General features: G+C 64.8%; 47 protein-coding genes, 1 tRNA gene and 3 pseudogenes (1 of these 51 only partly in view). 17 read left to right on the top strand and 34 right to left on the bottom strand.

What is annotated here, in order from left to right; all coding sequences use genetic code 11:
- Positions 1 to 228: 228 nt before the first annotated feature.
- The 3 genes from ACK5IR_RS00420 to ACK5IR_RS00430 form a co-directional block, all read right to left on the bottom strand.
- Positions 229 to 1791 (bottom strand): tripartite tricarboxylate transporter permease, encoded by a 1563-nt coding sequence (locus ACK5IR_RS00420; RefSeq protein WP_416924781.1) that lies wholly within the window; start codon positions 1789 to 1791, stop codon positions 229 to 231.
- A 1-nt stretch (position 1792) separates the two neighbouring features.
- Positions 1793 to 2287 (bottom strand): tripartite tricarboxylate transporter TctB family protein, encoded by a 495-nt coding sequence (locus tag ACK5IR_RS00425; RefSeq protein ID WP_416924783.1) that lies wholly within the window; start codon positions 2285 to 2287, stop codon positions 1793 to 1795.
- A gap of 68 nt (positions 2288 to 2355) precedes the next feature.
- Complete coding sequence (locus ACK5IR_RS00430; RefSeq protein ID WP_416924785.1) at positions 2356 to 3327, bottom strand: Bug family tripartite tricarboxylate transporter substrate binding protein; 972 nt, start codon at positions 3325 to 3327, stop codon at positions 2356 to 2358.
- A gap of 215 nt (positions 3328 to 3542) precedes the next feature.
- Between ACK5IR_RS00430 and ACK5IR_RS00435 the strand changes: the two genes are divergently transcribed.
- Positions 3543 to 3860 (top strand): NIPSNAP family protein, encoded by a 318-nt coding sequence (locus tag ACK5IR_RS00435; RefSeq protein WP_416924787.1) that lies wholly within the window; start codon positions 3543 to 3545, stop codon positions 3858 to 3860.
- A 17-nt stretch (positions 3861 to 3877) separates the two neighbouring features.
- On the opposite strand, the gene ACK5IR_RS00440 is transcribed toward ACK5IR_RS00435, so the two are convergent.
- Both ACK5IR_RS00440 and ACK5IR_RS00445 read right to left on the bottom strand, forming a co-directional pair.
- On the bottom strand, positions 3878 to 4795 hold the full coding sequence (locus ACK5IR_RS00440) for a dihydrodipicolinate synthase family protein (RefSeq protein ID WP_416924789.1): 918 nt from the start codon (positions 4793 to 4795) through the stop codon (positions 3878 to 3880).
- A gap of 25 nt (positions 4796 to 4820) precedes the next feature.
- Positions 4821 to 5504 (bottom strand): FadR/GntR family transcriptional regulator, encoded by a 684-nt coding sequence (locus tag ACK5IR_RS00445; protein ID WP_416924791.1) that lies wholly within the window; start codon positions 5502 to 5504, stop codon positions 4821 to 4823.
- A gap of 170 nt (positions 5505 to 5674) precedes the next feature.
- On the opposite strand from ACK5IR_RS00445, the gene ACK5IR_RS00450 reads away from it, so the two are divergent.
- Entirely contained in the window at positions 5675 to 6910 is a 1236-nt protein-coding gene (locus ACK5IR_RS00450) for a mandelate racemase/muconate lactonizing enzyme family protein (RefSeq protein WP_416924793.1), read from the top strand.
- Between the two features lie 16 nt (positions 6911 to 6926).
- Here ACK5IR_RS00450 and ACK5IR_RS00455 read toward each other — a convergent pair whose 3' ends face one another.
- On the bottom strand, positions 6927 to 7625 hold the full coding sequence (locus ACK5IR_RS00455; protein WP_416924795.1) for a GntR family transcriptional regulator: 699 nt from the start codon (positions 7623 to 7625) through the stop codon (positions 6927 to 6929).
- Positions 7626 to 7804: 179 nt separating this feature from the next.
- Between ACK5IR_RS00455 and ACK5IR_RS00460 the strand changes: the two genes are divergently transcribed.
- Both ACK5IR_RS00460 and ACK5IR_RS00465 read left to right on the top strand, forming a co-directional pair.
- Positions 7805 to 8761 carry an NAD(P)-dependent oxidoreductase gene (locus tag ACK5IR_RS00460; RefSeq protein ID WP_416924797.1) on the top strand — a complete coding sequence of 319 codons (957 nt, stop codon included), beginning with the start codon at positions 7805 to 7807 and terminating at the stop codon, positions 8759 to 8761.
- A gap of 50 nt (positions 8762 to 8811) precedes the next feature.
- Entirely contained in the window at positions 8812 to 10503 is a 1692-nt protein-coding gene (locus ACK5IR_RS00465; protein ID WP_416924799.1) for a thiamine pyrophosphate-binding protein, read from the top strand.
- A gap of 24 nt (positions 10504 to 10527) precedes the next feature.
- Here the strand turns inward: ACK5IR_RS00465 and ACK5IR_RS00470 are convergent, their stop codons facing one another.
- The 3 genes from ACK5IR_RS00470 to lysA all read right to left on the bottom strand — a co-directional run bounded on the left by ACK5IR_RS00470 (position 10528) and on the right by lysA (position 18026).
- Positions 10528 to 13983, bottom strand: coding sequence for a chromosome segregation SMC family protein (locus ACK5IR_RS00470; RefSeq protein ID WP_416924801.1), 3456 nt, complete (start codon positions 13981 to 13983; stop codon positions 10528 to 10530).
- A 190-nt stretch (positions 13984 to 14173) separates the two neighbouring features.
- Positions 14174 to 16711: a TIGR02302 family protein gene (locus ACK5IR_RS00475; RefSeq protein ID WP_416924803.1), complete on the bottom strand. Its 2538-nt coding sequence runs from the start codon at positions 16709 to 16711 to the stop codon at positions 14174 to 14176.
- A 46-nt stretch (positions 16712 to 16757) separates the two neighbouring features.
- Positions 16758 to 18026 carry a diaminopimelate decarboxylase gene (gene lysA / locus ACK5IR_RS00480; RefSeq protein ID WP_416924805.1) on the bottom strand — a complete coding sequence of 423 codons (1269 nt, stop codon included), beginning with the start codon at positions 18024 to 18026 and terminating at the stop codon, positions 16758 to 16760.
- A 198-nt stretch (positions 18027 to 18224) separates the two neighbouring features.
- Between lysA and ACK5IR_RS00485 the strand changes: the two genes are divergently transcribed.
- A complete protein-coding gene (locus ACK5IR_RS00485; protein WP_416924807.1) occupies positions 18225 to 18947 on the top strand; it encodes a lysophospholipid acyltransferase family protein in 723 nt (240 codons plus the stop codon).
- 2 nt (positions 18948 to 18949) lie between these two features.
- Here the strand turns inward: ACK5IR_RS00485 and ACK5IR_RS00490 are convergent, their stop codons facing one another.
- Genes ACK5IR_RS00490 through argH form a run of 3 tightly spaced genes read right to left on the bottom strand, consistent with a single transcriptional unit; the run spans position 18950 to position 20831 of the window.
- Positions 18950 to 19135, bottom strand: a complete 186-nt coding sequence (locus ACK5IR_RS00490; protein WP_416924809.1) for an argininosuccinate lyase — start codon at positions 19133 to 19135, stop codon at positions 18950 to 18952.
- Positions 19132 to 19434, bottom strand: coding sequence for a hypothetical protein (locus tag ACK5IR_RS00495; protein ID WP_416924811.1), 303 nt, complete (start codon positions 19432 to 19434; stop codon positions 19132 to 19134). The genes ACK5IR_RS00490 and ACK5IR_RS00495 overlap by 4 nt, the downstream gene beginning before the upstream one ends.
- Positions 19431 to 20831 carry an argininosuccinate lyase gene (argH, locus tag ACK5IR_RS00500; RefSeq protein ID WP_416924813.1) on the bottom strand — a complete coding sequence of 467 codons (1401 nt, stop codon included), beginning with the start codon at positions 20829 to 20831 and terminating at the stop codon, positions 19431 to 19433. The genes ACK5IR_RS00495 and argH overlap by 4 nt, the downstream gene beginning before the upstream one ends.
- Here argH and ACK5IR_RS00505 point away from each other — a divergent pair.
- The 5 genes from ACK5IR_RS00505 to ACK5IR_RS00525 all read left to right on the top strand — a co-directional run bounded on the left by ACK5IR_RS00505 (position 20830) and on the right by ACK5IR_RS00525 (position 27367).
- Positions 20830 to 21411, top strand: coding sequence for a TlpA disulfide reductase family protein (locus ACK5IR_RS00505; RefSeq protein ID WP_416924815.1), 582 nt, complete (start codon positions 20830 to 20832; stop codon positions 21409 to 21411). The genes argH and ACK5IR_RS00505 overlap by 2 nt on opposite strands.
- Positions 21412 to 21648: 237 nt before the next feature.
- The gene (locus ACK5IR_RS00510) at positions 21649 to 22068 is read left to right on the top strand and encodes a hypothetical protein (protein WP_416924817.1); all 420 of its coding nucleotides are present in this window, start codon (positions 21649 to 21651) and stop codon (positions 22066 to 22068) included.
- Between the two features lie 518 nt (positions 22069 to 22586).
- Complete coding sequence (locus ACK5IR_RS00515) at positions 22587 to 24134, top strand: glucan biosynthesis protein (protein ID WP_416924819.1); 1548 nt, start codon at positions 22587 to 22589, stop codon at positions 24132 to 24134.
- Positions 24135 to 24306: 172 nt separating this feature from the next.
- A complete protein-coding gene (gene mdoH, locus ACK5IR_RS00520; RefSeq protein ID WP_416924821.1) occupies positions 24307 to 26121 on the top strand; it encodes a glucans biosynthesis glucosyltransferase MdoH in 1815 nt (604 codons plus the stop codon).
- Positions 26102 to 27367 carry an OpgC family protein gene (locus tag ACK5IR_RS00525; protein ID WP_416924823.1) on the top strand — a complete coding sequence of 422 codons (1266 nt, stop codon included), beginning with the start codon at positions 26102 to 26104 and terminating at the stop codon, positions 27365 to 27367. Before mdoH ends, ACK5IR_RS00525 begins: the two co-directional genes overlap by 20 nt.
- Here the strand turns inward: ACK5IR_RS00525 and ACK5IR_RS00530 are convergent.
- The 9 genes from ACK5IR_RS00530 to ACK5IR_RS00570 all read right to left on the bottom strand — a co-directional run bounded on the left by ACK5IR_RS00530 (position 27341) and on the right by ACK5IR_RS00570 (position 38718).
- Positions 27341 to 28186 carry a metal ABC transporter permease gene (locus tag ACK5IR_RS00530; RefSeq protein ID WP_416924825.1) on the bottom strand — a complete coding sequence of 282 codons (846 nt, stop codon included), beginning with the start codon at positions 28184 to 28186 and terminating at the stop codon, positions 27341 to 27343. The genes ACK5IR_RS00525 and ACK5IR_RS00530 overlap by 27 nt on opposite strands.
- Positions 28183 to 29046, bottom strand: a complete 864-nt coding sequence (locus ACK5IR_RS00535; RefSeq protein WP_416924827.1) for a metal ABC transporter permease — start codon at positions 29044 to 29046, stop codon at positions 28183 to 28185. The genes ACK5IR_RS00530 and ACK5IR_RS00535 overlap by 4 nt, the downstream gene beginning before the upstream one ends.
- Positions 29043 to 29939 (bottom strand): manganese/iron ABC transporter ATP-binding protein, encoded by an 897-nt coding sequence (locus ACK5IR_RS00540; protein WP_416924829.1) that lies wholly within the window; start codon positions 29937 to 29939, stop codon positions 29043 to 29045. The genes ACK5IR_RS00535 and ACK5IR_RS00540 overlap by 4 nt, the downstream gene beginning before the upstream one ends.
- Before the next feature lie 35 nt (positions 29940 to 29974).
- On the bottom strand, positions 29975 to 30841 hold the full coding sequence (locus ACK5IR_RS00545; protein ID WP_416924905.1) for a metal ABC transporter substrate-binding protein: 867 nt from the start codon (positions 30839 to 30841) through the stop codon (positions 29975 to 29977).
- A gap of 133 nt (positions 30842 to 30974) precedes the next feature.
- Entirely contained in the window at positions 30975 to 33707 is a 2733-nt protein-coding gene (ppc, locus tag ACK5IR_RS00550; RefSeq protein ID WP_416924831.1) for a phosphoenolpyruvate carboxylase, read from the bottom strand.
- A gap of 194 nt (positions 33708 to 33901) precedes the next feature.
- On the bottom strand, positions 33902 to 35701 hold the full coding sequence (locus tag ACK5IR_RS00555) for an IlvD/Edd family dehydratase (protein WP_416924833.1): 1800 nt from the start codon (positions 35699 to 35701) through the stop codon (positions 33902 to 33904).
- Between the two features lie 46 nt (positions 35702 to 35747).
- Positions 35748 to 37070 (bottom strand): TRAP transporter large permease, encoded by a 1323-nt coding sequence (locus tag ACK5IR_RS00560; RefSeq protein ID WP_416924835.1) that lies wholly within the window; start codon positions 37068 to 37070, stop codon positions 35748 to 35750.
- Positions 37070 to 37642, bottom strand: a complete 573-nt coding sequence (locus tag ACK5IR_RS00565; protein ID WP_416924837.1) for a TRAP transporter small permease subunit — start codon at positions 37640 to 37642, stop codon at positions 37070 to 37072. The genes ACK5IR_RS00560 and ACK5IR_RS00565 overlap by 1 nt, the downstream gene beginning before the upstream one ends.
- Before the next feature lie 74 nt (positions 37643 to 37716).
- Positions 37717 to 38718, bottom strand: a complete 1002-nt coding sequence (locus ACK5IR_RS00570; RefSeq protein WP_416924907.1) for a TRAP transporter substrate-binding protein — start codon at positions 38716 to 38718, stop codon at positions 37717 to 37719.
- A gap of 176 nt (positions 38719 to 38894) precedes the next feature.
- On the opposite strand from ACK5IR_RS00570, the gene ACK5IR_RS00575 reads away from it, so the two are divergent.
- From ACK5IR_RS00575 to ACK5IR_RS00590, 4 genes are all read left to right on the top strand, one after another.
- Complete coding sequence (locus ACK5IR_RS00575) at positions 38895 to 39974, top strand: LacI family DNA-binding transcriptional regulator (protein WP_416924839.1); 1080 nt, start codon at positions 38895 to 38897, stop codon at positions 39972 to 39974.
- 204 nt (positions 39975 to 40178) lie between these two features.
- Entirely contained in the window at positions 40179 to 40478 is a 300-nt protein-coding gene (locus ACK5IR_RS00580; RefSeq protein ID WP_416924841.1) for a FeoA family protein, read from the top strand.
- The gene (gene feoB, locus ACK5IR_RS00585; protein ID WP_416924843.1) at positions 40462 to 42843 is read left to right on the top strand and encodes a Fe(2+) transporter permease subunit FeoB; all 2382 of its coding nucleotides are present in this window, start codon (positions 40462 to 40464) and stop codon (positions 42841 to 42843) included. The genes ACK5IR_RS00580 and feoB overlap by 17 nt, the downstream gene beginning before the upstream one ends.
- 9 nt (positions 42844 to 42852) lie before the next feature.
- On the top strand, positions 42853 to 43098 hold the full coding sequence (locus tag ACK5IR_RS00590) for a FeoC-like transcriptional regulator (RefSeq protein ID WP_416924845.1): 246 nt from the start codon (positions 42853 to 42855) through the stop codon (positions 43096 to 43098).
- Positions 43099 to 43101: 3 nt separating this feature from the next.
- Here ACK5IR_RS00590 and ACK5IR_RS00595 read toward each other — a convergent pair whose 3' ends face one another.
- The 7 genes and pseudogenes from ACK5IR_RS00595 to glmU all read right to left on the bottom strand — a co-directional run bounded on the left by ACK5IR_RS00595 (position 43102) and on the right by glmU (position 48916).
- Positions 43102 to 43662, bottom strand: coding sequence for a DUF4202 domain-containing protein (locus tag ACK5IR_RS00595; RefSeq protein ID WP_416924847.1), 561 nt, complete (start codon positions 43660 to 43662; stop codon positions 43102 to 43104).
- A gap of 112 nt (positions 43663 to 43774) precedes the next feature.
- Positions 43775 to 44014, bottom strand: a pseudogene (locus ACK5IR_RS00600) (hypothetical protein); the annotation flags it as partial.
- A gap of 581 nt (positions 44015 to 44595) precedes the next feature.
- Positions 44596 to 44669 (bottom strand) — tRNA-Cys (locus tag ACK5IR_RS00605).
- A 128-nt stretch (positions 44670 to 44797) separates the two neighbouring features.
- Positions 44798 to 44956, bottom strand: a pseudogene (locus ACK5IR_RS00610) (IS5/IS1182 family transposase); the annotation flags it as partial.
- A 209-nt stretch (positions 44957 to 45165) separates the two neighbouring features.
- Positions 45166 to 45540 (bottom strand): annotated as a pseudogene (locus ACK5IR_RS00615) (TnsA endonuclease N-terminal domain-containing protein); the annotation flags it as partial.
- A 203-nt stretch (positions 45541 to 45743) separates the two neighbouring features.
- Positions 45744 to 47561, bottom strand: a complete 1818-nt coding sequence (gene glmS, locus ACK5IR_RS00620) for a glutamine--fructose-6-phosphate transaminase (isomerizing) (RefSeq protein ID WP_416924849.1) — start codon at positions 47559 to 47561, stop codon at positions 45744 to 45746.
- The gene (gene glmU, locus ACK5IR_RS00625) at positions 47561 to 48916 is read right to left on the bottom strand and encodes a bifunctional UDP-N-acetylglucosamine diphosphorylase/glucosamine-1-phosphate N-acetyltransferase GlmU (protein ID WP_416924851.1); all 1356 of its coding nucleotides are present in this window, start codon (positions 48914 to 48916) and stop codon (positions 47561 to 47563) included. The genes glmS and glmU overlap by 1 nt, the downstream gene beginning before the upstream one ends.
- 123 nt (positions 48917 to 49039) lie before the next feature.
- Here glmU and ACK5IR_RS00630 point away from each other — a divergent pair, with 123 nt between their 5' ends.
- A complete protein-coding gene (locus tag ACK5IR_RS00630; protein WP_416924853.1) occupies positions 49040 to 49705 on the top strand; it encodes an HAD-IA family hydrolase in 666 nt (221 codons plus the stop codon).
- An 8-nt stretch (positions 49706 to 49713) separates the two neighbouring features.
- Here the strand turns inward: ACK5IR_RS00630 and ACK5IR_RS00635 are convergent, their stop codons facing one another.
- Positions 49714 to 50133, bottom strand: coding sequence for a hypothetical protein (locus tag ACK5IR_RS00635; protein ID WP_416924855.1), 420 nt, complete (start codon positions 50131 to 50133; stop codon positions 49714 to 49716).
- A 317-nt stretch (positions 50134 to 50450) separates the two neighbouring features.
- Between ACK5IR_RS00635 and ACK5IR_RS00640 the strand changes: the two genes are divergently transcribed.
- Entirely contained in the window at positions 50451 to 51836 is a 1386-nt protein-coding gene (locus ACK5IR_RS00640) for a bifunctional enoyl-CoA hydratase/phosphate acetyltransferase (RefSeq protein ID WP_416924857.1), read from the top strand.
- 106 nt (positions 51837 to 51942) lie between these two features.
- The gene (locus ACK5IR_RS00645) at positions 51943 to 52929 is read left to right on the top strand and encodes an aldo/keto reductase (protein WP_416924859.1); all 987 of its coding nucleotides are present in this window, start codon (positions 51943 to 51945) and stop codon (positions 52927 to 52929) included.
- 18 nt (positions 52930 to 52947) lie between these two features.
- Here ACK5IR_RS00645 and ACK5IR_RS00650 read toward each other — a convergent pair whose 3' ends face one another.
- The 5 genes from ACK5IR_RS00650 to ACK5IR_RS00670 form a co-directional block, all read right to left on the bottom strand.
- Complete coding sequence (locus ACK5IR_RS00650) at positions 52948 to 53307, bottom strand: ArsR/SmtB family transcription factor (RefSeq protein WP_416924909.1); 360 nt, start codon at positions 53305 to 53307, stop codon at positions 52948 to 52950.
- 293 nt (positions 53308 to 53600) lie between these two features.
- Entirely contained in the window at positions 53601 to 55088 is a 1488-nt protein-coding gene (locus ACK5IR_RS00655) for an FGGY family carbohydrate kinase (RefSeq protein WP_416924911.1), read from the bottom strand.
- On the bottom strand, positions 55088 to 56047 hold the full coding sequence (locus ACK5IR_RS00660) for a transketolase family protein (RefSeq protein WP_416924861.1): 960 nt from the start codon (positions 56045 to 56047) through the stop codon (positions 55088 to 55090). Before ACK5IR_RS00660 ends, ACK5IR_RS00655 begins: the two co-directional genes overlap by 1 nt.
- Positions 56048 to 56049: 2 nt before the next feature.
- Positions 56050 to 56892: a transketolase gene (locus ACK5IR_RS00665; protein WP_416924863.1), complete on the bottom strand. Its 843-nt coding sequence runs from the start codon at positions 56890 to 56892 to the stop codon at positions 56050 to 56052.
- A gap of 28 nt (positions 56893 to 56920) precedes the next feature.
- A protein-coding gene (locus ACK5IR_RS00670) for an L-fucose/L-arabinose isomerase family protein (RefSeq protein ID WP_416924865.1) crosses the window boundary here: on the bottom strand, positions 56921 to 57285 show its 3' end. The gene runs 1099 nt beyond the window's last position; 365 of the gene's 1464 nt are visible here — the last part of the coding sequence; its start codon lies beyond the right edge, outside the window — the gene reads right to left on this strand; it ends in the stop codon at positions 56921 to 56923.

The raw sequence follows: 57285 nt of genomic DNA on the forward strand, positions 1-57285 counted from the left end.
CGCTCGGAACCGCCAGCCAGCCGTTCACCACCGCCTCGCCACGCGCCCATTTCTCGCGTAATCTGTTAGGCCGCATCCCGTTTCCTCCTTATCGCACCAGCGAAGGGCGCTTGGGGTCGAAGCACCGCGGCATCCGGTCGTGGCCCGCAGCAATACAGGGAACGTACCACGGCGAATGCAGCCCGTTCCGCACACAAGGGGCCCCGGTCGGGACCCGTTCTTCCGGTGTCACAATTCCTCCTCGTATTTCTGCATCTCCTCGGCGACCTCCTCCCGTTCGGATTTCGAACCCTTCGGTTTGCGGATCAGGATCAGGTAGACGAAGAGCGCCGTCAGCAGCAGGAAGAAAAGACTGTCCGGACTTGTCAGGAAAACCATCGGATTCCCGTCGTTCAGCGACAGTGACCGGCGCAGATATTGCTCCAGACCCGGGCCGAGGATGAACCCGAGAAGCATGGATACGGTGGAGTAGTTCTGCTTGCGCATGAAATAGGCGAGCACACCGAAGACAAGCGCCAGCGACATCTGGAAGACCGAGTATGTCGCCACATAGGCACCGACCATTGCGACAACGGCGATGGAGGAGTAGAGCAGGCCGCGCGGGATCGAGACGATGCGCACGAACCATGGCCCGAAAAGCCACAGGGTGAGCGGGATGAGGATCAGCGCCGAGATGAAGAGCGAGGCGAACATCGGCGCGATCAGGTCGATCTGATTGTCGAGAAGGCGCGCGCCGGGCTGCAAACCGTTGATGACCAGAACGCCGAGAACGATCGCGGTGGTCGGATCGCCCGGAATGCCGAACATCAGCATCGGCACGAATGCGCCGCTGCACATCGAGTTGTTGGCCGATTCAGCCGCGGCGATCCCCTGACGCGACCCCCGGCCATATTCCTCGGGGTGGTCCGAACTGCGCTGTGCCTCGGCATAGGAGACGAATGCCGCCATCGAGCCGCCGGCCCCGGGAAGGATACCGATGAGATACCCGATAATCGAGCCCTTGATATAGGTGAAGAATCCTATCCGGCGTATTTCCTCCATGCTCGGAAGGAAATCCCGCCGTCGAATCCGCAGGCCCTTCGCCCTCTCGATGCTCTGCGCCAGTTCGGAATCGCGTGTGCTGGCCTGAATCAGGATTTCGGAAACGGCAAAGGCACCGATCACCAGCGGCATGAGGTCGATACCCTCGATCAACACCTCGGTGCCGAAACTGAAACGCGGGATGGGCTGGAGGACATCGATGCCGATCGTCGCCAGCATGATGCCGAGGAACGCGGCGACGAAACCCTTGGCAATCGATCCTTTGTCGACGATCACGATCACGACCAGGGCGAAGAGCACCAGCGAGAACTTGCCCGGCGTCCGGACCAGCAGCGAAAGCTGCGCGGCAAGCGGCATGAACGCCATCAGGAAAAGAACACCGATACTGCCGCCGATCATCGAACCCAGCGCCGCATGCCCCAGTGCGTTGGCGCCATGACCCTTCTTCATCAGGGCGTGTCCTTCGACCGCCGTCATCATCGACGACGGGGCGCCGGGGATGTTGATCGTCGTGGCCGTGATGGATCCCGAATACATGCCGGCCATGAAGATCGCCGCGCACATCACGAGCGCGGGAACGACATCGATCGTGTAGGTGATCGGCAGGAGCAGCGCGATCGCCAGGACCGAGGTCAGCCCGGGCATCGCCCCGAAAAACGTGCCCACCAGAAAGCCGCCCACCATGAACGCCAGAATGGTCGGATCGGCGAGCGCGGCAAAACCGTTGAGGAAGGTCAGGAAGGAATCCATGTCAGTTCATCCCTGGTAAGGGGGGCAGTCGCACACCGAAGACCACTCCGAACAATCCGTAAAACACCAGCACCACGCCGGCCACACCAAGCGCGAAGCGTAGCGGGCGGCCGGTTTCGTACTGGAAGATCAGGAAGAGCACCGCGACATAGCCGGCAGTCGAAATGACATAGCCAAGCGGGCGGAACAGGGCGATGTAGATCGCCGTGGCGAGCACGATCAGCGCCGGACGAAGGAAATCCGTACCGCCCTCCTGTCCGGCAACCGCCTCGGCGGAGCGGATCCTGCGGTCGCGAAACTCCCTGACCAGAACAATCAGAAGCGTAACATACATGCCGATCGCCGTCAGAACCGGCACGAACCTCGGCCCGACAAAGCTGTCGCCGCTGACCTGCGGATGAATGCGAAACGCCTCGGCAAGATAGATCGTGGTGAATATCAGCAGAAAGACCGGCAGACCGATAGCCGAATCCCCCATGCCCGCACGGGTTTTCATTTCGGAATCCTCCAGAAGGCAATCTCCGGCACCGGGCACGGCCAGGTGCCGGAGTCAGTCCTGCGCCGCTATTTCTGAAGCACACCTGCTTCGACAAGGGCATCCATTTCGGAATAAAGCGATGCCGCTGTGTCGTTTGCCCAGCCGGTAACGTCGTTCGCGCCGATCCAGCTTGGGGTCACGCCGACATTGCTGACCCATTCCTGAAACTCGTCGCTCTCCAGCGCGTCGTGATAGGCCGCTTCGATCTTGGCGACGACATCGTCGGGGGTTCCGGCCGGGGCGGCAATGACAATGAAGCTCCCGATCGCAACATCGACCCCGCTCTCGATCGTGGTCGGAACATCCGGATAGGTCGGATTGCGCGCCTCCGAAAATTCGATCAGTCCGCGCACGGTTCCGTCCTCGATGAGATTGGCGAAATCGCCGAGGCTGGTAATGGCCACGTCCACCTCGTCCGACAGGATCGCTTCCTTCTGGGGGGCGGCACCGCCCGGATAGGAGATGATCTTGAACTCCGCGCCGGTTGCATCCTGAAGCTTCAGCAGCGCCAGATGTACGCGCCCGCCCAGATTCTGCACCGCCACGCGCAACTTGCCGGGGTCGGCCTTGGCTGCGGCGACCAGATCGTCAATGGTCTGGTAGGGGGAAGCGGCATCGACGATGATCGCGTCGGGCTCGCTGGTCACCCGCGCGATGAGCCTGAGATTGTTCATCTTGTAGGTTGGCAGCAGCCCCTGCCACGGCACGGTCACCACCGAGTCGTAGGTCAGCGCGCCGATCGTATAGCCGTCGGGTTTGGCCTTCATGATCTGCCCGACACCGGTGGCCGAAACCCCGCCCTCGATATTCTCGACATACATGCCCGAGCCGATATCCCGCTCGGCAATCGAGGTCAGCTTGCGAACGATGCCGTCGGTCCCACCGCCGGCACCCCATGGAACGATAACGCGAATATCGCGCTCCGGGAATTCCGCCAGCGCCAGAGACGGAATGACAGAAGTGATCAGCGCTACACCTAGCAGAGTCCTGCGTTTCATATTTCCTCCTCACACCAATAACGCGTCCTTCACGGCGGCCTCCTTCCGCCGATCGGTTGCCGGACTTCCTCACCTGGGCTGCGCCGCTAGTGTCTGGTCAAACCGGCAACTCATATATTAGAGTATCAGATAGATTGTATTATGCAAGACATTGCTTTCGCCGCGAGGCATATTGCCATCCGGCCGGGAAAGACCGGAAAATGAGGAAATGAACCATGATCTACGATGTCCGCACCTACCGTTGCCGCCCCGGAACCATCAGGAAACAACTGACCCTCTATGGAGAGCATGGCTACGACATCCAGCGCCGGCATCTCGGCGACCCTGTCGTTTTCGGTTCCGTCGAAACCGGTGACGTGAACTCGTACATACACATCTGGGCCTATGAAGACGCTGCGGATCGGGCCGAAAAGCGAAAGAGCATGGCGTCGGATCCCGATTGGCAGGCCTATCTGGCGAAAAGTGCGGCGGCGGGCAACCTTGTCAGTCAGGAAAACACCATCGTGGTCTCCGCTCCGTTCATCGCCGGGTAAGCGACGGCGCGGCAGTATCACCGCATCTGCCGGTCCGCCCCGGCAGCCGGCATGTCCATATGGGCTATCAGCGTGTCGATTTCCTCGAGGTCGATCTGCGTCAGAACCGGACCGGGGCTTCGCAAGGCGGCCGAGGTCAGCGCGCCCCGGCGGCGCATCACCTCCTTGCGAACCGCAATTCCCCATGCGCCCTGCGCCTCGTAACGCAGAAGCGGCAGATGGCGGTTGAACAGCACGTGGGCTTCGGCAATGTGACCTGCCGCCATCAGATCGCAAACGCCCGACAGCATCTCGGGATAGGAGTACCCCGCCATCGGCCCATCGGCACCACGCGCCATTTCCTGCGGAAGATAGAGCCCGTTGTTGCCGGTCAGGATGCGTACTTGCCGGCGCATTTCCCGCCTGAGCCGCGTGATCTTGCCAACGCTCGGCAGATCCTCCTCCTTGATCGCACCGATCTGCGGGAACCGGTCGAGCAACTCGCAGATCAGCGGCACCGACATTCTGGCACCCGAATGAAAAGGAAAGTCCTGCAATACGACCGGCACATCGCCAATACGGTCGAAAACCGCTCCGAAATAGGCAACGAATTCCTCGTCTGTCTGAACATTCCCCGGCGGGCAGATCATCACCGCGCCGACCCCTTCCGCCAGCACATCTCTTGTCACCGCAGCCAGTGTCGCCAGCGACGCGTTCGAAACTCCGGCGATGATCCTGCGCCCGCCTGACACAGCGGCGAATCGGGCCGCGACCGCGATCGTCTCGTCGGCTGTCAGCTTGGCCGCCTCTCCGCTGACGCCGAGCACCGTCAGACCCCGGGCACCATGCCGAAAATAGAACGCCGACAAGGTGGCTATCGAGTCGAAATCGATCTGCCCAGCATCGGTGAACGGCGTTTGCGCCACCACGTGAAGCCCTTTGCACTCCGACAGCATGTCTGTTTTCCTTTCGGCGTGATCCCTACTTCGCATTTCCGAACAGCCGCCCAATGCCGGCACCGATGTGGGCACGCATCGCGGCCTCGGCCCCGGCGCCGTTGCCGGCGCGAATCGCCGCCAGAACGCCTTCGTGCTCGCGGATCACACGGTACGATGTCTCGTTGAGCGGCACGGCGCGAAACTGACGACTGAGTTCGTAGGCAACCCGAACCTGCGGTTTCAGATCCAGCAAGGCCCGCACAAAGAACGGGTTCCCGGTGAGTTCCGCCAGCCTCAGGTGAAAGGCGAAATCCGCTTCGAACAGGCTTCCGTCCGGCAGGCCGGCGGCAAGCGCGTCGTTCGCCCGTTCCACCGCGGCGATATCAACCTGCGCGGCCTTGCGGGCGATCTCTCCGGCGATACCGGATTCGAGCACCATCCTGAAGCGCATGCACTGCTCAAGATCGCCGAGATTGCGGATCATCCGATCACCTGCAGCAGGGGTCGTTTCGCTGCGCGGCCGGACGAAGCTGCCGGACCCCCGGCTCGACGTGATCCGCCCCTCGCGCCGCAGTTCGGCAAGCGCCCGGCGCAGAACCGGACGCGACACACCGATCGCCTGCGACAGCCTGACCTCGGACGGAAGGCGCCCGCCCCGGGACCATTCCGGGCCGGAAATCAGGTCGTCCAGCCTGCGATAGGCAACAGCGGCAAGATCCTCGCGCATCTTCATCACATCCGACAGAAGTAAATTGTTGTAATCACAACAAAGATAACTCTACTAATTACATAGAAAATTCAGGAATTATGTGCATATTTCAAGAACCCATGATGTCGCATTGACATATAATTACACATCGAAGAAATCCCTACACAACGGAGGAGGAGATTGGCAGAGTGAAGATCACGGGCGTCGAGACCATCCAGATCGAGGAATTTAGCAATCTTGTCTGGGTTCGCATCCACACCGACCAGGGGCTGATCGGCCTCGGAGAGACCTTTCGCAACCCTGCGGCAGTTGTGGCCTACCTCCACGAAACCTGCGCGCCCTTCCTGATCGGCAAGGATCCGGCCGAACGGACCGCGCTGTACGAGGCGATCCGGCACAATGTCGGAAATCACTTTCAGGGATTTCCGACACGGTCGGTCGAGATGCGGGGAAATTCCGCAGTGGATATCGCCCTGTGGGATCTCTTCGGCCAGATGTTCGGACAATCGATCACGACACTGATGGGCGGGCGCGTTCACGAGGGGGTTCGCATCTACAACACTTGTGCGAATGCCGCCTACAACAACAGGCAGCGCGCCGGGTACAATTCGCAGATCTACAGCCGTGACGATCCCGCGCCGAAGAATATCTCGCGAAACGAGGATCTGCTGATGCAGGTGTTCGAGCCGGCCCGCCTTGCAAGGGAACTCGTCGACGAGGGCATTACCGCGATGAAGATCTGGCCCTTCGATATCTATGCCCGCCGCAACCGCGGGCAGCGAATCGGCCCCGCCGAACTGAAGAAGGCGCTTTGGGTGCTGGAGCAGATCCGCGACGAGGTTGACGATGCCATGGAAATCATGATCGAATATCACGGTCTGTGGCAGTTGCCGGCCGCAATCGAGATTGCCCGGGCAGCGGAGGAGTACGGGATCTTCTGGCATGAAGATCCGGTTGCGCTGGAGCATTTCGACGATCTTGCGGCCTTTCACCGATCCTCGACCAGCCGGCTTGCCGGTTCGGAATCGCACGGCACCCAGACCTGGTATCGCGAGATGTTCGGGCGGGGTGCCATCGATGTCGCCAATTTCGACATGACCTGGATCGGCGGCCTGACCGAAGGACAGCGGATTTCCCACATGGCGCTGGCGCACGATCGCACCATTGCGCCGCACGATTGCACCGGGCCCGTTACCCTGCTGGCCAATCTTCAGTTGATGGCGGCTTCGCCGAATACCCTGATCGCCGAGACCGTCCGGTCCCATCTGGAGGGATTTTATCGCGAGGTTGTGACCGAGATGCCGGTGGTGAAGGATGGGCATATCTCGGCACCCGCCGGCCCCGGCATCGGTTCGGCACTGAACCCGGATGTCCTTCGGCGTTCCGATCTGTTGCGCAAGGCAACCGGCAAGGTGGCGGATTGAGCGTTCGGCGATCGTTTCAGTTGAAGTAATCGGGATGTTCGGCGCGCAGATCCTCGACATTTGCAACCGTCTTGCCCAGATGGGCCCGGATTGCCGCCGCGCCAGCCGCTTCGTCACCCGCCGCGATCGCGTCGAGGATCTCGACGTGACCGGCGAGAATATGCGCGATCTTGGCCGCATCCGGTTCGCGGAGCCGCCTCATGCGATCCAGATGCCCCGCCCGGGACCGCATCAGCGCATGCAGTCCGATATACCCGGCACCGGCAAAAAGCGTCCGGTGAAATATCTCGTCGAGTTCCTGCAAAAGCGGGATCTGACTGCGTTCGCCGGCGATATTCTCCTGCATCTGCAGGATGGGTTTCGCGCGCTCGACGGTCGCCAGATCGCCTTCGCGCGCCAGCTTCCTGACCACTTCGGTTTCCAGCGCGAAGCGAAGGAAATAGGCCTCGTGAATTTGTGGAACGTCGATTTTCGTCACCAGCGTCCGCGACTGCGGATAGACCCTGACCAGCCCCTCCTGTTCCAGCCGCTGGATCGCATCGCGAACCGGTGTCTGGCTGACATCGAATTCGAGCGCGAGATCGGGCCGCGAAAGCAGCGTTCCCGGCGGATAGTCGAGCGAGATGATGCGCAACCTCAGTTCGTCGAAAATACGCGACGACGCGCTTCCGCCCGACATGGCAGAACCCGTCCGCTCTGCCAGGGCCTGTGCCACTTTCAATATCGTATCCATATGTTCTCGATAAGTTCCCTTACCCGGCGGTGTGGCGCATGATGACAAATCCGCAGACAGAATGGAATGGCCGCACGGCTTGCCCTGCGCGGGATCCCGTCATCGGCGAGGCGCAGACCACGGCCGGGTTGAACCGAACATGTAACAACGGAGTGCCCGAAGTGAAAGCAGGACCGATAGCCGTGCTTGAACCGATGTCCGGCGAGATGCAGGCGCGCGTGCGCGAGATTTGCGGCGATCTGGAGTTGCGCTTCCCGCGCTCGGGCGATCCCACGGATTTCATTCCCATCATCGGCGACGTTCCCTATGTCGTCACCCGCGGCCTCCGGTTTCCGGCAGAGGTACTGGACCGGGCGCACGAGGTGAAGCTCATTCACCAGTGGGGTACCGGGGTCGACGGAATTCCCCTCGATGCCGCCCGCGAGCGCAACATCACCGTGCTGAGAAGCCCCGGTGTGAACGCGCCAACCGTAGCCGACCTGACACTTGCGCTGATGCTCGCGGCGCTGCGCCGCCTGCCGCAGACCGCCGCGCATTTCCGGGCCGGGAACTGGGAAGTTCCGGATCTGTGGAAGCAGTCGCGCGATCTGTGCGAGGCGCGTGTCGGACTGGTCGGGATGGGTGCCATCGGCCAGGCGGTCGCCAACCGGCTGGACGGGTTCGGCAGCGGCATAGTCTACACACGGCGCTCCGGCCCGCTCGCGGGGTCGGCGCATCGTTTCGTCGATCTTGACGAGCTTCTCGAAACCTCGGACGTGGTGAGCCTGCACCTGCCGCTCACAGTGGACAACCGGCACCTGATCGGGGCGCGTGAGCTGAGGCTGATGCAGGCGGATTCGCTGATCGTCAACACGTCGCGTGGCGCCCTGATCGACGAGGCGGCGCTGATCGCCGCGCTTCGCGGCGGACAGATCGGATCGGCGGCGCTGGACGTGTTCGAGAACGAACCGGTGGCGGACAACAATCCGCTCCTCTCGATGGACAACGTCATAACGTTGCCTCATGTGGCGGGACGTACCCGCGACAACCTCACCCGGATGGTGCGCCACTGGGCGGGAAATATCCGCGCCCATGCCGCTGGCGAACCGATAGCCGAAAGCTGTATCGTCCTGCCCTAGCACCATCCCCCTGACCATCTGCCGGATCAGCCGGCACAGGAGAAACCCGTATGCGGCATCGGATACCACCCCAGAGCAGAACCGGCGGCCGGATTCTCGTCGACCAGTTGTTGATCCACGGCGCGGACTGCGCCTTTTGCGTCCCGGGCGAGAGCTATCTTGAAGTGCTCGACGCGCTCTACGACGTTCAGGACCGGTTCACGCTCTACAACGCCCGGCACGAGGCCGGTGCGGCGAACATGGCCGAGGCCCATGGCAAGCTCACCGGACGGCCCGGGATATGTCTTGTCACCCGCGGTCCTGGCGCCTGCCATGCGGCGATCGGGGTGCATATCGCGCGGCAGGACAGCACCCCGATGATCCTGCTCGTCGGGCAGGCCCCCCGGGGAACCGCCGACCGCGAGGCGTTTCAGGAGGTGGATTATCGCGCCGTCTTCGGGACGCTTGCAAAATGGGTTGCCCAGATCGACGATACCGCGCGCATACCCGAATATCTCTCGCGTGCCTTTCGCGTCGCCACCTCGGGCCGGCCTGGGCCTGTTGTTCTCGCCCTCCCCGAGGATATGCTTGCAGAGCGCGCGGCCGTTGCCGACGCGCCCATGTACCGGCCGACATGCCCCGCGATCACGCCGGCGGACATCGCCGCGATACGCCACGCGCTGGAAACCGCCGAAAGGCCGCTGCTTGTGGTCGGCGGGCCGGACTGGGACGATACCGCCTGTGCCGCGATCACGCGGTTCGCCGAAGCGAACGGTATTCCCGCCGTCTGTTCGTTCCGGAGACAGGACATCATCAACAATCGGTCCCGTGTCTATGCCGGCGATCTCGGCACCTCCACGGCGCCGTCCCTATTCGGTCATTTTTCGCAGGCCGACCTGCTTCTTGTCGTCGGCGCCCGTCTGGGCGAGATGACAACACGCGGTTACGCCACCATGGCATCGCCGGCGGTCCGGCAGCGGTTGATACATCTTTATCCCGACGCCGACGAGATCGGCCGCGTTTTTGCACCCGATCTCGGTTTCGCATGCGGTTCGCGCTTAGCCGCAGGTGCGTTGTCGGAAACCGATCTGGGGCGCCAGGACACATGGTCCGGCTGGTGCTCAAAGCTCCGCGACAGCTATCTAGCCGATATCGCGCCGCCCGAAACCGGCAACGGGCCGCTCGACATGGGCATCGCGCTGGCATCGGTCAGGGACGGCCTGCCGGCGGATACCATCGTCACGCTCGACGCCGGCAACCACACCGGCTGGGCGCAACGGTATCTCGGCTTCGGGCGCCCCGGGCGCGAGGTTGGTTCGACCTGCGGCGCCATGGGGTATTCCGTGCCGGCCGCCGTTGCCGCGTCGATCCGCTTCCCCGACAGGCTGGTGTTGTCCTTCGTCGGCGACGGGGGATTCATGATGAGCGGAAACGAACTTGCGACCGCCGCCCAGTATGGCGCAACACCGATCGTCATCCTGTTCAACAATTCGACCTACGGCACCATTCGCATGCATCAGGAGCGCCGGCATCCCGGCCGCGTCTCGGGGACGACCCTGACAAACCAGAGCTTCTGCCGCATGGCCGAGGGTCTTGGGGCCCATGCCGAACGGGTGACGGAAACGGCGCAGTTCGGGTTGGCGCTCGAGCGGGCCCGCGCAAGCGGCAAACCGGCGGTTATCGAATGTGTAACGGATGCGGAGCAAATCTCCACCCGCACCACGATCACCGCGCTCCGAACCGCCGCGGCACCCCGCCCCTGATCCTGGGCAGCGCGGCAGCGGCGCTCAGGCGACCAGGGCCTCGGCCTTCTTCAGGTCGACCGATACAAGCTGGCTCACGCCCTGTTCCTGCATCGTCACCCCGAACAGCCGGTCCATCCGGCTCATGGTGATGGCATGGTGCGTGATGATGAGGAACCGGGTGTCGGCGCGTTCGACCATCTCGTCCAACAGGTCGCAGAAGCGGCTGACATTGGCATCGTCGAGCGGCGCGTCCACCTCGTCGAGCACACAGATCGGGGCCGGGTTGGCCAGAAAGACGGCAAAGATCAGCGCCAGCGCCGTCAGCGTCTGTTCGCCGCCCGACAGCAGCGACAGGGTCGACAGCTTCTTGCCCGGCGGCATGCACATGATCTCGAGCCCGGCTTCCAGCGGATCGTCGGATTCGACCAGCTCCAGATGCGCCTGACCACCGCCGAAGAGATGGGTGAACAGCATGCGGAAGTTGGCGTTCACCTGCTCATATGCGGTCAGCAGGCGCTCGCGCCCCTCGCGGTTGAGGCCCTGGATGCCGGCGCGGAGCGTACGAATCGCCTCTTCGAGATCGGCCTTTTCAGCCACCAGTGCCTCGTGCTCACCAGAGATTTCCCTGGCGTCTTCCTCGGCACGCAGGTTTACCGCGCCAAGCGCGTCGCGGCTGCGGCGCAGGCGGGCGATGTCCACCTCGACGCTTTCGACCGACGGCATGTCTTCGGGATCGGTATCGAGCGTCTCCAGCAGCGCATCGGGCGTGGTTTCCAGTTCCTCGCGAATCCAGCCCGCCGCGCTGTCGAGCGTTTCCTTCGCCGCCTCGGCCCGTGCTTCCGATGCCGCCCGTGCCTCGCGCGCCTGACCCGCCGCCTTTTCCGCCTCGCGTTCGGCCCGCTCGGCCTCGCGAAGGGCCGCCTCGCCGGTGGCAAGCGCATCGGCGGCGGTCCTGCGGCGCGTCTCGGCGATCTCCAGTTCTCCGGCCAGAACCTCGCGCCGGATCGCGATCTCCTCGGGCGCGGCCCGGGCGGCTTCCAGTTCCGCCTCGGCAGCGTTGCGCCGCGCTTCCAGATCGCGGGTCCGGGCCTCGGCATTGTCGAGCCGCTTCCGCCAGCCTTCGATATCCCGTGCGATCTCGCCGATACGGCGGCCACGGGCCTCGCCCAGCCGGCGTAATTCGTCCTGCGCGGCACGGGCCGTCATCATGTCGCGGCGCGATCCCTCGACCAGCGCCATGGCATCGGCGACGGCGGCGCGCGCCACCTCCAGGTCGGGCAGGTCCTCGCGCCCGCCGCGCGCCTCTTCCAGCCGCTCGCGCGCTGCCTCGGCCTCTTCCACGTGGCGTGCGACGGCCAGTTCCGCCGCTTCCAGCCGGGTCTCGGCCATGGCCCGGTCGTTCTCGGCCCGGCTCAGGGCGCGGCTGGCGGCGGCGACGGCGGCATCGGCATCCTTGCGGGCCTGCCGGGCGCGGCGGTCGGCCTCGGTCAGATCGGCCAGCCGCCGGTTCAGCCCCTCGTGCGCGGTCGCCATCTCGGCAGCACGGGCTTCGGCCTCGCCGAGATCGCGCCGCAGGGTGCCAAGCCGGTTGATCTGTTGCAGCCGCAGCGCCGCCGCCGACGGGGCGTCGGCCGCCGCGGCGCGGAACCCGTCCCAGCGCCAGAGGTCGCCTTCGCGGCTGACCAGCCGCTGTCCCGGTTTCAGCAGCGGCTGGAGGCGCGGCCCGTCGGCGGCACCGATCAGGCCGACTTGCGCCATGCGCCGGCCCAGCACACCCGGAACCCGCATATGCGCCGACAGCGCGACCGCTCCCCCGGGCAGGGGTTGCGGCGTTTCGTAATCGGGCAGCTGCACCCAGCCCGACCCGCCATCCACCGCGACGGCGGGGGCGCGCAGATCGTCGGCCAGCGCCGCACCGAGCGCCTTTTCATACCCCGCATCGACCGAAAGATCGTCGAGCACCTGCGCCCCCTCGCCCGCCTCACGCTCGACCAGCCGCGCCAGGGCGGCAACCTCGGCGCGCAGCGCCTGCGCCTCGCCCTCGGCCGAAGATCGCCCGGCGCGCGCCTCGGCCTCGCGGGCGGCGCAATCGGCACGGGCGGCATCGGCCTCGGCCAGCGCTTCCTCGGCCGCCTCGCCCGCGGCCGCGGCCTCTTCCTGCCCGGCCTCGGCCAGCCCGACGCTCTCGGCTGATTGCGCCAGTATACCCTGCGCCTGTCCGGCGACCTCGCGTGCCTTGCGCGCCTCGTCCTCGTGGCGGGAAAGGGCGCGGACGGCATCCGCCTCCTGCCGCTCGGCCGATTGATGGCGCGCGGCAAGCCGGGCGACATCCTCGGTCTGCCGGGTCAACTCGGCCTCGCGCCCCTGAAGGTTCGATGCGGCGATCCGGGCCGCCTCGACAGCGGCCGACAGCCTTTCGTCGTGCCCGTCATGCGCGCCGGCAAGATCGTCGCGCTCGGCGGTGAGGCGGGCGATGGTTTCACCCGCATCCCGGTTCAGCCCCGCCTCGCGTTCCAGATCGCGGCCCATCTGGCCGATCTGCCGCTCGAGCGTCGCGATGGCCTCGCGCGCGCGGGATTCCTCGTCGCCGATGGCGCCCAGTTCCACCTGCAACCGCTGCCGGACGGCGGCGGCGATGGCTTCCTCCTCGCGCAGCACCGGCATGGCGCTGTCGGCCGCTTCCCGCGCCCGGCCCGCCTGAAGGGCCGCCCGTTCGGCGGCGGCGGCGGCGGTTGTCCTGTCGCGCAACTCGGTGCGGACCGCCTCCAGCATGTCGGCAGCCTCGCGCCAGCGGCGGTAGAGCAGCAGCCCCTCGGCCCGGCGCAGTTCGACCCCTATGCTGCGGTAGCGCGCCGCCTGCTTCGCCTGCCGTGCAAGCTGCGCCAGTTGCCCGGCCAGTTGCTCCACCACGTCGTCGACCCGGGCGAGGTTCTGTTCGGCACCGTTCAGTTTCAGTTCGGCCTCGTGGCGGCGCTGATAGAGGCCCGAGATACCGGCGGCCTCCTCAAGGATACGGCGGCGGTTCTGCGGCCTGGCATTGATCAGTTCCGAGATCTGGCCCTGCCGCACCAGCGCCGGCGAATGGCTGCCGGTCGAGGCATCGGCGAACAGCATCTGCACGTCACGCGCGCGCACATCCCTGGCGTTCACCTTGTAGGCCGAACCGATATCGCGGGTGATGCGGCGCACGATTTCCAGCAGGTCGGAATCGTTGAAGCCGGCAGGGGCAAGCCTTTCCCCGTTGTCGATCTGCAATGTCACCTCGGCGAAGTTGCGCGCCGGCCGGGTTGCGGCGCCGGCGAAGATCACGTCCTCCATGCCGCCGCCACGCATCGCGGTGGGGCGGTTTTCGCCCATCACCCAGCGCAGCGCCTCGAGCAGGTTCGACTTGCCGCAGCCGTTCGGCCCGACAACCCCCGTCAGGCCGTCGGCGATCACCAGATCGGTGGGGTCGACGAAAGACTTGAAGCCGTTGAGGCGGAGACGTGTGAAACGCAAGGCAGGCTTTCCCGTTCGAGTCGCAAAAGGTGCCACAGTCTCGCATGATGAACACCAAAGTCAAGGAAGGCACCCATCATCTGGATATATCTTTCATATTGTCCACAAGATATGCGCGGAAAACGGCTCTCGACACCCCCTGTTTCAACGCCCCGTTCCGATCCGGAAGCGGAAATCCGATCGGCGCCGCTCAGAACCTGTCGAGCAGCCTGCGCAGGTAGTCGAGTTCCGCCGGCGGGCGCTCGCGGTCGCTGGCGCGGCGGCGAATCTCTTCCAGAAGATCGTGGGCGCGACGATATATATCCTCGCCAGGCAGCAGGCTGTCCTCGGTTCCAAGGCTTCCCGAATTGCCGACCTCGCGCCCCAGCGGATCGCGGCGCAAGCCATTGTCGGCATTGCCCGTCTGCTGCCCCTGTCCGCCCTGCTGGCGCTGCTGCGCCAGCGCTTCGCCAAGGTTGCGCATCCCCTCGCGCATGGCTTCCATGGCGCGGCTCTGATCGTCGAGCGCACCGGCCAGATCGCCGTCTTCCAGCGCGCCCTCGGCATCCGACATCGCCTCGCCGGCACGGCCCAGCGCCTCGCGCGCCGCGTCTCCGGCCTCGCTTCCCGCACCCGGCAGGTTCTCGCGCAGGTCGTCCAGCCGGCGTCCGAGCGCGCCCTGCCGCTCGGCCAGCGAACCGGCATCGGGGGCGCCGGACTGACCGGGCGGACGCTCTTCGCGGCTGCCGTCGCCAGGTTCCCGGCCGCTCTGTCCCCGCATGCCGTCACCCGGCTGGCCGGGCTGCCGGCCACCGTCGAATTGTTCCTGCAACTCGCGGAACGCCTCGTCCGAAAGCCCCTGCTGGTCGCGCAGGGTTTCGGCCAGATCCTGCATCGCCTGCTCGCCCGGGCCACCCTGACCGCCCTGGCCCCGGGCGACCTGCATGTTCTCCATCATCATTTGCAGTTGTTCGAGAAGGGCCATCGCCTCGGCGGTGCGGCCTTCCTCCATCAGTTGCTGCAACCGGTCGAGCAATTGCTGCAACTGGTCGGCGGTGATGGTCTGCGCGTTCTCCGGCATCGCCTGCTGCTGGCCCGGATCCTGCTGGGCAAGCTGGCGCATGTATTCCTGCATCGCCTGCCTGAGTTCGTCCATCAGCGCGGCAATTTCCTCGTCCGTGGCACCGTTGCGGATCGCTTCGGACAGCCGGTCCTGCGCCCGGCGCAGACGTTCGAGCGCATCCGAAAGATCGCCTTCCTCGATCTTCAGCGCGATATTCCACAGCGCCTCGGCAATCTCGTCCTGCAAAGCGGGCGTCAGACCGCCCGAAGCCGCAACCCCGGCTTCCAGCCGGCGGATCGCCACCCGCAGCGGCAGGTAACTGGCCGCGTCGCGAAAGACATCCTCGGGGCGATAGGTGACGGCACGCAGGATCTGCGCCACCCGGGCGCCGTTTTGCCGCGCCCAGAGCAGATCGCGGCGCTGTTCGACCAGTGCGGCCGCCAGCGGGTCAAAGAACCGCCGCCCCGACAGGGCGGTTTCCAGCGGCTCGGAGTGCCCATGCTGGCCGGCGGCATCCTCGGCGCTCAGGGTGATGCGGACCGGCAGCCCGACCCAGGTGTGTTTCGAGAAATCCTCGACTAGTGTTTCGCTGAACTCCGCCCGGCTGCCGCTGACCGGCATCGGCAGATCGAGCACGATCGCCTCGCGGGGATCGGGATCGGCGACAAGGCCGAAACTGCGGACCACCGCCTCCAGATCCAGTTCGATCCGGGCGGTACCCGCGATGACGCCGATATCGTCACGCGCGGAAAACCGCTGCTTCATCCGGCCGGCGGCTTCGACCTCGGGCAACCCGTCAAGGGAAATTTCGGGCGGCGTGTCAAGGCTTATCCTGACGCGCCACTCGCGCCCGCCATCGCCCCTGATGGCCAGCCGGCCGTCCTTCTCGATGGAAAATTCCTGCGCCGGGGCGGTCGCGGGGCCGACCGTATCGCCGGCGCGCCCCGACACGGTCTCGTCCACGCTGAGCGCGCCGACCTCGCCATACAGCCGCAGGGTGACCACGCTGCCGCGCGGCGCGCCGAGCGGTCCAGCCTCGATATCGTTCAGGTAGATCGTCGGTTTTCCGGTATAGGCGGGCGGTTCGACCCAACCCTCCCAGGCGGGCCCGGCCGCAAGCCCGGCCGTTCCGGCCGGCGCGACGATCTGGCCAACCGTCGCCACCCGCCAGAACGAACCGAACAGCAGCGCAACCGCCAGCGCGGTCAGCGCAACGTAGCGCAGGGCATAGGGATCGCGCGCGTTGAGCACCAGATCGGGTGGAACCGGCCGCGCCTGCGAGGCGCGCGCCGCCATCCGGCCCTGATGCGCGCTCCAGACGGCAACCGAAGCCTCGTCCGCCGCCCCGATCGCCTGCGTGTCCCCCAGCGCCTGAAGCGGCCGCCCCGGCAGCGTGGCGTCGAGCCGCGCCAGTGCCTCGGCCCTGCCCGGCCAGCGGAACCGCAGGGCGCCGCGTACGGCAAACCAGAGCATTCCGGCGAGCGCTGCGATCGTGCCGATCCACACCGGTTCGAGCGGAAGCATCTCGGGCAGACCGAGCAGGATCGCCGCGAGAAAGGCGAAGGCAATCGACCAGACGGGCCAGAAGCAGCGCGTCAGCCGCTCGGCCAGCATCCCCGCGCGGGTCAGGCGCAGGGGGCGTTTCAGCCGCGTTAGGGCGTCGTCGCGGGCGACGTCCCGGTCCATGTCACTCCTTTCGATGGCCCGGCGAGCGGGCCCAGGGCCGACCGGCTCAGGCCAGCCACACGGGGATGTTATCGCGTGCGATGATTTCGTCAAAGCCCGGGCGCGCCCGGATGACGGCGAATTGATCCCCGTTGACCAGAACCTCGGGAATCAGGGGCCGGGTATTGTATTCCGACGACATCACCGCGCCATAGGCCCCGGCGGAGCGGAAAGCGACCAGATCGCCCGCCTCCAGCGGCGGCATCTGCCGCCCCCTGGCAAAGGTATCGCCGCTTTCGCAGATCGGGCCCACGATGTCGAAAGGGTGTTGCGCGACCCCGGCGAGGGGTTCGCGCACCGGGACGATATCGTGGTGGGCATCGTACATCGACGGGCGGATCAGATCGTTCATCGCGCCGTCGATGATCAGGAAATCGCGCCCTTCGCCATGTTTCACATAGATCACCGACGATACCATGATGCCGGCATTGCCCGAAATCAGCCGCCCCGGCTCGATCTCGATCTCGCAACCCAAATCGCCCACCGTGCGCCGGATCAGATCGCCGTAATCGCTGGGCAGGGGCGGCGCCTGATTGCTGCGGGTATAGGGAATGCCGAGCCCGCCCCCCAGATCGAGCCGGCGAATGTCGTGACCGTCGGCGCGCAGCACCAGCGTCAGGTCGGCCACCTTGCGATAGGCCGCTTCGAACGGTTCGAGTTCGGTCAGTTGCGAACCGATGTGAACGTCGATGCCCACCACCCCGAGCCCCGGCAGCGCGGCGGCGCGGGCATAGACCTCGCGCGCGCGGGCGATGGGGATGCCGAACTTGTTCTCGGACCTGCCGGTGGCGATCTTGGCATGCGTACGCGCGTCGACATCGGGGTTTATCCTGATCGCAACCGGCGCAATCACCCCCAACGCGGTTGCGATACCGTTCAGCACCTCCATCTCGGGCTCGCTTTCGACATTGAATTGCCGGATGCCGCCCACCAGCGCGGCGCGCATTTCCGCCGCGGTCTTGCCGACACCGGAAAAGACGATGCGTTCGCCCGGAACGCCGGCGGCTTTCGCCCGCGCATATTCGCCACCCGAAACCACGTCCATGCCCGCACCCATTGCGGCGAGCGTCTTCAGGATGGCCTGGTTCGAGTTCGACTTGACGGCAAAGCAGACGAGATGATCGAGCGGCGCCAGCGCCTCGTCGAACAGGCGGAAATGCCGTTGCAGGGTGGCCGTCGAATAGCAGTAGAACGGTGTGCCGACCGAAGCGGCGATATCCGCGACCGGCACGTCCTCGGCATGAAGCGCGCCGTCGCGGTAAAGAAAGTGATCCATGATTGCGCATCCTTGCCCCGGGCCCGTCCGAGGCGGGGTAATAGCAGACGCCGGCGGCGGTGCAATCGCTCAACGATCTGCCGCGGGATGGCCCGCCGGGTTGCGGGAGGTGCCAGCTTGTGTATGACGGGCAGATGCCGGCGGCATCGGGCCGGCGCGGGGCACGAAGGGCGCAGGATGGCGACATTGCGGAAACGCATGCGGAAATTCATCCGCAAGACCCGGGGGCGGCTGGAAAAGACGCTGCTCGACAATCCGCGCCTTGTCGCTGCGGTCACCGACCGGCTGGAGCGGCGCATTCGCGCAAGCCACGACAGTATCGACTGGATCATTGTCGGCAAGGAGGCTCTTGCCGCCGAGCTGCAGAGCGGCCGGCCGGTTATCATGGTACTGTGGCATGGCCGGCTGGCGATGGCGCCCACCGGCTGGGACAACTCCTGGGGCGAGCTTTGCATCGTCACCTCGTCGTCCCGCCCCGGAAAGCTGGTCGGCGAGGTGATGAAACGCTTCGGCAACAGCACGCTTGCCATGAGTTCGAGGAAATCGAACACCACAACCTCGTTGCAGGTGGCGCGGATGACGCGCGACGGAACATCCATCGGCTTCGCCATCGACGGGTCGAGCGGGCCAAGGCGCGTTGCCAAGTCCGTCCCCATCGACTGGGCGCGCATGACCGGCATGCCGATATGGCTTTATACCAACTCGTTCGAGAGCTATCGCACCCTGCCCCTGTGGGACAGGATGGCCGTACCGAAGGCGGGCACGCGGGGGTGCATGCTCTATCGCCGCTGGGATGCCGAGGTTCCGCGCAGGCTCGACACCGAAACCCGCGAAAGCCTGCGCGCCCGGCTTCAGGCCGATCTGGATGCGCTGACGCTCGACGCCGACCGGATGATGGGGCACGCCGGTTTCATCAACTGAGATCAGTCGCCGGTTATCCGGCTCACGCGGCGGGTTCCCGCAGATCCGCCGGCGATGCCGACCTCGGCCCTGCCCGACAAGGTTATTCCCGCCGGCGGGCGTTCGCTGTCGTCCGGCGGCAGCGGCGAGCCGTCGACACCGCAGGCGGCAAGCAGCGCCAGCAGTGCCAGAAGACCAAGCGACCTCATAGCCGCAACCCGATGCCACCGGGGCCGACCCGCACCCTGACCGGCCCGTTGCCGATCCGCGCCGAGGCGCCGCCGGTGCCCACGGCGACATCCACCCCATCGGTGTCGATCACATCGACCGAGCCATAGGGCGTTCCGGAACTCGTCACGCCTGCATTGATCCGGTCGGCGCCGACCCCGACCGCCCCGGTTGTCGCGCCCGTCGCCGGATCGACCACGACATCGGCGGAGGGGCGCGGCGGCTGCGTACAGGCGCCGGCAATCAGGCTCGCGGCCAGCGCGGTCACGATCGGCTTCATTCCAGAATCTCCTTCCAGCGGGCGATCTGCGCCCGCACCCGATCCGGTGCGGTTCCCCCGTAAGAAGTGCGGCTGGCGACCGAGTTGTAAACCCCCAGCACATCGAAAACACGGGCATCGATACCGGAATGGACGGCGCGCATTTCCTCCAGCGTCAGTTCGGGCAGGTCCACACCGCGCGCTTCGGCGGCCGCAACCAGCATGCCGGTCACATGGTGTGCCTCGCGGAAGGGCAGGCCCGGTTCGCGCACCAGCCAGTCGGCAAGATCGGTCGCGGTCGAAAATCCGGCCGAGGCCGCCGTTTCAAGTACCGCGCGGTTGGCGACCATATCCGCCACCATCCCCGTCATCGCGGCCAGCGACAGCGCAAGCGTGTCGGCAGCATCAAAAACCTGCTCCTTGTCTTCCTGCATGTCCTTGGAATAGGCCAGCGGCAGACCCTTCATCACCGTGAAGAGCCCGATCATCGCCCCCAGGACCCGGCCGATCTTGCCGCGAATCAACTCGGCCGCATCGGGGTTTTTCTTCTGCGGCATGATCGACGAACCGGTCGAGAAGGCATCCGACAGGGTGACGAACCGGAACTGCGCCGAGGACCAGATAACCAGTTCCTCGGCCAGCCGGCTGAGATGCATCGCGCAGATGCTGGCAGCGGAGAGGAATTCCAGCGCGAAATCCCGGTCGCTCACCGCATCGAGCGAATTGGCCATCGGGCGGTCGAACCCCAGCGCCGCGGCCGTGGCAAAACGGTCGATCGGGAACGACGTTCCGGCCAGCGCAGCCGCCCCCAGCGGGCTTTCGTTCATCCGGGTGCGCGCATCGCGGAACCGCCCGGCATCGCGCGCCAGCATCTCGACATAGGCCATCATGTGGTGCCCCCAGGTCACCGGCTGGGCGGTCTGAAGATGGGTAAAACCGGGCATCACCCAGTCCGCCCCCGCTTCGGCCTGTGTCAGAAGCGCCTTTTGCAACGCTTCGATTCCCCGAACCGCCGCATCGCATTGCCCTCGCACCCAGAGCCGGAAATCGGTCGCCACCTGATCGTTGCGGCTGCGCGCGGTATGCAGGCGCCCGGCGGGTTCACCGACAAACGCACCAAGACGGGACTCGACATTCATGTGGATATCTTCGAGCGCCTTCGAGAAGGGGAAATTCCCCCCCTCGATCTCTGACAAGACCGTGAGAAGCCCTTCCCGGATCGCCGTTGCATCGCTATCGCTGATGATACCCTGCGCGGCCAGCATCGCGGCGTGGGCGCGGGAGCCCTCGATATCCTGAGCGGCCAGCCGTTTGTCGAAATCGATCGAGGCGTTGATCGCCTCCATGATCGCATCGACGCCGGACGAGAAGCGCCCGCCCCACATCTGGTTGGAGTCTTGGGTGGAGGCATCGGTCATGACAGGGATTCCGGAGATGGCTTTGAAACGGGTTCTGGCGGCAGTGGTCTATACGGGGCTTGCGCTGTTGGCAAACGGGGCGCTTGCACAACCGGCCGATGTGGCCGCCCTGAGGGAAGGAGGGATGAAGAAACTCGCACTCCACGAGGCGCCCGGGGCTCTGCCCGATATCGAACTGACGGATGCCGACGACACCCTGCGCCGGCTGTCGGAGTTTCGCGGCAAGTGGCTTGTGGTCAATTTCTGGGCCACCTGGTGCGCACCCTGCCGGAACGAGATGCCGACGCTGTCCAATCTCCAGACCATCTTCGCCGACCGGCCGGTCGAGGTCGTGACCATCGCGACCGGGCGCAATGCGCCGGCCGCGATCGACCGCTTCTTCGATGAGATCGGCGTCACCAACCTGCCGAAGTTCCGCGACCCCAGGCAGCAACTGGCGCGCCAGATGGGAATCATGGGCCTGCCGGTCACGGTGATCGTCGATCCCGAAGGACGCGAGGTCGGACGGCTGATCGGCGATGCGCCCTGGGACAGCGAAAGCTCGGTCGCGATTCTCGAAGCGCTGTCAGCAGCACGCTGAGGTGCGCGGCGCCGCGCCTGACCTGCCGTCGCCAACATCGCAAGGTCAGCACCCGCAACGTTTCGGAACGCGGCCCGTCGATGCGACCATGAGTCAATCGGCGGAATATCGCCGCCTTGGTTCGTCGGCTCTACCGGGTCCTCGACGCAACACCTGGGCACAACCATAAGGAGAAGTCTTTACGTCTGACGCGCGCCAGCCGACTAATCGGCAATATCCCGCTCATCAAAGTTGGTCATGTCTCACAGCTATTCGATACATCCCGATCTCGACCTCATCGTGATGAGGTATTCCGGGCATGTCACGCTGAACGACCTTCGGGATGGATTTGTCGCGTCGATCGGCGATCCGCGCTATCGGCCCGGAATGATGGAACTGAGCGATTTCTCGGCCGCCGACGACACGGATGTCGGTTTCGCCGGCGTCATGGCGATCGCCGACAAGGTTCGCGAATCCTATGCTTCCAGCGCCGGCATCGTCCGCATCGCCCATTGCGCACCGAGTGACATAGCCTATGGCATGGCGCGGATGTATCAGACCATCATGAGCGACGAGGAAAATGTCGCCATCGGCCTGTTCCGCTCGCTTCCCGAAGCGCTCGAATTTCTCAACCTCAACACTCCGGAAATGATCGCACGGCTGGAACGCGACCGGTAGGGTCCGGCTGTCTTGCCCGGCGCGAAGGCACAATCGAGGCGGTCGTCGCCTGCCGACGGATACTGCCGAACCGCCATGGGCCGATCAGCACCGATGCGCCGAAAGTCCGGCGCCGGAATCGCCCGGAAGCCGTGTCGCACCCGCAACCATGGGGCGATTCGGTCAGGCCGGGAACGCGAATCGCGGGCGCGAATCCGCCACCTTTTCCGCCGCCGTCGTGCCTGCGCAGAAAACAGGCGGGAAAATGCCGTTTCCGGGTCACGGTTCACGGCAATTATTTGCCCGGTCGCGGCACGAAAGCGGCTGAAAACAAGGCAGTTGAGCAGAGACCCGCCCCCGGTAGGCATAATTCTGCCTTGCAGCATCCGGTCGTCGCGATTAGGCCTACCTGTCGGAAACGAAAAGACATTAATGACGTTGGAAGAATCTGCGGAGTGTACAAAGTGCGATCTGCCTGCCGACCTCTCATCAGTAACGGGACAAGCCCCAGAATCCGGCGCCGCCGGTTGCTTGGGGCGATGGTCTGTTCGGTTGCGATTCCCGCCCTGCTCGGACCCCTGCCGGCCGTGGCACAGGACACGACTCAGCCCGCCCAGCAAGCGCCGGGCAGCGAATTTTCGTTCGACCTGCTGACCGATGCGATGCGTCAGGCGAGCGAAGCCCCCTTCAGGGCGCCCGACCCGCTGTCCGGCCCGCTGGCCGAGTTGAAATACGACGATTACCGCAGCATCCGTTTCCGCCCCGATCACGCGCGCTGGCCGGGCGAAGACCAGTCGTTCCACCTGCACGCCTTCCATCTGGGATGGCTCTTCAAGGAACCCGTCCATATCAGCGAGGTGGTCGAGGGCCGCGCCCTGCCCATGACCTTCACCACCGAGGATTTCGATTATTCCGATCGGGGCGTCACCATCCCCGAGGGGTTCGAGATGCCCGGGGTTGCGGGCTTCCGCATCCATACCCCGCTCAACCGCGCCGACATCGCCGATGAACTGATCGTGTTCCAGGGTGCCAGCTATTTCCGCGCCCTCGGCCGGGACAATGCCTACGGGCTCAGCGCCCGTGGCCTGGCGGTCAATACCGGCGATCCGAACGGCGAGGAATTCCCGCGATTCTCGGATTTCTGGATCGAACGCCCTGCCCCCGGGGCAACCGCCCTGACGATCTATGCCGCGCTCGAAAGCCCCTCGGTGACCGGCGCCTACCGGTTTGTCGTGACGCCGGGCGAAACCACCGAAATCGACGTGACCGCCCGGTTGTTCCTGCGGCAGGACATTGCTCAACTCGGCATTGCGCCGCTGACCTCGATGTTCCTGTTCGGGCCGAGCGATCCCGGCGGGTTCGACGATTTCCGGGCCTCTGTGCATGACAGCGAGGCTCTGATCCTGCACAACCGCAGCGGCGAAACCTTCTATCGTCCGCTCAACAATCCGCCGCGTCTGGCCAGTTCGTATCTGGCCGGCGAGAACCCGGGCTGGTTCGGGCTGGTTCAGCGGCACCGGGGATTCGAGGACTACCTCGACGCCGGCGCGCATTACGAGCGCCGCCCGTCGCTGATCGTCGAACCGGTCGGTGACTGGGGGCGCGGCACCCTGCGTCTGATGGAGATCCCTTCGGATCTGGAAGCCAACGATAATATCGTTGCCTACTGGATACCCGAAGCGCCATCGCACAAGGGCGAATCCTTCGAGTTTTCCTACCGGCTCTTCTGGGGCATGAACCCGCCCGGCGCGCAGGCCGAGGATCGGGCCCACGTTGTCCGCACCCTGGTCGGCGAAGGCGGGGTCGCCGGAACCGAAAGCCGCAAGGACCGGCAGAAATTCGTCGTCGATTTTGCCGGTGGGCTGCTGTCGAAGCTGCCCGCCGACGCCGAGGTCGAGCCCGTGGTGAATGCGGATCGGGGCGAGATCACCGAAAAGACCTTAAGCCGCATTGACGGCACAGGCACCTGGCGGCTTGTGATAGAAGTCAAGGGCGATCCCGGAGCAGTCGTCGAACTCAATGCAGGCATCACTGGCCATGGCCGCTTTCTGACCGAAAGATGGCTCTATCAATGGATGAAGGAATGATGTCGGACAACGGACCCACGGAACCCGGGGTCTTGATCGGCGCCGTCGAGAATGTGGTCTGGGCACCGCCCCAGGTACCGCTCGATATGCCGCGGCAAGTCCTCGAAACAGATCGGTGGCCCTCGGTGCTGCCTAATATGCTGCAATTACTGGCACCACGTACCCACGCGCGATGAGCACCCGCAAACCCGCGCATATGGCGCCTGACGGCCGGACGCGTCTCGCCCGCCTGGCCGCTTTCGTGTTTTCGCTCCTTGCGGCTTCGGCGGCGACGATGCTGCTCGTCGACGCGGCGGTCGAAGACGGATTCGATTCGCTCGATGCGCTGCGCGTCGGGTTGATTCTGCTGACCACCGCCTGGCTGGCCTGGGGCGCGGCACAGGCGTTTGTCGGGCTTCTGACGCGACCGCGACCCGACAGACCGGCCGAAATTCGGGCGCCGCAGCCGCGCACGGTCGTACTGACGCCGATCTGCAACGAAGACCCGGTTGCCACCTTTGCCCGCCTGGCGGCGATCGACCGGTCGACCCGGGCTGCGGGTGTCGCCGCAGATATCGCCGTGCTGTCCGATACCCGCGACGACACGGCGGCAGCCCGTGAACGCGCCGCCTTCGCCCGGCTGATCGCCGATACCGGGGGGGAAGGGCGGATTTTCTATCGGCGCCGGTTCGACAACCATGGCCGCAAGGCCGGCAATATCGAGGATTTCATCCGCAAGTCGGGCGGCGCCTATGAGCTTGCGGTGATCCTCGACGCCGACAGTCTGATGGAGGGCGAAACCATCCGCCGGCTTGTCGCAAGGATGCAGGCGGATCCGAGCCTCGGCCTGTTGCAGACCCTGCCGCGGATTCTCGGCGGCGGATCGGTGTTCGGCCGCGCCATGCAGTTTGCCGGCAACTTCCACGGCCCGGTCTTTACCCGTGGTCTGGCCCGCATGCAGGGGGCGACCGGACCGTTCTGGGGCCACAACGCGATCGTCCGCGTGCGCGCCTTCGCCGAAAGCTGCGGCTTGCCGGTGCTTTCCGGCAGACCGCCCTTCGGCGGCAGCATCCTCAGCCACGATTATGTCGAGGCGGCGCTGCTTGCCCGCGCCGCCTGGAAGGTCGAGGTCGACGAGACCCTCGACGGCTCCTACGAGGAAGGACCCGAAAACATCCTCGCCCATGCGCGACGCGACCGCCGCTGGTGTCAGGGCAACCTGCAACATTCGAGGCTGCTGCTCGCCCCCGGGCTGGCGCTGTGGAACCGGTTCGTCTTTCTTCAGGGCATCTTTGCCTATGTGGATTCGACCGTCTGGGCGATTTTCCTCGTCAGTTCCGTCGTGGCAACGATCAAGGCGCCACCGCCGGATTATTTCCCCGAACCGTATCAGCTTTTCCCGGTCTTTCCGGACGATCACACACAGGCGATCACGGCGCTGATCGTCGGTATCGGCGGGCTGCTTTTCCTGCCCAAGCTGGCGATACTGGCCGAGGCGATCTGCACCGGCCGCGCGCGCGGTTTCGGCGGCGCGGTCCGGGCGACCGAAGCCGTTCTGGGCGAGATTCTGCATTCGTCGCTGATCGCGCCGGTCATGCTGATGTACCAGAGCCGTTCGGTGCTTCAGGTCCTGTCGGGAAGCGACGGCGGCTGGCCGGCCAACCAGCGTGGCGAGGGGCGACTGACCCTTGCCGAGGGCTGGGACGCGGCGCACTGGATCACCCTGACCGGGCTGACCGCGCTGACGATCGTCGCCTTCGTCGCCCCCGATCTGACCATCTGGCTCCTGCCGGTCTGCCTGCCGCTGGTCTTCGCGCCGCTGATCATCGCGTGGACCTCGCGTTCGGCCAGCAGCGGCCGCACGACGCTGAGCATCGAGGGCGCCCCCTCGCCCGTTGTCGCCGATTTTGCGGCAACTCTCGACCGCTGGACGGATGGCGCCCGGCGGCCAGACCGGGACCGGACCCCGACCCATGCGGAGGGCACCGGTGCAGCGGCCGGTTCTTGACCCCGGCACCCCCGGCGCGGCTCCGCCGCGTGCCCGCAGACCGCGCGACCCCCGCATCGACGCGTTTCGCGGGCTGGCGCTGGTGGTGATTCTGATCGACCATATCCCCGGCAATCCCTACGAGCACTTCACCATCCGCAATTTCGGCTTTTCCGACGCGGCCGAGGCGTTCTTCCTGATGTCGGGCGTTGCCGCCGGCATTGCCTATTCGGGGCGTTTCCTTCCCGCCGAGCGCGCGGCAAACGGGCTCGTGCCGGCGGTTCTGCCGATGTGGAAGCGGGCATGGACGCTGTACATCGTCCACCTTTTCCTCAGTGCCTGGGCCATCGCTATCTTCGTCGCCGGGCGCCGGATCTTCGACATGCCGTCGCTTCTGACCCTCAACAACCTGCGTGCGGTCTTCAACAAGACCGAAGCAGCATTGTTCGGCATTCCGGCGCTGACCCACCAGATCGGCTACGTCAATATCCTGCCGGCCTATTCGGCGCTGCTGTTTTTCGCGCCGCTGGCTATCATGATCGGGCTGCGCCGGCCCTGGCTGATGATGGCGATCTCGATTGCGATCTGGTTTTTCTGCGGCATGTGGCGGATCAACTTTCCCAGTTATCCCAATACCGGCGGCTGGTTCTTCAACCCGCTGACCTGGCAGATCATCTTCGTCACCGGCCTGCTGACGGGAATGGCGGCACGGCGCGGCGAGCGCTTCGTGCCCAAATCCCGGGGAGTGTTTGCCGTGACGCTCGGCTTCCTGATCCTCAGCTTTGCCTGGCGGCACATTCCGCCGCTGGGCGATTTCCTGAACCACCAGCTCGCCCGGCTCGGCGCCATCGGGGTTCCGTTCAACATCGTCTCGCACGACAAGCCCTATGTCGCACTTCCCCGCCTGCTGCACATCCTGTCGCTGGCCTATGTGCTCTCATGCCTCGGCTGGGTCCATGCCGCGGCAGGCAGCCGGCTGATGGCACCGCTGCGGCTGCTCGGCCGGCACGGGCTGCTGGTGTTTTCTACCGGGACGCTGGTCTCGCTTGTCTTCCAGGTACTGATGAATGCGGGCGACCGGGCGCCATGGCTTGGCCTGACCCTGCCGCCGGCCGGCATCGCGGTGATGTTCGTTGCTGCCTGGCTTGCCGCCAGCCCGGCCGAACGTGCCGAATTCGGCGGTCGCGACACCGGTACTGACGCCTCCGGCGCCGCACAACCGCGCCGGGGCATCGCCACCTCAGGAATCGCCGGCGGCGAGCGCTGATGCACGCCGCACCCGGCGCTGCCGCAACGCAAAGACCGCGATGAAGACGGCGCTGAGAATCAGCACGATGGTCGGGGCCGGGGCGCTGTCGAGGAAAAAGCTCAGATAGGTGCCGCCCAGCATGCCGGCCAGGCAGACAGCGCAGGCCGCCATCAGCATATGGGGGAAACTGCGGGTAGCGAGGAAGGCGATCGCGCCGGGCGCGATCAGCAGTCCCACGGCAAGGATCAGCCCCGTCGCCGAAAGGGTGGCAACGATGGTCAGCGACATCAGCGTCAGCAACCCGTAATGCAGCAGGCCGACCGGCAGCCCCGAAGCCCGCGCCTGCGCCGGATCGAAGGCATGCAGCAGCAGATCCTTCCATTTCAGCAGCAGCGCCGCCGTGACCGCCAGCGATATCGCCCCGGAGGTCAGCAGGTCGGCCCTCCCGACGCCCAGCATGTTGCCGAACAGGACATGATCGAGGTGCACGTTGGTGCGGATGCCGGTGTAAAGCACGATCCCCAGACCGAACATGCCCGAAAAGACCACCCCCATCACCGTATCCTGCCTGACCCGGCTGTTATCGGCCAGATAGCCGGTCAGCAGCGCGGTGAACATGCCGGCGCAGAAGGCACCGACGATCAGCGGAATACCGGCGACATAGGCCAGCACCACCCCGGGCAGGATCGCGTGGCTGACCGCATCGCCCATCAGCGCCCAGCCCTTGAGCACCAGAAAGCACGACAGCAGCGCCGTCGGGATGGCGACGATGGCGCAGATCAGAAACGCGTTCTGCATGAAAGCGAACTGGAACGGCATCAGAAGCGTCTCGATCATGGCGCCAGACCCTCGGCGCGCAGCGCTGCGGCGGCCTTGCGCCGCGCCGCGAGCAGTCCGTGTTTCGGCGCCCAGACAAAGGCGGCAAGAAATACCAGCGTTTGCAGGACGACGATGATCCCCCCGGTCGCACCGTCGAGGAAATAGCTCAGGTAGGCACCGACGAAGCTGGTGGTGCAGCCGATCACGACAGACAGCGCTATAAGGCGCGGGAAACGGTCGCACAGCAGATAGGCGGTGGCGCCCGGCGTCACCACCATCGCGATTACCAGGAACGCACCCACCGTCTGCATCGCCGCGACAACCGAGGCTGACAGCAGCATGAAGAAGACCACCCGAAGCAGGCCGGGGTGCAGCCCGATCGAACGGGCATGGTTTTCATCAAAGAAAACGACCATCAGGTCCTTCCACTTTGCCAGCAGGACGGCAAGCGAAACGAAGCCGATCAGCGCCAGTTGCAGCGTGTCACCGGGCGAGATCGCCAGGATGTTGCCCATGGTGATGGTCTGGACCGAAATGGCCACCGGGTTGACCGACACCATGAACAGCCCCAGACCGAAGAAGCCGGTGAATATCAGCCCGATGATCACGTCGATCTTCAGCCCGGTCCGGTCGGAGAGAAACAGCATCGCCCCGGCCGCCAGCCCGCCCGAGATGAAGGCGCCGAGCGCAAAAGGCAGACCCAGCATGTAGGCGCCCGCCACCCCGGGCACGACCGAATGCGAAAGCGCGTCGCCGATCAGCGACCAGCCCTTGAGCATCAGATAGGCCGACAGGAAGGCGCAGACCCCGCCGACCAGCGCCGAAACCCACATGGCATTGGTCATGTAGGCGTAGCCGAAGGGTTCGAGCAGGATCATTCCTCGCCCTCCCGGACGGTCTGGTCGCCATACTGGACCAGCGGACGTTCATCGTCGCTGTAGATTGTCAGGCCCCTCGGGTCGTCGTCGTCGTGAAGCTGGTCGCCGGTCAGGGTGAAATGGCGCAGCACGCCGCCGAATGCGGCTTGCAGATTCTCGCGGGTAAAGGTGGTTTCGGTCGGGCCATAGGCCAGCACGGTTCCCTTGACCAGAACCGTCCGGTCGCAGAACTCGGGCACCGAGCCGAGGTTGTGGGTGGAGACCAGCATCACCCGCCCTTCGGCACGCAATTCGCGCAGCAGCGCGATGATCTGCTCCTCGGTCCTGACATCGACGCCGGTGAAGGGCTCGTCGAGCAGGATCACCTGTCCGTCCTGCGCCAGTGCCCGGGCAAGGAAGACGCGCTTTTTCTGCCCGCCCGACAGTTCGCCGATCTGGCGGCGGCGCAGATCGCCCATGCCGACGCGGTCGAGCGCGGCATCGACCATGGCCCGGTCCACGGCCCCGGGGCGCCGCAGGAAACCCATATGGCCGTAACGGCCCATCATCACCACGTCTTCCACCAGCACCGGAAAGGACCAGTCGACCTCTTCCGCCTGGGGGACGTAGGAGACGAGGTTACGGCCAAGCGCATCCTTCACGCCTGTGCCGAGCAGACGAATCTCGCCCCGGGCGACCGGCACGAAACCCATGATCGCCTTGAAAAGCGTCGATTTTCCCGAGCCGTTGACGCCGACCAGCGCCGCCACGGTTCCGCGCGGGATCTCGAAACTGGCATTGCGGAGCGCGGTGTGGCCGTTGCGATAGGTGACCGTCACATCGCAGACGGAAATTCCGGGCTGCGCTGCCACCCCCGCGCCGTTTCCTGTCGCCCTCGCCGGTTGGTCTGGCATCCGTTTCCCGTCCTCGCGCCGTAATCCCGCCGCCCTCAGTCCGTGCCCTCGGCCAGCCCCGCCGCTATGGTTCCGATCGTCACCCGCAACAGATCAAGGTAGCTCGGAACCGGCCCGCCGGGCTCCGACAGGCTGTCAACGTAGAGCACTCCACCATAGGCCGCCCCGGTTTCGCGCGCCACCTGTTCGGCTGGCGACTGGTTGACCGTGCTTTCGCAGAATACCACGGGGATCCGGTGTTCCTCCACCCCGTCGATCACTGCCCGCACCTGCTGCGGCGTGCCGGTCTGGTCGGCGTTCATCGGCCAGAGATACAATTCGCGCAGGCCCAGATCGCGCGCGAGATAGCTGAACGCGCCCTCGCAGGTAACCAGCCAGCGCCTGTCATCCGGAATTTCCGCGATCGAGGCGCGCAGCGGTTCGATCGCGGCACGAAGCCGATCCTTGTAGGCCGCCGCATTCGCACGATAGATCGCGGCATTGTCCGGATCGTGTTCGGACAATGCGGCGGTGATGTTGTCGATATAGACCATCGCGTTTTCCAGCCCCATCCACGCATGCGGGTTCGGCTTGCCTTCGTAGGCGCCGACCGCAACGGGAATCGGGTCGATACCCTCTGACAGGGTGGCCGAGGGGACCGGCCCTAGGTTTTCGAGAAACTGCTCGAACCAGCGTTCCAGATCGAGCCCGTTCCACAGGATCAGGTCGGCATCGTGGGCGCGCACGATGTCTCGTGGCGTCGGCTCGTAGCCATGAATCTCGGCCCCCGGCTTGGTGACCGAGACAACCTCGGCCGCATCGCCCGCAACAATCTGCGCCATGTCGGCAAGCACGGTGAAGGTGGTGACCACCTTCAGCCTGTCTGTATCGGCCGGGGCCGGCAGTCCCGCCAGGCCGGACATCGCCGCCACGGCGGCGATGCGATGAAAAGATGAAACCATGATGCCGTTCTTCCAGTTCCGGAGATCCCTTACATGTAAATGAGAACCATTCGCAATTGTCAAGATGCATGTACGCCTGCGGCGCCGCCACGTCTCATCCGGTATTGCGCAGCCCCGATGCGACCCCGTTGATCGAAAGCAGAATACCGCGCCGGGTCTTTTCGCTTATCTCCCCCGATCCGGCCAGCCGGGTCTTTTTCAGAAGCTCCACCTGCATGTGGTTCAGCGGGTCGAGATAGGGCGTGCGATGCCGCAGCTTTGCCTTGGCCTCGCCCGACTGGTTGCGCTCGACCGGCGAGGTGCCGGTAATCATTTCCAGCGCGCGCACGGTCGCCTCCCATTCCGCGACGATCCGGCCGAATATCCGGTCGCGGATTTCGCGATTCTCGCACAGATCGGCGTATTGGGCAGCCATCGCCATGTCGCTCTTACCGATCATCAGGTCGATCTTCGAAACCATCGCGTGAAAGAACGGCCATTTCCTGTAAAGCGCGGCGAGCCCCGCCCCCTCGGGATCGTCCGACGCCGCGCACCACCCCGCGACCGCCGAGCCGAAACCGTACCAGGCCGGCAGCATGATCCGGCATTGCGCCCAGGAGAATACCCACGGAATGGCCCGGAGCGACGATATCTCGCGTGTCTTGCTGCGCGATGCGGGCCGCGACCCGATGTTGAGCGATGCGATCTCGCTGATCACGGTCGAGGACCAGAAGAACTCCTCGAAACCGTCGGTCTCGAAGACGAGGCCGCGATAGGCGCGGAAGGCATGGTCGGACATCAGATCCATGATCGCCGAATATTCGTCGGGCGCCTCCCCGGCCTGGGGCATCAGAGTGGCCTCGAGTGTTGCCGAAACCAGCGTTTCGAGATGGGCATAGCCGATCTCGGCGTGGGAGTAGCGCGACGAGATGACCTCGCCCTGTTCGGTCAGCCGGATCTGACCGTCCACCGCGCCCGGCGGCTGGGCGATGATTGCCTCGCGCAGCGGTCCGCCGCCGCGACCGATCGAACCGCCCCGGCCGTGGAACAGTCTCAGGCGCAGTTTCTGCTCGCCAAACAGCACGACCAGCGCGCGTTCGGCCTTGTAAAGCTCCCAGCCCGAGGTGACGAGCCCGCCGTCCTTGTTGCTGTCCGAATAGCCGAGCATGATTTCCTGCACATCGTCCTGCGCGGCAACGATGCGGCGGTATTCCGCCATCTCGAACAGCGCGCGCATGATACCCGGCCCGTCGCGCAGGTCGGCGATGGTTTCGAACAGCGGCACGATGGCGATGCTACAGCGCCCGTCGAGCGACAGCAGCCCCGCCTGCTTGAGCAGCACGCACAGCTCCAGCACGTCCGAAACCGACTGCGCGTTCGAAATGATCGAGGTCACGACAGCGCGGGGACCGAACCTGTCGATGACCTCCTTCGCGGCGCGGAACACCGCCAGTTCGGCGGCTGTCTGTTCCGAATACTCCCAGAACGGCCGGATGAGCGACCGGGGCGAGTTCAACTCGCGGCGCAGGATTTCGATCCGCGCCGCCTCGTCCATTGCCTTATAGCCGGTTCCAGGGGCAATCGCCTCGAACAGTTCCGCCACCGTGGCGCCGTGCACCGACGAGTTCTGACGCAGATCGACGCTGGCAAGATGAAAGCCGAAACTGCGCACCTTGCGCCTGAGGTCGAGCACGCGTCCGTCGGCGATCGCATGGGCCTGATGCGATCTGAGCGACCGGTCGATCACGTCGAGATCGGCAAGAAAATCTTCGGCCATGTCATAGGGTATACCCAGCGGGGTGGGTCTGGGAACCGGCGCGCCGGGGTCGATTCCGGCCAGGGTCGCGGCCAGCCGCGAATAGATGCCGATCAGCGCCCGCCGATAGGGTTCGTCCTGCCGGTGCTCGGAAGTGTCGGGCGAGGCGGCGGCCAGTTCCTCAAGCTCGGCGTTCACCCGCACGACGCGGGTGGATATCGACAGTTCGCGGCCCAGCAGATGCACCTCTGTCAGATAATGGCGTACAGCATGTCCGGCCTGAAGGCGGAAACAGTCGCGCAGGATCTGGTCGGTCACGAAGGGGTTGCCGTCCCGGTCGCCACCAATCCAGCTCCCGATGCGCAGGAATGCGGGAAAATCCTGACCGAAGGTGGTTTCGGGCAGCGCGGTGCGCAACGTATCCTGCAGGCGCGGCACCGCATGGAAGAACGTATGGTCGTAATAGCCGAGGCTGTTTCGGATCTCGTCGATGACACTCAGCTTGGTGCGGCGCAGAAGATGGGTTTGCCAGAGCGTCTCGACCTCGCGCTCGATACCCTTCTCGATCCCGGCGCAGTCGAGCCCGACACGCCGCGCCCGGCTGCGTTCGTCGAGCAGTTGCGAGATTGCGAATTCCGACCGCATGGTGCTCTGGCGACGGATCTCGGTCGGGTGCGCGGTCAGGATGGGGCTGACCAGCGCGCTGCGAAAAAACGCAGCGATCTGCCTGTCGGAATGCCCGTTGAGCCGCGCCGCATCGATGGTCGCCTGCAGCGTGTCGTTGGCGCTGCTGCGCTGGTCGATCAGGATCTGTTCGTCCTGCGCGATATTGAGCAGGTGCAGGAAATAGGTGAAGGCACGCAGCGCCTGCACAGTCAGGTCCTCGGGCAGGGCGGCGATCATCTCGTGCAGCCGGCGATAGGCTGCTTCCTCGCCGGTGCGATGCAGCTCGACCGAGGCGCGGCGGATTTCCTCGACCGTGTCGAAGGCAAGCCCACCCTCCTGCGCGCGCAGGACATTGCCCAGAATCCGGCCCAGATAGCGGATGTTCTCTTCGTCTTCGCCCGGTTGCACAGGTGTCTGAATTGCCATCGTTCCCGCCGCCCGCCGGGGCGGCCTTCTGCTGTTGCGCTCAGCCCGTTGCTTCCAACATTCGGAACGGGATGTCACGGGGGCCGACGCGAAAGAGGTCGAAAAGCTCACGGTTATTCAAAGCGCGCGAGGCCCGGGCGTTCACCGCGGGTGTCGCCCGAAATCCGGGCGACACGTGCTGTCCGGCCAATGCGTCAATGGCTGTGACGCGGGGTCTTGCCGTGGGCGATGTCGCGATAACTGTCGGCGCCGTCGAGGATCATGCCCTCGCTGAAGGGGCGGACCTCCTTGCGGAAAAGGGCCTGCCAGGGCGTCTGGCTTTCAGGCACCCTGAATCCGCCCGCCGCCCCGAGCGCGCCGCGCCGCGCGGCGATTTCCGCCGCATCGAGCAGAACGGTCACCGTCCGCGCACCCAGATCGACGCGCAGCCTGTCGCCGTCGCGCAGGATCGCAAGATTGCCGCCATCGGCCGCCTCGGGCGAGGCGTTGAGAATCGAGGCCGAACCCGATGTGCCCGACTGGCGCCCGTCGCCGATACAGGGCAGCGTATGCACACCCTCACGGATCAGGTAGGCGGGCGGGCGCATGTTCACCACTTCCGCCCCGCCCGGATAGCCCCTGGGCCCGGCGCCGCGCATCACCAGGATGCTGTCGGGTGTGATGGCGAGCGCGGGATCGTCGATGCGTGCGTGGAAATCCTCCGGTCCGTCGAAAACGAAGACCGGTCCCTCGAACGCATCCGGATGGTCGGGGTCCGACAGGTACCTGCCGCGGAACTCGTCGTCGATCACCGAGGTTTTCATGATCGCCGTGTCGAAGACATTCCCCGTCATGTTCAGGAACCCGGCATTCGCGGTTAGCGGGGTGCCGACCGGCCGGATCACCTCGTCGTTTTCGACCCCGGCCGCTTCGTAGAGGCTGGCGAAACTGCGTGCAGTGACAGTGACCGCGCCGGGATGGGGGATCAGGCCGGCGCGCAGCAACTCGCCGATCACTGCCGGCAAACCGCCGGCAAGGTGGAAATCCTCACTCAGATAGGCTCCAGCGGGCTGGACATTGGCCAGAAGCGGCACGCGATAGCCGACCGTCTCCCAGTCCGCGTTGGACAGTTCCAGCCCCAGATGCCGGGCGATCGCATTCAGATGGATCGGCGCATTGGTCGAGCCGCCGATGGCCGAGTTGACGACAATGGCATTTTCGAAGGCGGCACGGGTCATCACGTCCGATGGCTTGAGATCCTCGTGCACCATTTCGACAATGCGTTTGCCCGTGGCATGAGCCATCTGCCCGCGTTCGCGATAAGGTGCCGGAATCGAGGCCGAGCCGGGCAGCTGCATCCCCAGCGCCTCGGCCAGGCTGTTCATGGTCGATGCCGTGCCCATCGTGTTGCAATAGCCGACCGACGGGGCCGAGGACGCGGCCATCTGCATGAACTGCTCGGTATCGATCTGGCCGGTTGCCAGCAACTGACGCCCCTCCCAGATCACCGAGCCAGAGCCGGCACGCTTGCCCTTGTACCAGCCGTTCAGCATCGGCCCGACGGAGAAGGCGATGGCGGGGATGTTGACAGTCGCCGCCGCCATGAGCAGCGCCGGCGTGGTCTTGTCGCAACCGATGTTCAGGACAACGCCGTCGATCGGGTAGCCGTGAAGCGCCTCGACCAGCCCGAGATAGGCAAGGTTGCGGTCGAGCATCGCGGTCGGGCGTTTGCCGGTCTCCTGTATTGGATGCACCGGAATCTCGAGCGCGACACCGCCGGCATCGCGGATGCCGTCGCGGACCCGCTTGGTCAGTTCCATATGGTGCCGGTTGCAGGGGGACAGATCCGAACCCGTCTGGGCGATACCGATGATCGGTCGCCCCGAGCGCAACTCGTCGAGCGTGAGCCCGTAGTTCAGATAGCGCTCGACATAGAGCGCAGTCATTTCCGGATCGTTCAGATCGTTGAACCACGCCTCCGAGCGGAGCGTCCTGCGGGTGGCAGCGTCGGTCATGGAAACCTCCTGAGATCGGCAACCGGACGACACCGAGCCTGGCGGCTCAGTGCCCGGTAAGGCCGGGGAACATGATGAGAAGGGCAAGCGCCAGGATTTGCATCCCGATGAACGGTATCAGAGAGCGGAAGATGTCGCCCAGCGAAATTTCGTCCGGCACCACAGACTTCAGATAGAATGCCGCAGGCCCGAAGGGAGGCGACAGGAAGCTGACCTGCATGTTCATGGCGAAAACGACACCGAACCAGACCGGATCGTATCCCAGGTCCTTCACGATGGGCACGAAGATCGGCATGCAGAGCAGCGCGATACCCACCCAGTCGAGGAACATGCCGAGCACGAAGAGGATCGCCATCATGAACAGGATGACAACGATCGGTTCTTCGGACACGCCCTGAATCAGGGCCGAGACGAACTTGATCCCGCCCATCAGGTTGAACACGCCGACCAGCGCCGACGCGCCGATGCCGATCCAGACGATCATGCCAACCGTGCGCAGGGTCTGGCCCGCCGCCCCCATGAGCAGCTTGCGTGAAAACTCACCGCGAATCATTGTCGAAAGCGTTACGCCCACCACGCCAATGGCCGAGGCCTCCGTCACCGACGCGATGCCGCCGTAGATCGAGCCCAACACGAAGATCACCACCAGAATCGGCAGGAAAAGCCCCTTCAGCAGCCTCAGCTTTTCACCTGTCGACATCTCCTCGGGGTCGGCGACAGGGGCAAGGGCGGGGTTGGTGTAGGCGCGAAACAGGATATAGGTGGCGTAGAACAGGGCCAGCATGAAACCGGGCACGAAGGCCGAGGTAAAAAGCTCGCCGATCGAGACGTTGGCCGTCAGCCCGTAGATGATGAGCACGATCGACGGCGGCACCATCGTTCCCAGCGCGCCACCGGCGCAGCAGACACCAATGGCGAGGTTCTTGTCGTAACCGAGCCTCAGCATCTGCGGCAGCGCCAGCAGGCCGAGAAGAACCACCTCGCCGCCGATGATGCCCGACATGGCAGCCAGCACGATGGCCACCAGCAGCGTCTGGATGGCAACGCCGCCGCGGATACGGCCCGCCAGAACCTTCATCGCGTCGAACAGGTCGCGCGCGATGCCCGAGCGGTCGAGGATCGCCGCCATCAGCACGAACATCGGCACCGCAACGAAGACGAAGGAGTTGACGAAGCTGAAGATCCGGCTGGTGATCAGCGGCAGGGCGGTGGGCCCGAACCAGCCCAGCGCGAAGATGAGCGCGACCAGAAGCGTGACGAAGGCAAGCGGCATGCCCGTCAGCAGCAGCAGCAGCAGCATGGCGAACATCAGGACCGTGGCCCCTTCGATTCCGAGGGACTGAAGATCGGGCAGGAACGAGAAATCCATCACTCGGCAACCTTGCGCTTGGCGTAGTTGATCGCGAGCACCAGGAACTGGACGGCCATGACGATCAGAACGATGAACAGAAAGACCTTGAGCAGCCCGGGGAACGGCGGGTTCCAGGCGCTGCCGCTGGTTTCGATGTGAACTTCGCCGTTGGGAGCCCAGACTGCGCGCTTCACGCTCTGCCATGCGGCCCAGGCAAAGAACGCACAGGAAACCATGCAGGTGAGGGAGATCACGACATCGAAGGCGCGGCGGATCCGGGGCCGGAAGTGGTCGTAGAACAGAACCACCCGGATATGCCGGTTGAGCGCCGCAACGTAGAGCCCGCCATATATGAAGGCGCAGGCATTGATGAAGACCACCGTCTCATGCGCCCAGATCGTCGGTGCGTTGAACAGGTAGCGCATGATCACTTCGAAAAAGAGGATGGCGGCGGAAATCAGGATCCCCACCGAGAACACGATCCCCAGATGCACCACGATCCTGCCGAGTTCACCGGCCTCGGGGACGGCACGATCGGGTTTCTGTTGCTCAAGTTCGTGCTGTTCGAATGCGTCGGATGGATCTGCCATGGCCCTTCCCTCCCGAACCATATGTCGGTAACGGCCCCTCCCGGGCGTCCGGAAGGACCCGCGCGCTTCGGCGATCAGTCGGCGAGCAGGCCGTTCGCCGCGAGATAGCCGATCAGCAGGTCATAGACCTTCTGCGAGTTGGACGAGGCCCGGGCGGCTTCTTCCCACTGGGTCTTGGCGATCGAGCGGAACCTGGCGCGCTCTTCGTCTGCCCAGTCGTGGACTGTCACTTCGCCGCCTGCGGTCGCCTCTTCGGCAGCTGCAAGGTCCCGCTCCAATACGGTGGAGGCCTGATAGGCGGCGAATTCGCGGACGCTTTCGGTCAGGGCCGCCTTCATGTCGTCGGGCAGCGAATCCCAGGTCGTCTTGTTGATGCTGACCTCGATCAGCGGCATCGAGTGGAAGCCGGGGAAGACCGGGTGATGCGCGATATCGTGCAGGCCCTGCGCCTGATTGGTCGAAAACGTGTTGTAGTCCGCGGCATCGATCACGCCCTTGTCGAGCGCGGTGAACACCTCAGACCCCGGCAGGTTGACCGGTGCGGCGCCAGCGGCGGCAAATACCTTCTGCACCATGCCTTCGGGCGCCCGCACCTTGAGCCCCTTCAGGTCGTCCACACCATCAAGCGGCACCTTGGACACGAAGGCTTCCAGCCCCGGGGTCGTGGCGCCGATGAAGTGCAGCCCGTAGGGTTCGAGCATCTCGTTCATCAGGTCGTTACCGCCGCCGTTGTTCATGAAGTCGAACATCTGCTGCGGCGAGGACCACGCCCCCACCGGGTTGGCGATCAGGCCAAAGGCAGGCTCCTTTCCGGCGAAATAGGACGTGTCGGTGAAATGCCCGTCGATGATGCCGGCCGCGACAGCATCCTGCGTTTCGCTGTGGGCAACGATGGTTTCGACCGGCAGCATCTCGACCTCGATCATGCCGCCGGATTTTTCCTTCACCATGTCCGCCCATTCCCTTTGCAGGATAAAGTTGGTGTTGCCGGCCGGATCGGACGACTGGAAGCGGAACGAATACTCCTGCGCCATGGCCGTCACTGTCATGGCACCAAGGGCCACACCGCCGAACATCACCGCGCGAATGCCTGAAGTCATGCTGTTCTTCTCCTCCACTGATTCGTTCTGGCGCCCGACAGTCCGCCTTGATGTGGATCGCCATCTGCGCAGTTTGATTAATGATTGCGTTGTCATTCGTCAAATGCTGAAATAGTCGCAGCAACCCGACGATGACAAACCGGCAAATAGCCATGAGTGAAGAGAGAAAAGGCGATATTGTGCGCCCGACCCTTGCGGATGTGGCCCATGAAGCAGATGTCAGCGCAATCACGGTTTCGAGGACGATCCGGCAACCTCATATCGTTGCCGAAAAATCGCGCCGCAGGGTCGAGGCCGCTATCGAGAAACTCGGTTACATTCCCGATGCCGCGGCATCGGCGCTTGCCTCACGGACATCCTCAATGATCGGCCTGCTGGTACCCTCCCTGACCAACAACGTCTTCACCGATGTTCTGCGTGGCGTCTACGAAGTGGTTGAAGGTAGCCGATATTTCGTTCAGATTGCCAATTCCCGATACAGCGCGCTGAAAGAGGAAACGCTTGTCCGTGCCTTCCTGCGCCAGAGGCCGGCAGGGCTGATCGTGGCCGGTTTCGATCAGACCGATCGCGGTCGCGATATGCTGAACGGTGCGGCCTGCCCGGTGGTACAGGTGCTGGAGCACGGCCCCGAACCTGTCGACATGGCGGTTGGGTTTCATCACGCCGAGGCTGCGGCATTGGCCACGCGGCATCTGCTCGACAGCGGCTATCGCCGGCCGGGCTTTCTGGCGGCAAGAATGGACCCCCGGACGCAGCGCCGGATGCGGGGATTCGAGCGAACCTGCCGCGATGCCGGCGCGTTGGATGCGCGCCGTATCGTGACCACCCACCAGGCCTCGACAGTCGGACTGGGCAGACAACTTCTCGAACTGCTGCTTTGCCAGGCTCCCGAGACCGATGCAATCTTCTGCGCCAACGACGACCTTGCCGTCGGCGCCCTGATGGAAGCGAAGCGACGGCGAATCCGGGTGCCCGAAGACCTGGGCATTTGCGGGTTCAACGACCTGGAAATGACACGGCACATGTATCCCGCGATCACCTCGGTTGCGACGCCGCGGTTCGAAACCGGGCGCCAGGCGGCAACGATGCTGCTTGAGGAAATCGCCGAACCCGGTTCGGTCGGGCGGCGCAATCGCGATCTGGGTGTCGAGTTGATGGTGCGGGAATCGACGATGCGACCACCGGGTCCGCAACCGGCCGCCGAAACGCATGCGGAAGGCAAGGCGCCCTGAGCGCGATATCCGCCGACGGTGCGCGCCCAACTCGCCGCCCGCACCGCTGCCGGAAACGCCGCGCCAAACATGATCCAAAAATCATGGCCGGCATGCAAACTTGACCGAAGTCAAAGAAGTAATTCTGTCGGATATGTATCCGGGTGCAACTCAAATTGTCGGGTTTCCGGCTGCGATTCGCGACATGTCGGTGGAGGCAGGATCATGAGCCTGAACGGATTGCCCCTTGCCCTGGCCTCGACCGGTCAGCGTGTCGAAGTGACGGCAATCGCCGGCGGGCGCGAGATTCGCAAGCGGCTTTGCGATCTGGGGCTGACGACCGGCAAGTGCCTGGAGGTTCTCCAGAAGCATGGCGGCGGCCCGATGGTGGTCGCGCTTGGTGAAAGCCGGTTTGCGCTGGGAGCCGGCATGGCCGAAAAGGTACTGGTCATTCCGCAAATCCAGTCCGTTCCGCCCGGTTCCCGCCACAAACCCGGACAATCCCGCCGTGGCTGGTTCGGCTGATACCGGCTGCCATTGCAGCCCCGCACCGAAGATACGGAAAACGGCCGGCGCGCCAGAACTGACCTTTGCGATTGTCGGCAACCCGAACTGCGGCAAGACCACGGTCTTCAACGCGCTGACCGGCGGCCATCAGCACACCGGCAACTGGGCCGGCGTGACGGTGGAGAAGAAGGTAGGGCGGTTCGCCCACGGCGGACGGCAGGTGGAACTGGTCGACCTGCCCGGCGTCTATTCGCTGACCGTGGCCGGGGGCAACAGTTCGCTCGACGAAAGACTGGCGCGCGATTACATCGTGTCGGCCAAACCCGATCTGCTGATCGACCTGATCGACGCCTCCAATCTTGAGCGGAACCTCTATCTGACCGTCCAGTTGCTCGAGATGGGCACGCCGATGATGGTCGCTCTCAACATGATGGACGTGGCACGCGCCCGCAGCATCGAGATCGACATGGCCCGGCTTTCGCATCATCTGGGCTGTCCGGTGGTGCCGCTGGTGGCCGCCACGGGCAAAGGGCTCGACCGGCTGAGGGATGTCGCCGTTGCCGAGGCCGAACGCGGCGCCCCCCCGGATTGCGATGTCGAATTCGGGCCCGAAATCGAAACGGCGATCGCCGATCTGACACCGATGATCGCCCGGTCGACCGAAGACGCGTCGCCACGCTGGCTGGCGATCAAGCACCTCGAAGGTGACGAGCTTTGCCCCGGCATGACCGACCCGGCGCTTGCGGCGCCGGTGGCGGCGCGGCGTGCGGCGCTGGAAACCGAACTCGCGGCCGATGTCGATACCGCCGTCGCCTGCGGGCGCTACGATCTGGTCACCCGTATCGCGCGGGGCAGCATGCAGCGGACGAACGAGCTTGGCCGTACCTTCTCGGACCGGCTCGACCGGATCGTGCTCGGCCGCGCACTCGGCTTTCCGCTTTTCCTGCTCGCCGTCTATCTGATGTTCATGTTCACCATCAACATCGGCGGCGCCTTCATCGATTTCTTCGACATCCTCGGTCGGACGCTGTTTGTCGATACGCCGGCGGCGATTCTGAGCGCCATCGGCGCGCCGGACTGGCTGATCACCATCCTCGCCACCGGTATCGGCAGCGGCATCCAGACGGTTGCAACCTTTGTTCCCATTGTCGGGTTTCTGTTCATCGCCCTCTCGGTGCTTGAGGAATCGGGCTATATGGCACGCGCGGCCTTTGTGACCGACCGGCTGATGCGGCGCATCGGCCTGCCCGGCAAGAGCTTCGTCCCGCTGATCGTCGGTTTCGGCTGCAACGTGCCGGCGATCATGGCGGCACGCACACTGGAACGGCGCCGCGACCGCACCATCACCGTCCTGATGACGCCCTTCATGTCCTGCGGCGCCCGGATGCCGGTCTACGCGCTGTTTGCCGCCGCCTTCTTTCCCACCGGCGGGCAGAACCTCGTCTTCCTGCTCTACCTGATCGGTCTGGCGGCTGCCGTCGGCACGGGCTTTCTGCTCAAGACGACCCTGTTGCGCGGCGAAACGGACCCTTTTGTGATGGAGTTGCCCCCCTATCACCTGCCGACCTTGCGCGGCCTTCTGCGCCGCACCTGGGAGCGTTTGCGCGCCTTCGTGATGGATGCGGGAAAGATCATCGTCATGATGGTGGCGGCTCTCGCCTTTCTCAATTCGTGGGGAACCGATGGCAGCTTCGGCCACGAGGACAGCGAAAGCTCCGTCCTGTCCGGGATCGGCCGCGCGGTGACGCCCATCTTCGCGCCGATGGGAATCTCGCAGGAAAACTGGCCCGCCACCGTCGGCATCCTCAGCGGGCTGCTGGCCAAGGAGGCCGTCGTCGGAACCATGAACACCCTTTATTCCGGGCTGTCCGCCGGCGCGCCCGATCCGGAACCGTTCTCGTTCGCCGGTGGCATCCGAGAGGCTTTCTCGACCCTCGGCCCGAACCTGCGCGGCGCCCTGGGCCAGGCGCGCGACCCGATGGGGATCGGTGTCGGCGAGTTGGCCGATCAGCAGGTGGCGGCGGCCGAACAGGAGGTCGACCAGGGCACGTTCGGCCGGCTGGTCACGCTTTTCGACGGACGTATCGGTGCGTTTGCCTATCTGCTGATGGTGCTGCTCTACATGCCCTGTGTGGCGACGCTGGGTGCGATCTGGCGCGAGACCGGGCGCGGCTGGACGCTGTTCGCCGGCGGCTGGACGCTGGGGCTCGGCTATGGTTCGGCGGTCCTGTTTTACCAGGCGGCGACCTTTGCCCGGCATCCCGGCAGTTCGGCACTGTGGATCGCCGGCATCCTTGCCTGCCTTGCCGGGTTTGTCTGGGTGTTGCGGCGCATCGGCGCACGGACGCATCCCGGCCGGATGCCGGTGGCGATGGCCGAATAGGGGCCGCCGATGCTGATGGAGTTGAAAAGCTATCTCGAAACCAACGGTCCGGCGAGCCTTGAGGATATGGCGAACCGTTTCCGCATCGCACCCGACGCCCTGCGCGGCATGCTCGATCACTGGGTGCGGAAGGGCGCCATCGTGCGGAAAAACCTAGCGCCGGCCTGCGGCGGCTGTTCGGTGGGTCATTGCGGCGGTTGCACCAGCGCCGACGCCTTCGAAATATACACTCCCCTTCAGGCCGGGCTGGTATAGGGGTCAGTCCGCGAACGCGGCGGCAAGGTTTTCGGGAAGAGCGAACTCGGCCAGAACGCGGGCGCGCGCATCGGACGACATCTTCCGCGCCGTCTTGAACACGATATCGGCAATCTTCTCGTCGGAATGCCTGGCGGCGAAAGGTGCGAAATACCATTTCAGGAAGACGAAGCAGATCACGTTTTCCAGCGACTGCACCTCGGCATCCCGCTTCAGCCCTTCCTTGCGCAGCATTCGTCCGGCCTCGGCGATCTGCTCTTCCCGATAGCCGGACGCCTTCATGAAGGCCCCTACCCGTTCGGCGTGATGGCGGGCCAGATCGCGCCGCCAGGTCAGGTAGCCGGTTCGTCCCTCGGGATAATCGGTGCGTTTCAGAATCCAGCGCTCGACATGCTGCCCGCGCGCCGCGATCAGCAGCAGGTCGGACGCCTCGGGATAAAGCCGGCGCGCCTCCGCACTCATCCGCTCGCCATAGAGCTGCGCTTCGGGTCGCCCCTCGTCCAGCCTGGGGTCGGCGGCATTCGCCGCATCGATCGCCGCAATCACATCGTCAAGTCTGCTCATGCGCCCGGGCTATCCCAGCCGCCCGCCCCATTCAAGAGCCCGCACTGCGCACTTTGCCGTTTTCCAGACGACCGGCCATGCCTGATATCGGTATTCCCTGACTCACCGCCACTTATCCCCGCGGACTTTTCGGGGCTTGTGCAGTTTCTGCTCCTCTAGAGTCGTTCGCGATCAGGTTGGGGCATAGCCTGCGTTTCGGAGGCAGTTTGCGCTCTCTTTTTTGGCTGATTGCGTCAAGGGCTGTCTTGATCGCATCGCACAAGGTGTCGAAGCACCTTGGGGCGAGGCTGCGGACGATGCATTTGATCTTTGCGAACATCTGTTCGATCGGATTGAGGTCGGGCGAGTATGGCGGAAGGACCCAGTGTTTGTTTCGGGGTGGCCCGACTCCGCCATGTTATGCCGGGGATTGCCCGCAGGTGACGGAGCAGAGCGCCATACACGAGGAGACGGACCATGGGAGGGCGGCTGCGCGTCCAAACGAAAAAGCGCGGGCGGCTGGCGCGTTTCCCAATCACGCCCACGCTTGCCGAAGTCATCGGCGCAACCCCGCCAGGGCAATATTGATCCTGACGAACGCAACCGGGAACCAATTGACCACACATAGGGCTTCAGAGGCCGTCAGACAGTGGTAGGACAAGGTCAAGCTGTCCAAAGACCTTCGGTTGTATGATGCAAGGGGCACAGCCGCCACAATGCTACTAAATGCGGGCCTGTCACTGGCCGAAATCACAAATCACATGGGCTGGTCTGTCCGATACGCGGCGAACGTCATCAAGCATTATGCACGGGTCTCACCCGACGAAACAGACGCCGTTTTGGTCAAACTGGCGCAGTCAAAAAGGGGGGGGCAGCGTGAACAAAACTGTAAACGCACCTGTAAACGGCGCATGGCGCGCAAAGGGTAGTTTGAAGCAAGTCACTGAAAGTAAATGGAGGCGAGTACCGGAATCGAACCGGTGTACACGGATTTGCAATCCGCTGCGTCACCACTCCGCCAACTCGCCGGGGGCATCGTTTCCTTATGGACAAGTGTCAGGGTCGTCAAGGGTCTACCACACCGGCTAACGGTTTCCTGTCCGTGCCTGTTTCGCTTGTCTCAGACAACGATTCCTGTGTTTCGATCATGGTAGGGGCAGTTCATCTTGGACTCGACACGGCTCCGGCGGTGATAATCGCTCCATCGTCGCCAGATAGCGCGGCTCAGATATCTTAAGGCCCGCAGAGCTTCGTTGCGTGCGACGGCGCCCGGGTTCGTCGGCTTCCATGGCTTGGCGGTTTTGCGGGGCGGGATGTCTTTGTTGCACAAATCGGCTGATGATCGGAGTTCCCCATTCCCTGGACAGACCTATAATAACCTTCGAACGGCTGGTTCAGATCGCCAAGCGAGGCAAAGCCCTGCAAGAGTTCCAGATTCTGCACCAGAGCCTTCGGCAATTCCCGCTCGGTGACGATTCCCCAATCCACACCCCGGGCAGACCAACAGCGCCGTTCGATCTCCAGCTTCTCGATGGTGCGCGGCTTGCCCAAGGCATCAGACGGCTTGATCGACCGTGCGATCGTGACGATCCTGCCATCCCGCTCCAGATCGATCACCAGATCGGTGGTCTGGACCAGCGCCACCCGGCTCTTGCTATCGACCGGATGCCGGAACCCGGCCGCTTCGGCGATGCTCTGCGTCTCATCGCGGTCCAGCGGGAACTGCTCGCGGATATCGCGCACGTCATCGCGAAAGTCGTAGATCAGAAAGGCGCAGCGTTCGATATCCGAGAGCAGGTGATGGACGCGCCCGGTAATCACTCCCGAAAGCCGATGCGAGCGACCGCGTGAAGCCACATCCTGCACATTCAGCCAGGGCTGTAGTCGGCGCCCCCCCACGCGCCTCCTTGCAAAAGCACGCGATTCTCGCTTCGTCAAATCCGTAGCACGATCTCGTATCCGTGAGTCCCGGTGACTCGATACGAAATCACACTACCACAGACAGCATTCGACGCCGAACATTATTGGTGGTCGACAGACTATATAGCTTTACGACAAACTACATTGGAACTTCACAACCACCAGATGCCGGGACTGAACACCTACTCCACAGTTACCGATTTGGCCAGGTTCCGTGGTTGATCGACGTCCGTGCCTTTTGCGACGGCCGCGTCGTAGGCGAGGAGTTGCGCCGGCAGGGCGTAGAGGATGGGGGCGAGCTGTGGCGGGACGGCGGGCATGATCATGGTTTGCCAGCAGCCGTCCGAAGCCATGCGGGCGCCTTCGGGATCGGTGATCAGCAGCACCTTTCCGCCGCGCGCCATGACCTCCTGCATGTTCGAGACGGTCTTGTCGAACAATCCGTCGCTCGGCGCCATGACGATTACCGGAACGGTCTTGTCGACCAGCGCGATGGGACCGTGCTTCAGTTCGCCCGATGCGTAGCCTTCGGCGTGAATGTAGCTGATTTCCTTCAGCTTCAGCGCCCCCTCTAGCGCCAGCGGATACATCGCCCCGCGTCCGAGGAACAGCACGTCGCGCGCCTCGGAGATCCCCTTGGCGACCTCGGCGATACGGGCGGATTGCGCGAGGGCGAAATTCATCAGTCCGGGCAGGCGCCGCAGGTTGGCGAGGCTCTCCTCAAGCTCGTCCCGGTAGATATAGCCGCGCTCGAACCCCGCCTTGAGCGCCAGCAGGTGGAGCACCGACAACTGGCAGGTGAACGCCTTGGTCGAGGCGACGCCGATTTCGGCCCCGGCGCAGATCGGCAGCACAACGTCGGATTCGCGGGCGATCGAGCTCTCGGTGACGTTGACAACCGAGGCGATACGGGCGGCCTTGCCCTCGCAATAGCGCAGGGCGGCCAGCGTATCGGCCGTCTCGCCCGACTGGCTGACAAAGATGGCCAGCGTCCGCGGGGCGACCGGCGGTTCGCGGTAGCGGAACTCCGACGCGACGTCGATTTCGACCGGCAGGTGGGCGATCTGCTCGAACCAGTATTTGGCCACGAAACAGGCATAGAAGGCGGTGCCGCAGGCAACCATCTTGATGTGGTCGAACTGGCTGAAATCGATGCCCGGATCGGGAAGCCGGATGTCGCCCGCAGCCAGATAATGGGCCAGCGCCTCGCCCAGAACCGTTGGCTGCTCGTGAATTTCCTTGGCCATAAAATGGCGGTAGCCACCCTTTTCGATCCGGGCGAGGTCGATATGCACCGTCTTGACCGGCCGGTTGACGAGACGGCCGTCCCGATCGCGGATTTCAATCGCACTGCGGCTGAGACAGGCCCAGTCGCCTTCCTCGAGATAGGTGATCCGGTTGGTCAGCGGCGCCAGTGCCATGGCGTCGGAACCGACATAGACCTCTCCCTCGCCATGGCCGATGGCCAGTGGCGAGCCCTTGCGGGCAACGATCATCAGGTCATCTTCGCCCTCGAAGAGGAGCGCCAGCGCATAGGCCCCGCTGAGCCGTTCTATGGCGCGGGCGGCGGCCTCGCAATGCGGCAGCCCCTGATCCAGGTGGTGCTGGACCAGCAGGGCGATGACCTCGGTATCCGTTTCGCTTTCGAAGCACATTCCGGCCGCTTCGAGTTCGCTGCGCAGTTCGCGGAAATTCTCGATGATCCCGTTATGCACCACCGCCACGGTCCGGGCGCGATGCGGATGGGCGTTCTGCACGCTCGGCGCGCCGTGCGTCGCCCAGCGGGTGTGGCCGATGCCCGCCTTGCCGGCCAGCGGTTCGTGGACCAGCAGGTCCGACAGGTTGATCAGCTTGCCCACGGCACGGCGCCGGTCGAGCGCGCCGTCGTTGACGGTGGCGATCCCGGCGCTGTCATAGCCGCGGTATTCGAGCCGCTTGAGGGCTTCGACCAGGATCGGCGCAACCTCGTGATCGCCGAGCACTCCGACAATTCCGCACATCAGGATTTTCCTTCGGCCAGCTTTGCCTTGATGGCGCGCAGGCGGCTCATCAGCCGCCGCGCGAATTCGGGCTTGTTTTCCTGGCGGGGCCGGGCGATGGCCATGGCACCCGCCGGCACGTCCATCGTCACCACGGTTCCCGTCGCCGTCATCGCCTCGTCGCCGATACGCACCGGCGCCACCAGCATCGTATCCGACCCGATGAAGACATCGGCACCGATCTCGGTCCGGTGCTTCATGTGGCCGTCGTAATTGCAGGTGATCGTTCCGGCACCGATATTGCTGCGCGCGCCGATGCCCGCATCGCCGATATAGCTCAGGTGGTTGATCTTGGCGCCCTCCTCCACCTGCGCGTTCTTGACCTCGACAAAATTGCCGACGCGCACGTTTTCGGCCAGTTCCGCGCCGAGGCGCAGGCGGGCATAGGGGCCGACGACCGCCCCGCGCGAGACATGGCAGCCTTCGAGATGGCTGAAGGCGCGGATACGGGCGCCGGTCTCGACCGTCACCCCGGGGCCGAACCAGACATCGGGCTCGACCGTCGCATCGCGCCCGATGGCGGTGTCGTAGCTGAACCAGACGGTATCGGGCGCCTGAAGCGTCACCCCGTTGTCGAGCGCCTCGGCACGGGCGCGCGCCTGAAACGCCGCTTCGGCGGCGGCAAGGTCACGCCGGGAATTCACCCCCATCGTCTCGGCTTCATCGCAGGTGACCGCCGTCGCCGAAAGCCCGCGCCGGCGGGCGATGCCGATGATATCGGTCAGATAGTATTCGCCGGCAGCGTTGTCGTTGCCAACCGCTTCGATCAGGTCGAACAGAAGACCGGCATCGGCGCAGATCACCCCGGAGTTGCACAGCGTGATCGCCCGTTCCGCTGCGGTCGCATCCTTGAACTCGACAATGCGCTCCAGTTCGTCACCGTTCATCACCAGCCGGCCATACCGCCCGGGATCGGCGGCTTCGAACCCCAGCACGACAACCGCATGGCCGTCCCGCGCCTCAAGCATCGACCGAAGCGTTCCGGGCCGGATGAACGGGGTATCGCCGTATAGGACGATCACCTCGCCCTCGAACCCGTCCAGCGCCTCGCGCGCCTGCGCAACCGCGTGGGCCGTGCCGAGCCGTTCGCGCTGAACGACAACCTGCGCCTCGGGGTCGATGTCCCGAACCGACGCTTCGACCGTTTCGGCGCCGTGGCCGGCGACGATCACGGTTTTCCATGGCTCCAGCGCCGCGCCCGAAAGCATGGCGTGATGCAACAGGGAGGTGCCGGCCACCTGATGCAGGACCTTGGGCAGGTCCGATTTCATCCGGGTTCCCTGTCCGGCGGCAAGGATGACAAGACTGGTGGACATGGTGCTGCTCTTTTCTTCTGTCCGGTTCCGTATTACGCGGGGAGCATACCGGCGCAAGAGGCGGCCGGTCACATGCGGTGACACTCTGTAACAGGATTGGGCGCGGCGCGCCCGGGGGCTGCCTTGCGCACGGTTATCTTCGATCTCGACGGAACGCTTGCCGATACCAGCGGCGACCTGATCGCGGCGGCAAACGCCTGTTTCGAAGGGCTTGGCCTCGGCTCGCCGCTCGATCGGGCCGCCGATGCCGCCACGGCCTTTCACGGCGGGCGGGCGATGCTGCAGCTCGGATTCGAACGGCTGAATGCCGCCGATATCGCGCCACTGGTCGAAACGCAGTTTCCCCTGCTGCTGGATCATTACGAGGCGGCGATAGACGTTCACACGCGGCTTTATCCCGGTGCGATCGAGGCGGTGGACAAACTGGCCTCGGCCGGCCACCCGGTCGGCATCTGTACCAACAAGCCCGCATACCTTGCCGAGAAACTGCTGCGGCGGCTTGGGGTGCGCGGTGCCTTCGCCTCGCTGATCGGTGCGGATACGCTACCGGTGCGCAAGCCGGACCCCAGGCCGCTGGCGGCCTCGATCGAACGGGCCGGCGGCTCGGTCCGGCGCGCGGTTCTGGTGGGCGATACCATCACCGACCGGCAAACCGCCCGCGCCGCCGGCATCCCCTGCGTCCTCGTCACTTTCGGGCCGGAAGGGCGCGCCGTCGCAGCGCTCGAACCCGAAGCGCTGCTCGATCGTTTCGGCGATCTGCCGGCGATCGTCGGCGGGCTGCCGGGCTGAGGCTGCGATCAGTATTCCAGCGAAATGGCCGCCGCACTGCTGACGGCAAGCCCGTTTGCGCAATCAGCAGGTCGATCGGTTTCGCCGGCGCAGGCCGAAACCCGTTCGACCATCAGGCGCGAGATATCCTCGCAGCCAATGCCCACAAGGTCGAACTGCTGCACCTTGCTGCGGCCGGCACCGATGCCGCCGAGACGAAAATCCACCTGCCGGTCGAAGGTACCGCCGGCATCGAACACGGCGGTAAGGAGCGAGACATCGACCAGCGCCGGCCCACCTGCGTTGTGCAGCACGAATGTCAGCCGGCATCCGGTTTCGACGGGATCGGCGCGGTTGAGCTCCAGCGCCAGCCCGGCAGGCTGCGCTTCTGCGGGCGACAGCGCGCAGGCACCGGTCAGTGCGGCGGCAAGAACATGGGTGCGGGGCATCGGCTTCGGATCGTCTTGCATCTGGCGGGTGTGATAGTACCCAACGGCGCTAGCATGGCGCGCAGCGGGCGGAAAGCGCCCCGTCGCCCGGTTTTTCCCGGCCGTTGTCGGGATGTGACGGCCGGGAGTATTTCGCACCTGCGGCATTTTTGCATGTGAGCGCAAACTGATGCTGCAACTGCACAATCGCCCGCCCGCGAGCCTTTCATTCAACATACGGTCATGAAAGAGAGTTGGCAGGAGGGGACAAATGCCGATGGGAGGTTCCGGGCGCCTCCGCGTCGTGTCGCGCCGAGGCTCGGACGATGGAAGAGATCATGACCGTACTTACCAATACGCCCTGGGACGAATTGCAGATCGGCATGGAAGCCGAGGTGCGCCGCGTCTGCCGGGCCGACGATTTTTATGTTTTTGCCAATATTACCGGCAACATGAACCCCAAGCACTTTCCCCGCTTCAAGGATCTGGATGGCGCGGCGCTGCAGGAACCGGTGGCGCCGGCGATGTGGGTTTCGACGCTGATTTCCTCGGCGCTCGGCAACAAGCTGCCGGGGCCGGGAACGCTCTACAAGTCACAATGTCTGGAGTTTTTCGAACGTGCCTTTGCCGGCGATGAACTGATCATCCGCGTCAGGGTGACCGAGAAACTGCCGGATCGCGTCGCGCGCTTCGCCTGCCGGGTCGACACGACCGATGGCAAGAAACTGGCCGAGGGCACGGCGGATGTCCATGTGCCCACCGTGCGCATCGACTACCGGGTCGACGACATACCGGGGCTGATCGTCCAGCGGCATATCCATTTCGACGCGCTTCTTTCGGAAGCCGAGCCGCTGCCGCCGATCATGACCGCCGTCGTCGCCCCCGAGACCGAGGATTCGCTGCTGGGGCCGCTGCTGGGCTACGACCATACGCTGATCCACCCGATCCTGATCGGGAGCGCGGCAAGGATACGCGATGCCGCCGGGAAGATCGGGCGCGACATCTCGGGCTTCGATATCATCGACGAGCCGGATCACGCCCGCGCCGCGGCGCTTGGCGTGCGCATGGTCAACGACGGACTGGCGGCGGCGCTGATGAAGGGCAACCTGCATACCGACCTGCTGCTGGGCGAGGTGGTCAAGCGCGACGGCGGGCTGCGCACCGGGCGCCGCCTGTCGCATGTCTTTGTCATGGATGTACCGGGCCTGACCCATCTGCTGCTGATCTCGGACGGTGCGATCAATATCGCGCCCGATCTGGAAACCAAGGTCGATATCACGCAGAACGCGATCGACCTGGCGCATACGCTGGGGATAGCCGAGCCCAAGGTCGGGGTCCTTTCCGCCGTCGAAACCCTGAACCCGAAGATTCAGTCGACGCTCGATGCGGCGGCGCTTTCCAAGATGGCCGAGCGCGGCCAGATCAAGGGCGCGCTGGTTGACGGGCCACTGGCGCTGGACAACGCTGTCAATATTCAGGCCGCACGGACCAAGGGCATCCGGTCGCTGGTTGCCGGGCAGGCCGATATCCTGATCGCGCCGACGCTGGAATCGGCGAACATGCTGGCCAAGGAACTGACCTTCATTGCCCATGCCGAGGCGGGCGGGATCGTCATGGGGGCAAAATGCCCGGTGATCCTGACCAGCCGCGCCGACGACGATCAGGCGCGCCTGGTGTCCTGCGCGGTCGCGGCGCTTTATGCGCACCGCAAACCGCTGACCTGAACGGATATCGGGCCGAACCGGAACCGGCCATCCATCCGGTTCCGCGCACGATGCACTTTTCCGGCAACCGGCCGGACCCATGCGAAAGAACCAGAAGGGGCACAAGATGAAGACGCGTATGCTTGGCGCAAACGGATTCAAGGTCAGCGAGATCGGACTCGGCTGCTGGCAGATCGGCGCCGACTGGGGAACCGGGGTTTCCCGCGATATCGGGGCGGAGATCCTGACCACCGCAGCCAGCCACGGTGTTACCTTCTTCGACACCGCCGATGTCTATGGCAACGGCCGCAGCGAGGACATGATCGGCCAGTTCCTGAAGCACTACGACGATGGCCCGATCCGTGTTGCCACCAAGTTCGGCCGGGGAGTGGGCGTCTATCCCGATGGCTACACCGAAGACGCGCTGCGCCGCAGCGTCGATGCATCGCGCGCACGGCTGGGGGTCGAGGCGCTCGACCTGATCCAACTTCACTGCATCCCGACCGAAGTTCTGCGTGACGGTACGATATTCGACTGGCTGCGCAGGTTGCAGCAGGAGGGTGCGATCCGCCACTTCGGCGCCAGTGTCGAGACCGTCGAGGAGGGCCTGATCTGTCTTGGGCAGGAGGGGTTGCTGTCGCTCCAGGTGATCTTCAACCTGTTCCGCCAGAAACTGGTAACCGACCTGTTCCCGCAGGCCCAGGATAAAGGCGTGGGCATCATCGTCCGCCTGCCGCTGGCCAGCGGTCTGCTCAGCGGCAAGTTCTCCGCCGATACGGTGTTTCCGCAAGACGATCACCGCAACTTCAACCGCGACGGCGCCGCCTTCAACGTGGGCGAGACCTTTGCCGGGCTGCCGTTCGAAAAGGGGGTCGAACTGACCGAGGATCTGCGGACCATGCTGCCCGAGGGAATGACGCTGGCGAAGATGGCACAGCGCTGGATTCTCGATCATCCGGCGGTATCGACGATCATCCCGGGCGCCAGCGCACCCGACCAGATCCTGCGCAATACCGGTGCCTCGGACATGCCGCCGCTGCCAAAGGCGCTGCACGAGAAACTGGCGGCTTTCTATGTCGCGAAGGTCGAGAACAATATCCGCGGCCCCTACTGAGGCCCCGTTGCGATGCGGTCAGCTGGCGGCGGACCCGTCCCCGGCCGCCGCGTTGTCCGACGCCGGCAATGGCGCGCGGTCTTCCCCGTCCGGGCCGCAGAACAGATCGTAGACGACTTCGAGTATCCGGCGCGGCCGGTTGTCGGCGAGCGAATAATAGATCGTCTTGCCGTCTCGGCGCGGCTGGACGAGCCCTTCGAGCCTGAGCCGGCTCAACTGCTGCGAAACGGCGGCCTGCCGGGCCGACAGCAGGCTTTCGAGTTCCGACACCGATTTTTCGCCATTCACCAGGTGACACAATATCATCAGCCGCCCCTCGTGGCTGATCGCCTTGAGGAAACCGGCGGCATCCCGGGCCCGGGTGACGATACGATCCATGTCATCACCCGATGTCCGGTCATCGAACACCGGATGTGCGGTCTCCCGGTCGGAATATGAAAGGCGGTCCATTCGTTCTGCACCCCACTGACGGAGTCGAGAATTGCATCCGAACCGGCTGTTTTCAAGGCAGACCGGCAATGTTGGCGGAAATCGGGCGGCGAAACGGCCCGTCTGTGCGAACGCTGACACTCGCCTGCCGGCGGGCGGCCCTGCGCGAATCGACCGAAAGGCGAACGATTCTCCGGCTTTCAGACCGATCCGGAAACACACCTGTCCTGCGTTCGATCCGGTTATCGGCCGCTATCGCCCCGGCTCGACCTGACCCGGTCGACAGCGTTCCGCCAGCGGGCATGGATTTCGGCGCGCTCCGTCGCGGGTATCGCCGGGGTGAAGGCTTCGCTGGTCCTGTCCCCGGTCAGCGCCGAGGCATCGCAGCCGAGGGATTCGAACGCCATCGTCGCCACGCCGAGCGCGCCGATCTCGGCGACGTCGCGGCGCGTCACCGTCCGGTCGAGAAGATCGGCCTGAAGCTGCATCAGAAAGCCGTTCGCCGAGGCGCCGCCATCGGCCAGCAGGCCATCGAGTCCGCTGCCGACATCGCGTTCCATGGCAAAAAAGACGTCGGCGATCTGCATGGCGATGGCTTCGAAAGTGGCGCGTGCCACATGTGCCGGCGTGCACCCGAGGGTCAGCCCGGCGATGGCGCCCTTGGCGGTATCGTCCCAGTGCGGAGCGCCCAGACCCGAAAACGCGGGCACAACCGTGACACCGTTCGAGTTGCCGACGCTCTGCGCCAGTTCGGACAGGTCCCGTGCGTCGCCGACACCGAGCAGCCCGGCAACATAGGCCGCCGCCTGCGCCGAGATGGTAATGTTGCCCTCAATCGCATAGGCAACCTCGGCGCCGCGCGACCAGGCGATGGTGCCGGACAGCCCGTGGGACGATGGCGTCCGCCCGGGCACCAGCGTCATCAGCGACGAGCCGGTGCCGTAGGTTGCCTTGACGACACCCGGCGCCCTTACCCCGTGGCCATAGAGCGCGGCATGGGAATCGCCCAGCATGGCGAGAATCGGCAATCCGTCCGGCAGGCCGGGCACGCCCCTGGTATGGCCGAAGATGCTGTCCGATGGGCATGGTTCGGGCAGGGCGCTGATCGGCGCGCCGAAAAGCTCGCAAAGCCCGGCATCCCACACCAGCCGTGCGGTATCGAACAACTGGGTGCGCGAGGCGTTGGAATGATCGGTGGCGAAGCGTTCACCCGCGGTCAGGTTCCACAGCAGCCACGTGTCGATGGTTCCCGCCCGGAGCCTGCCCGCGGCCGCCAGACCGGCGGCTTCGGGAACGTTTTCCATCACCCAGCCCAGCTTGCTGGCGGGAAACAGCGGATTGATCGACAGGCCGGTGCGGTCGCTGACCATGGGATCATGGCCCGCCGCCCGCAGGGATTCGGCCGCATCGGCGGTACGCCGGCACTGCCAGAGGATGCAGGGGCCGACGGGCGCACCCGTCTCGCCGTTCCAGACCGCCAGCGTCTCGCGCTGGTTCGAAATGGCAAGCCCGGCGATACCCTCCGCCCCCGCCTGTTCGACGATGCCCGCAATCACATCGAGAACGCTTTGCCAGATGTCCGCAGCCGATTGCTCGGCCCAGCCGGGCCGCGGGTAGCCGGAGGTGCGGGGAACCGAGGCCCTCGCCACGATCCGTCCGTCGCTGTCGATCAGCACCGCCTTGGAATTGGTCGTGCCCTGATCTATGGCCAGTATGCGCGGGGCGATCATCACGCGGCCTTTCTGGCCAGCACCTTGCGCGCGGCATCGGCGATACCGCTCGCGGTCAGCCCGAAACGCTCGAACAGCCATTCGACCGAGCCGGTCGGCACGAAGCCCGGAAACCCGATGAACTCCATCGGCACCGGCGTATTGCGCGCCACCAGTTCCGCCACGGCACCACCGAGCCCGCCGCGAACCGACGCCTCTTCCACCGTCACGATGGCGCCGGTTTCGGCAGCCGACAGGATCGCGGCCTCGTCGAGCGGGTTGATGGTCGAGTGGTTGAGAACGCACGCCGAAATACCCTCGGCGGCGAGTTTTTCCGCCGCATCGGCGGCAAGGTGCGCGGTCGTCCCGCAGGCGACGATGGTCAGGTCGCCCCCCCGACGCAGCACCTCGGCCCGGCCGGGTTCGAAGCTGCGGTTCTCGACCTCGAGCGCGGGCACCGGCATCCGGCTCAGGCGGATGTAGACCGGCCCCTCATGCGCCGCCGCCCATTTGACCGCCTCGGCGGTTTCCCACGGGTCGGCAGGAACGATGACGGTGATGTTGGTCAGCGGCCTGAGCCAGGCGAAATCCTCAATCGAATGGTGGGTCGCGCCAAGCTCGCCATAGGCGATGCCGCTCGACTGGCCGACAAGCTTCACATTGGCGTCGGAATAGGCCACATCGGCCTTGATCTGCTCCAGTGCCCGTCCGGTCAGAAAGCACGAGGCCCCCGACACGAACGGTATCCTGCCACCGTTGGCCAGCCCCGCGCCGCCGCCGACCAGCATCTGTTCGGCGATACCGACATTGACGGTACGTTCGGGGAATTTCTTCTGGAAGCCGTTCAGCTTGGACGATCCGACGCTGTCATTCACCACGACAACGATACGGTCGTCTGCGGCCGCCAGCGCCTCGATCGTTTCGGCAAAGGCGTTGCGGCAATCGAACATCGGGCGGTCTTTCACATCATCGAGGGCCATGGTCACGCCAACTCCTTCATCGCGATCTCGAATTGTTCGGCACTGGGAATGCCATGGTGCCATTTGACGTTGTTTTCCATATAGGAAACGCCCTTGCCCTTGATCGTGTTGGCGATCACGCAAAGCGGCTTCTCGCGGTCGCCGACCGGGCGGCCGAGCACGTCGAGCAACTGGCGGTAATCATGTCCGTCGACCATCTCGACATGCCAGTTGAAGGCTTCCCATTTCCTGTCGAGCGGGTCGAGGCCCGCGGTTTCCTCGGTGCCCGCCCCCTGCTGAAGCCGGTTGCGGTCAACGATCACCGTCAGGTTCCGCAGCTTGCGGTGGCCGCCGGTCATCGCGGCCTCCCAGTTCGAGCCTTCCTGACTCTCGCCGTCGCCGAGCAGCACATAGGTGCGGTAACCGGCACCGGAAATCTGCCCGGCGATGGCGATGCCGGTGCCGACGGGCAGGCCGTGACCGAGCGGGCCGGTATTGGTTTCGATCCCCGGCAGATAGGTCCGGTTCGGGTGGCCGTTCAGCTTCGACAGCGGCTGCATGTAGGTCGAGAGCTGTTCCTCGGGGAAATAGCCCGCTGCGGCGAGCACCGAATAGAACGCGCCCGTACAATGCCCCTTGCTCATGATGAAACGGTCGCGGTCCGGGTTGCGGGGGTCCGCCGGGTCGTAGCGCAACACGCCGAAATAGAGCGTTGCCAGAATGTCGGTTGCCGACAGGTCGCCGCCCGGATGGCCGAGTTGCGCGTCATACACCATGCGGATCAGCCGGCGGCGCATCCACGCCGCCTTGTCGCGGATCGTGTCGAGCTTGCGGTCTTGCGCAATCGGGTTGGTAAGGTCGGTCATTTCGGATCCTCGTCTCGGAGCCGCCGCATCAGCATGCCGGCAGGGTGAGCGTGGGCACGGCGGGTGCGCCGTGATTGTAGATCGGCCAGCGCAGGTAGCGGGTGACGGCCTCGTTCACCACATCGGCGTGGTGGCCGCGCACCATGGCGACGTGATGCTCGAAACCGTTCTGGGTGACAAAGGCCATCAGCTCGCGCAGGCGTTCCACCCGGGTCACCGCGATTCCGCCATCCATCGGAAAGGGATCGTCGGTAAAGTCGCCCTGACCCACATAGGCCTTGAGCGTTCCTGCGCCGTCGTCCGACGAGAGGCGGAAATAGGTCATCGGACCGGGCGCGACCTTGCCCTTGACCGCGCCGAAGCATTTGGCGCGTCCGATGGTTTCACCCAGCA

It is taken from the genome of Tropicimonas sp., from assembly GCF_047971885.1.
In the GTDB taxonomy this organism is placed as follows: domain Bacteria; phylum Pseudomonadota; class Alphaproteobacteria; order Rhodobacterales; family Rhodobacteraceae; genus Tropicimonas.

Excerpts from the sequence above, each read along its gene's own strand:
- ACK5IR_RS00435 (WP_416924787.1), top strand. The coding sequence starts at position 3,543 with ATGATCTACGATGTCCGCACCTACCGTTGCCGCCCCGGAACCATCAGG.
- ACK5IR_RS00540 (WP_416924829.1), bottom strand. The coding sequence starts at position 29,939 with ATGCCAGACCAACCGGCGAGGGCGACAGGAAACGGCGCGGGGGTGGCA.
- ACK5IR_RS00645 (WP_416924859.1), top strand. The coding sequence starts at position 51,943 with ATGAAGACGCGTATGCTTGGCGCAAACGGATTCAAGGTCAGCGAGATC.
- glmS (WP_416924849.1), bottom strand. The coding sequence starts at position 47,561 with ATGTGCGGAATTGTCGGAGTGCTCGGCGATCACGAGGTTGCGCCGATC.
- ACK5IR_RS00640 (WP_416924857.1), top strand. The coding sequence starts at position 50,451 with ATGACCGTACTTACCAATACGCCCTGGGACGAATTGCAGATCGGCATG.
- ACK5IR_RS00565 (WP_416924837.1), bottom strand. The coding sequence starts at position 37,642 with ATGGCAGATCCATCCGACGCATTCGAACAGCACGAACTTGAGCAACAG.
- ACK5IR_RS00515 (WP_416924819.1), top strand. The coding sequence starts at position 22,587 with ATGGTCTGTTCGGTTGCGATTCCCGCCCTGCTCGGACCCCTGCCGGCC.
- ACK5IR_RS00495 (WP_416924811.1), bottom strand. The coding sequence starts at position 19,434 with ATGAAGCCGATCGTGACCGCGCTGGCCGCGAGCCTGATTGCCGGCGCC.
- ACK5IR_RS00590 (WP_416924845.1), top strand. The coding sequence starts at position 42,853 with ATGCTGATGGAGTTGAAAAGCTATCTCGAAACCAACGGTCCGGCGAGC.
- ACK5IR_RS00430 (WP_416924785.1), bottom strand. The coding sequence starts at position 3,327 with ATGAAACGCAGGACTCTGCTAGGTGTAGCGCTGATCACTTCTGTCATT.
- ACK5IR_RS00440 (WP_416924789.1), bottom strand. The coding sequence starts at position 4,795 with ATGCTGTCGGAGTGCAAAGGGCTTCACGTGGTGGCGCAAACGCCGTTC.
- ppc (WP_416924831.1), bottom strand. The coding sequence starts at position 33,707 with ATGGCAATTCAGACACCTGTGCAACCGGGCGAAGACGAAGAGAACATC.
- ACK5IR_RS00475 (WP_416924803.1), bottom strand. The coding sequence starts at position 16,711 with ATGGACCGGGACGTCGCCCGCGACGACGCCCTAACGCGGCTGAAACGC.
- ACK5IR_RS00425 (WP_416924783.1), bottom strand. The coding sequence starts at position 2,287 with ATGAAAACCCGTGCGGGCATGGGGGATTCGGCTATCGGTCTGCCGGTC.
- ACK5IR_RS00635 (WP_416924855.1), bottom strand. The coding sequence starts at position 50,133 with ATGCCCCGCACCCATGTTCTTGCCGCCGCACTGACCGGTGCCTGCGCG.
- ACK5IR_RS00535 (WP_416924827.1), bottom strand. The coding sequence starts at position 29,046 with ATGATCCTGCTCGAACCCTTCGGCTACGCCTACATGACCAATGCCATG.
- ACK5IR_RS00575 (WP_416924839.1), top strand. The coding sequence starts at position 38,895 with ATGAGTGAAGAGAGAAAAGGCGATATTGTGCGCCCGACCCTTGCGGAT.
- mdoH (WP_416924821.1), top strand. The coding sequence starts at position 24,307 with ATGAGCACCCGCAAACCCGCGCATATGGCGCCTGACGGCCGGACGCGT.
- glmU (WP_416924851.1), bottom strand. The coding sequence starts at position 48,916 with ATGTCCACCAGTCTTGTCATCCTTGCCGCCGGACAGGGAACCCGGATG.
- ACK5IR_RS00660 (WP_416924861.1), bottom strand. The coding sequence starts at position 56,047 with ATGGCCCTCGATGATGTGAAAGACCGCCCGATGTTCGATTGCCGCAAC.
- ACK5IR_RS00570 (WP_416924907.1), bottom strand. The coding sequence starts at position 38,718 with ATGTTCGGCGGTGTGGCCCTTGGTGCCATGACAGTGACGGCCATGGCG.
- argH (WP_416924813.1), bottom strand. The coding sequence starts at position 20,831 with ATGACCGATGCCTCCACCCAAGACTCCAACCAGATGTGGGGCGGGCGC.
- ACK5IR_RS00545 (WP_416924905.1), bottom strand. The coding sequence starts at position 30,841 with ATGTCCGGCCTGGCGGGACTGCCGGCCCCGGCCGATACAGACAGGCTG.
- ACK5IR_RS00595 (WP_416924847.1), bottom strand. The coding sequence starts at position 43,662 with ATGAGCAGACTTGACGATGTGATTGCGGCGATCGATGCGGCGAATGCC.
- lysA (WP_416924805.1), bottom strand. The coding sequence starts at position 18,026 with ATGGATCACTTTCTTTACCGCGACGGCGCGCTTCATGCCGAGGACGTG.
- ACK5IR_RS00580 (WP_416924841.1), top strand. The coding sequence starts at position 40,179 with ATGAGCCTGAACGGATTGCCCCTTGCCCTGGCCTCGACCGGTCAGCGT.
- ACK5IR_RS00555 (WP_416924833.1), bottom strand. The coding sequence starts at position 35,701 with ATGACCGACGCTGCCACCCGCAGGACGCTCCGCTCGGAGGCGTGGTTC.
- ACK5IR_RS00560 (WP_416924835.1), bottom strand. The coding sequence starts at position 37,070 with ATGGATTTCTCGTTCCTGCCCGATCTTCAGTCCCTCGGAATCGAAGGG.
- ACK5IR_RS00665 (WP_416924863.1), bottom strand. The coding sequence starts at position 56,892 with ATGACCGACCTTACCAACCCGATTGCGCAAGACCGCAAGCTCGACACG.
- ACK5IR_RS00530 (WP_416924825.1), bottom strand. The coding sequence starts at position 28,186 with ATGATCGAGACGCTTCTGATGCCGTTCCAGTTCGCTTTCATGCAGAAC.
- ACK5IR_RS00485 (WP_416924807.1), top strand. The coding sequence starts at position 18,225 with ATGCGGAAATTCATCCGCAAGACCCGGGGGCGGCTGGAAAAGACGCTG.
- ACK5IR_RS00650 (WP_416924909.1), bottom strand. The coding sequence starts at position 53,307 with ATGGATCGTATCGTCACCCGGGCCCGGGATGCCGCCGGTTTCCTCAAG.
- ACK5IR_RS00465 (WP_416924799.1), top strand. The coding sequence starts at position 8,812 with ATGCGGCATCGGATACCACCCCAGAGCAGAACCGGCGGCCGGATTCTC.
- ACK5IR_RS00505 (WP_416924815.1), top strand. The coding sequence starts at position 20,830 with ATGACAGGGATTCCGGAGATGGCTTTGAAACGGGTTCTGGCGGCAGTG.
- ACK5IR_RS00490 (WP_416924809.1), bottom strand. The coding sequence starts at position 19,135 with ATGAGGTCGCTTGGTCTTCTGGCACTGCTGGCGCTGCTTGCCGCCTGC.
- ACK5IR_RS00510 (WP_416924817.1), top strand. The coding sequence starts at position 21,649 with ATGTCTCACAGCTATTCGATACATCCCGATCTCGACCTCATCGTGATG.
- ACK5IR_RS00445 (WP_416924791.1), bottom strand. The coding sequence starts at position 5,504 with ATGCGCGAGGATCTTGCCGCTGTTGCCTATCGCAGGCTGGACGACCTG.
- ACK5IR_RS00420 (WP_416924781.1), bottom strand. The coding sequence starts at position 1,791 with ATGGATTCCTTCCTGACCTTCCTCAACGGTTTTGCCGCGCTCGCCGAT.
- ACK5IR_RS00655 (WP_416924911.1), bottom strand. The coding sequence starts at position 55,088 with ATGATCGCCCCGCGCATACTGGCCATAGATCAGGGCACGACCAATTCC.